Origin of the sequence: Brucella tritici, from assembly GCF_008932285.1 — a bacterium.
Taxonomy (GTDB): Bacteria; Pseudomonadota; Alphaproteobacteria; order Rhizobiales; family Rhizobiaceae; genus Brucella; species Brucella tritici.
The window spans coordinates 399108-456778 of the sequence record NZ_WBVY01000002.1; the positions used below are offsets into that span (position 1 = coordinate 399108).

Genomic DNA, 57671 nt, shown 5'->3' on the forward strand with positions numbered 1-57671 from the left:
AGTTGGGATATCGGGATCTCGTGAAAAAGGCACGAGATCGCGCATCAAACAGGTGGGTTACATGTCTGTCTACCTTGTTCATCGTCTCGATACTGGAAACTAGCCAGCACGTCCGACACTCAGACGAGTGTCCAGGCTGAAATGCCCACCATTACCGGCATCTCATAAATAGGAGAAATCATCATGTCCAAGCATATCCTCATTGTTGGCGCCGGTTTTGCCGGTGTTATGGCGGCATTGGCTGCCTCTCGGCTGAGGCACGAAAAGAACGTGTCGGCTGAGGATTTGGAAATCACCGTCGTGTCCCCTGAACCTGAGCTGGTTATCCGCCCGAGACTTTATGAACCCGAGCCCGAGAAGATGACAGCTCCTCTTGGGGATCTCTTCTCGACTACTGAGATCAATTTCATTGCAGGTACAGTAGAAAAGATCGACGTTGCTGGTAGCCAAGTTGCGATCATAGATGGCAATGGTCGAAGCTTCCTACAATCCTATGACAGACTCGTGCTTGCTGCTGGTAGTCGCGGTTTTCAGCCACCAATCCCCGGGCTTGAGGAATACGGTTTTGCCTCCAACCATCTTGATGAAGCTGTAATATTGGATCAGCATCTGCACAGGCTTGTTGACCGTCCGGCAAGCCCCGCACGAGACACAATTGTGGTAGGCGGGGCGGGTTTCACAGGATTGGAAGTCGCTACCGAACTCGAAACGCGTCTGCGTGGTATTCTGGGTTCGAGGGCTCATCCGCGCATCATAATTGTGGACCGGAATCCGCATGTCGCTCCGGCGATGGGAGAAAATCCACGTCCATATATTGAGCAGCGTCTCAAGGAACTGGGTATAGAGACCCGATTAAACACGGGAATTGCAAAACTCGACGAGAATTCCGTAACGCTTGATAACGGAGAACGGATCGAGACGGCGACAGTTATCTGGTCGGGAGGCATGCGCGCCTCGCCGCTCACAATTCAGCTCGAGGCAGAAAGAGACCAGCTCGGACGTATCATAGTGGAATCGGATCTGCGCGTACCTGGTCACTCTCAGATTTTCGCGACTGGAGATACCGCAAAAGCGGCAACCGACAATGAGGGAAATTTTTCGCTGATGTCTTGCCAGCATGCACGTCGGCTTGGCGCATTTGCAGGCCATAATGCAGCTGCAGAACTCTTAGGCGAGCCGACCTTGGCGTATAGTCAGCCCGCATATGTTGTTTGCCTTGATCTCGGCGCTGACGCTGCAATTTTTACACGTGGATGGTCCGGCAAAGTTGAAATCACCGGTACCGACGCGAAGAAGGTGAAACAGGAGATCAATACGGTCTGGATTTATCCGCCAGCGCCAGACCGGGCCACGGCATATGAGAATGTTCATATAGCGCGGACGGTCGATTTCTAGTTCGTTCAATCAATGTCATCCTCGGGGAATTTGATCCGCTCGATCTCGGGGATTACGATTATGGCCCGCATTGCTTGTAAGGCGGGCCATAATGAACATACGAGATACGGCGTGTTTGCCCGGCCAAAACAGTGTTCTTAGGCTGCACGGCGGCAGAGCGCAACGAAGCTCTTTGCGGCCAATGATGGCTCACTTTTGCGGAAGGCGAGCGCCACATCGGAGGTTGTAGGGATACCACTTATATCAACATAACGTGTGCCGGGAAGGCCGACGGCATTCATCGATTTGGGCACCAGTGCCACGCCGAGCTCAATTGCGACGCGGCTTGCGATTTCGGTGAAATCCAGTGCATGCGCATTGATATCTGGTTCGAAACCGGCGCTTCGGCAGGCTTCGAGTGTTGTCCTGTGAAAGCCGATGTCGGCCGGCTGGCGCGGTGTGAGGAAGGTTTCTCCCTTCAAGGCGTCGAGCCGGAGTGTGCTGCAATTCGCCAGGGCATGGGCTTCATTCAGCACGGCAACGAGAGGTTCACGCTTCACGATTAGGCTGGTCAAGCCGGGCGGCATCGGGGCGGGCCAGCGGATGAAACCCATATCCAGCAAGCCTTCCGAAATGCGCGAGAGTTGCATTCGCAGTTCCATTTCAGTGAGGTTGACCGCGACATCGGGATATTCCGCCCGGAATGTGCGGATGGTTTCGAAAACGATGCCGGAATAGGCGGCTGATGCGACATAGCCGATGGAGACCTGCCCGATTTCGCCTCGCCCGGCGCGTTTGACTGCCACCATGGCCGCGTCGGTCTGTGCAAGGATCTTGAGCGCTTCGCGGTAAAGCACCTCGCCCGACTGGGTCAGTTGCACTGAACGCCGCGACCTGTCGATCAAAGGCGAGCCGACGATTGTCTCCAGCGCCATGATCTGCTGGCTGAGGCCGGGTTGGGCGATGCCCAGTCGCGCGGCAGCGCGCTCGAAATTCTTCTCGTCCACCAGAGCGCAGAAATAGCGCAAGTGACGCAACTCGAAGGAGCGAGCGGCGGGGATTTTATTCGAAGCTGGAGGCATTTGAGCGCCTTTTTGAATAATTCAAAACTATGAGGCCGATAGTTATCATAATTTATACTTATGAAAAAGGCATCATCGGCTTATTGGATAAAATGACAAAAGATGATTAATGAAGTCCAGTTTATATTCCGAGAGGGACTCCCGTGAGCATCCTAGCCCGATCGCGCCGCGCATTGTCGGTCGTAGCCATTTCCAGCACCACTTTCGCCGCTGCGACCGGAGCGTTTGCACAGGAGGCAGCCGCTCCTACAATTCTCGCACCCATCGTTGTCGAAGGCGGCCGTGAGGACCCGACAGCACCGGTAAAAGGCTATGTCGCAAAGACGAGTATCAGCGCAACCAAGACCGGCACTCCGCTGGTAGAGACGCCGCAATCGATCTCGGTCGTCACTGCTGATCAGATCAGGGCACAGGGCGCCCAGACTTTGGGGCAGGCGCTCGGCTATTCGGCAGGTGTCGTTTCCGAACCCTATGGTTCCGACCCTCGTTTTGACTCGCCTCTTGTCCGCGGTTTCGATGGCCGGCAGGTGCAGTTCCTCAACGGGTTGCGCCTGATGCGGACCGCGGGCGCCTCGGCGGTCGATCCCTATATGCTGGAGCGTATCGAGGTGGTGCGCGGTCCTGCTTCGGTGATGTTCGGGCAGGGTAATCCCGGCGGACTCATCAATATGATCAGCAAACGCCCGACTTTTGAGAAATTCGGTGAAATCGGCTTCCAGGCTGGCAGCTATAATACTTACGGCACTTTCTTCGATGTGGGTGGCCCGGTTCTCGGCAATGACAATCTTGCCTATCGCATGACGGGTCTGGTGCGCAAATCTGGAACCCAAACCGATTATCTCGACAATGATCGGTACTTCATTGCTCCGGCCTTCACCTGGAAGCCCGACGAAGACACCAAACTGACAATTCTGACCAGCTTCCAGCATGACAATCCCAGCTCGCCCTCAGGCTTGCCGCCAAGTCTGACACTGAATGCCACGAATTACCGCCTGCCACGCGAATTCTACGTGGGTGATCCAAGCTTCGACGATTCTGATCGCAATGTCGTCAATCTTGGTTACGAGCTGGAACATCGCATCAACGAAACCTGGACGTCCCGCCAGAACGCTCGCTATTCCAACCATAATTGGGATTATACGGCGCTTGGCTATGCAACGGCCGGGCTCGCAGCTGACGGGCGGACCATCAATCGAACGGCAACGTTTCAGGACGAACTACTCAATACATTCAACGTCGATAACAATCTGATCGCCGAGTTCGACACGGGTTCCGTCGAACACAAGGTCCTCTTCGGTGTCGACTATCGCTATTTCGACAACAGCGCCAAGACACAGTTCTGGAGCGCAACACCGCTCGATGCCTTCAATCCGGTCTATGGCGGGCCGATAAAACTGCTGCGCAACTCCGTGAATACCCATGTGGACTCCCGCATGACGCAGCTCGGTATCTATGCGCAGGATGAACTGGCCTATGACAACTGGCGCGCGACCTTGGGCCTGCGCCAGGATTGGGCGACGACACGCGGCACCTCGACCAACTATGTGCCTGCCACGCCGGTTGCCCGCTCGCTTAATCAGGATGACGAGAAGCTGACCGGACGCGCCGGCATTGGCTATGTCTTCGATAATGGCATTGCGCCCTATGTAAGCTATTCAACCTCGTTCGAACCGGTGGCGGTTTCCGCGACGGCAGGGGTTCTGCAGCCGACGACCGGCAAGCAGTGGGAGGCCGGCGTCAAGTATCAGCCGAATGGCTGGGACGGCTATTTCGCCGCTGCGATTTATGATCTCCGCCAGCAGAATGTACCGATTTCGGTTGCGCTGCCGGGCGGTGGCTCAACGACCGAACAGATTGGCGAAGTGCAGGTAAAAGGGCTGGAACTGGAAGGTGTCGCAAGCCTTGCCCAGGGGCTCGATCTGCGTGCGGCCTACACATATATGGATGCAGAAATTGTCAGCGGGAAAGACGATGGCAATCGCCCGCCCAATGTGCCGGAACATTCCGCAAGCCTTTGGCTGGATTATACCTTTCAGGAAGACTCTGCTCTCCACGGTTTTGGTCTCGGCGGAGGTGTACGCTATCTCGGTCAACGCTACGGCGATACGGGAAATACCTACGACCTTGACGGGGTTACACTGGTGGACGCAGCCGTGCACTATCAGAAGGACGGCATAAAGGGGATGCTCAGTGTCAAGAATATTGCGGACAAGAAGTATGTCGCAAGTTGCAGTTCCTTCGGATGTAATTATGGTGACGGCAGAACCTATATGAGTACGCTGACCTTTTCATGGTAGAATACCCGCAACGCGGGGCGGGTTTCTCGTCCCTTAAAATCAGCCGTCGGAGAGCCTTGGGCCTTCTGGCGGCTTTGGCTCTCCCGCAGGGCGCGAGCGCCAATCCGGCGCTGCGCATCGCTGTCATCGACTGGGCCATGCTCGAAACCGTGATGGCACTCGGCGTCACACCGATTGCTGCGACGGAACTGATCCAGTTTCGCCAGGATGCGGTGGAGCCGCATATCCCCGCTTCGGTCACCGATCTTGGCCTTCGGGGTTCGCCGAATTTCGAACTTCTCTATCTTTTGAAACCCGATCTTATCCTGAGTTCTCCATTCTACACCCGGCATGAACCGGCGCTGAAAGCGATCGCGCCGGTTCTGTCGCTGCCGTTTTATGTGCAGGGAGAACCACCCTATCAGAAGGCCCTTGCGGCGGTAGCGAAACTGGGAAGCAGGCTTGATCACAAAGCGAAGGCAGAGGCCGCTCTATGCGAGCAGGAAGATTTTCTTAATCAAACCGCTGGCACGCTGAAGCCTTTCGTGGATCGCCCGACATATCTGGTCAATATCGGCGATGCGCGCCATTTTCGCGCTTTCGGCGATGACAGCATGTTCGGTGATATTCTGTCGCGGTTGGGACTTCCCAATGCGTGGACGGACCGTTCGCGCTTTACGTTCGCAGCTCCTGTGCCGCTCGAAGCCCTTGCAGAAAAGCCCGAAGCGCGGATCGTCATCATTTCCGATATTCCAGTCGAAGCGCGCAACAGCCTGCGTAACAGCCTGATCTGGCGCTCACTCCAGCCTGTCCGTGACGGGCGTGTACATATGTTGGGTAACGTTAATCCCTATGGCGGTATCACTGCGGGGTTGCGCTTTGCGCATCTTCTGAAAAATGCCCTGCTGGAACAGCCGGAGGGCAGCCGGTGACACAAAGGAAATTTGCTGCTGCAGCTGTTGTCGGTATTGTGGCCGCACTCGCGCTGAGTCTTTGGAATGCGAGTGCGTTTCTGCCTTTTGCTCAATGGCCGTCCTTTCCGTTCAGTCCAGATGAGATGAATACCCAACAGGTCATTCTGGCCTATGCATTGCTGCCGCGTGCAGCGGTAGCGATCTTTGCCGGAGCGGCTCTTGGACTTGCCGGTGCACTTCTGCAAAGACTTTTGAGCAATCCGATTGCCGATCCGTCGACGCTTGGTGTTTCGTCGGGCGCACAGCTTGCCATCGTCACGGCGACATTGTTTTTTCCAGCGTTCCTTGATGGGTTTCGCTGGGCCGTGGCGCTTGCAGGGGCAGGGCTGGCGACAGCCATAGTCTTTCTGCTCGGATGGCGAAGCCGCCTTGAACCGGTGACGATGGTGATCTCAGGACTGCTTGTCGGTGTGACGTGCAGCGCGATTTCCGCTGCCATGACCCTCTCGCAAGGCGAATATCTCATGTCGCTGGTTACATGGAATGGTGGTTCGCTCAGCCAGCAGGATTGGTCCGCCGCGAAAGTGCTGGCGGTGCAGTTCGTATTTGGTCTCGTCGCGGCGATTATGTTGAGCCGCCCGCTTACACTTGTGGGACTTGGTGATAGCAGCGCACGGGCGCTCGGCGTGCCGTTGGCCTGGCTGCGGGTAGCGGTCGTGGTTGTCGCTGTAGCACTGACAGCGGGCGTCGCCGCCAATGTCGGGCTTGTCAGCTTCATCGGCCTTGCCGCACCAGCAATTGTGCGGGGGCTTGGCGTTCGCAAGCCCGGCTCGGTGCTGGTTGCTGCACCACTTGCCGGTGCAATTCTGCTCTGGCTGTGCGATGGCGGTGTGCAATTGCTCGGTTCAGGTCTTGGTGAAACATTCCCGACCGGTGCGGTAACCGCTTTGATCGGTGGGCCGCTTCTGCTGTGGCTCATCCCGCGTGTTCGCTCTTCGGCGTCGGCTGGCGGCGTCGCAGCTATATTCGCGCGAGCTTCGACCACCAAAGCAATGCTGTTGCTGGCATTGCTCGCAATCGCGGCGTTCCTTGCACTTTCGCTGGTGTGGACGCCCGATGGCTGGTCGTTGCTGACGGGCAGAGATTTTACGGAGCTTCTGCCTTTGCGTTGGCCGCGCCTGCTGGCAGCGGCAGCAGCGGGGAGCCTGCTGGCCATGGCAGGTACCGTTCTTCAGCGCCTCACCGGCAACCCGCTGGCGAGCCCAGAAGTCGTCGGCGTCAGTGGTGGTGCCGGTATCGGCTTTGCAATGGCTTTGACCCTGTTTGCGGTACCCAACAATTTTCAATTGTTGCTGTGTGCTGCAATCGGCGCATTTGCAGCGATGGTCGTCATCCTCAGTTTTGCAAGCCAGAAGCATCTTTCGCCCAATCGCCTTCTGCTGGCTGGCATTTCCGTTAGCTCATTCGCGTCTGCCATACTGAGTGTTTTTCTCGCCATTGGCGATCAACGCTCATGGCAAATTCTCGCTTGGCTCGGCGGTTCGTCGGCGTCCGCAACGCCTGATACGGCTATTTTTCTAGCAGTTTTGAGTGTCTGCATTACGCTCGTGGCACTGCTCTTGTCACGTTGGCTGACGATTCTGCCACTTGGTCAGACCACCCCGGTGGCGTTGGGGCTTCCGGTTGGCGTGGCGCGTGTGTCGACCATCGTGGTCGCATGTATTGCAAGCGCTGCCGCCTCGCTGCTCGTCGGCCCGTTGAGTTTCGTTGGCCTGATGGCACCACATATGACGCGACGCATGGGGTTCGACCGCGCAGCAAGCCACCTGCTGGTATCAGCAGTCCTCGGTGCGTTGTTGATGACCATAGCTGACCTTGGCGCGCGCAGTGCGACCTTCCCTTATGAACTGCCTCTTGGTCTTTTCGCAGCGCTTGTGGGCGCGCCATATCTCGCTTGGGCGCTCGGAAGGAAGAGATAATCGGTACTAGTTCGGCGTGAACTGAACGAGTGCTTAACACAGCTCACAAATCTGCAAGGGCCAAGATTTACTCGTTATTTGCTTGGGGTGTTAAGCTGGGATGATTTTGCTAAGATTGAAGGTTAGACACTGGCTTCCAAAGCTACGGTTCTTGACTGGATATCAGCACATCGCCCAATTGCGGGGACCAGCGGTTCATATACGTTCAAGGCGAGCGGTGTCGATCTGATCTCAATCAGCTGGAGTACATATAGCGCGCCCAACCTCTATATCGGTCTCGATTTCAGCTTCGCTTGAGCAGCAATGTTTATTCGCTCAAGTGATGGGCAAAGGTGTCGCCGGTATAGTCGGTTCGGAGAAGGCCAACTTCGCTCAACCTTGGCATCAGCTCGTCAAGTGCGAGATGCATGGATGAGGTTGAACCACCGGGGGCGGTGATGAAACCATCGATAGCACCGGCATCAGACCATTTCTGGATCGTTTCTACGGCGTCATCGACCGTGCCGATGATCTGCCAATGGGCGGCGCTGATCACTTCCGGCCGGCGTAGGAGGTCTTCAAGGCCAAGCGTCTCTTTCTGCAAAAGGCGCTGCAACAATCCCGCGTGGGTTTTGCTGCGTACTTTTTCTGGTGGCGGAGGGAGGTCAGACGGGCGGATCAGGCGGTCTTCCGGCCAGTCGGTTAGATCAAGGCCGGTCATATCCCGAATATAGGCAATCTTGCGCGTGCGGTCGCCGCGCGCGTGGGTATAGGAAAAGAGCTCTTCCGCCGCTTTGCGCGTTGGTGCGAGATAGAGGCTGAGACCCGGAAGCAGACGCACATCGTCGGCATTCCGGCCGTGAGATTGTGCGAGAGAACGCAGGTCATTGCGAAGATTAATCGCCGCATCGATATCGGGCGTTGCCGAGAAAATCGCATCGGCGACTGACGCTGCAAAATTGCGCCCGGCTGGTGAAGCACCCGCCTGAACGAGCGGGATCGGAACATTCTCCAGTGAAGGAATATTGAGCGGGCCTTTGACTTTAAACGAAGCGCCCTCATGATTGATTGGTTGGATACGTGCTGTGTCGGCATAGTTGCCGCTGGTTCGGTCACGTTTGAGGGCGGCGCCGGGGAAGCTGTGCCAGAGCGCTTGCACGACATCGGTAAACTCTGCTGCCCGTGCATAGCGCTCGTCAGATGTCGGCATTTCATCGAGACCGAAATTCACATTGCCATCAAGGGCGGTGACGATGTTCCACCCCGCGCGCCCCTTGCTTAAGTGATGCAATGACAGAACCTGCCGTGCGACCGCATAGGGCGGCATGAAGGTGGTCGAAATCGTGGTAAGCAGACCGATTTTGGACGTTTCGCGCGCAAGTGTTGCCATCAGCAAAGTCGCATCCAGACTGGCAAACCCGGGCGTGGTTTCCATGATCTGGCTATTGAGAAACAGATTGTCGGGACGAAACACGAAGTCGAGCTTTGCAGCCTCCGCGCGCCGCGCGATGTCGACGTAAAAGTCTGAGCCGAAGACACCTTCAATATCGCTATTGTCGTGGCGCCAGCCATCGTTGCTAAGCCAGGTGGGAGCGAGCGACATGCCGATGTGGAGCGTTTTGCGAGGCGTCATGACAAAATCCGGTCAGTTTTTCAGCAGAAAACCGCGAGCCGAAAGCTCGCGGTTTGATTGATTGATGTAAGTGGTCAGAAGCTGCCCTTGATGCCGATGCCGAAAGTGCGTGGCATTGTCATGCTGGCCTGTGTCGTTGCTCCGCTTAGACCGCGCGTTGCTTGCTTGGATGTCGGTACACGTTCGTTGAAGATATTCTTCACAAATCCGTAGAGCTGGAATTTTTCGTTAAAGCTGTAGCTCACGCGCGCATTGGCGATTGTGTAAGCATCGATCCAGTAGGATGGGGTGTTCGCGACATCGGAATAGTAACTGTCTATGTAACGCACATCACCGGAAACATTGAGTTTTTCGGTTACATTCCAACTTGCACCGAAATTCAGCATATAGCCCGGTGACTTGGCGAACTCGTTATCTGCATAATCTGGGTTGCTCGAAATCTCATCGATTTTCGTGCGCATGATGCCGGCCCCTGCCTTGAGTGTCAGATTATCGAGGATCTGATAATCGGCGCCGAGTTCAAGCCCATAGGCATGTGCATTTTCCGCGTTGATCGTATATGATTGTGTGATGCCGGGAGAAATGACAACCGGAATATTATACTGGGCATTCTTGAAGTCCATGTAGAACACGTTGCCGTTTATAACGAGCTTGTTGTCCAGGAACTCCGCGCGGGTGAACAATTCGTAGTTCCACAGAGTTTCCTCATCGAACTTGTTCCATTTGCTCGTCGCAGGGTTGGCTGTGTTCATATAAAGCGAAACACCGCCGGGATTATAACCGCGACTGATAAGACCACCGACTGTAAGGTCAGGGGTGATAGCATAGGCCAGCGATACTTTGGGCAAGAAGGCCGAGAAGGATTCATCGAAATTAATCGCGTCGAGCGCATAGACCGAGACTCCATCGCGTTGGATTGTGTCGTGCTGGAAGCGTGCGCCTCCAGTCAATGTCCATTGCTCATTCATACGCCAGCTTAGCTCACCAAACAGGCCAACATTCGTTTTCTTATCGTCAAACGTCGAGATATAGTTGTTGACGGCGACCTTGTTGGCCGCGTTCACCATATCGAGTAGCTCGTCAGTCTTCGTATGGGCGAAATAAACACCGGCGACACCGCTCAGGACATCCTCCTGATCTCCAAAAGTGAGGCGTGTTTCATTCGAAATATTGGTTTGGTCGATATTGGCATCACCATTATGCGCGATTCCGACTCTGCGCTCGACCGCTGAATCTGAGAACTGTGTCTGGTTGTGGAGTTTGAAGCCGTTATCGAATTCGTAGCTGACATCCAGGATGCCGGTATTAGTACGCTGATCCCACGACGGCAAGGTGGCGCCACTGTAATCGAGATCATAGTAAAACGGCGTGGCCGCTTCATAGGTTGGGCGATTGCTCTTGTTGAACGAGTAGGTGAGCTTTGCCTCAAGACCCGGGATTTCAGCAGGCTGCCAGAGCAGCTTCGAGCGAATGTTCAGCGATTGGAAATCCTGATCGGTGCCGGAAGAGTAGAAGCCCGGATTGACATAATCGATGAAGGTGTCGCGACCCGAATAATCAATTGCCAGACGGCCCGCGAGCTCATCCTTGTAGAGCGGGCTATTCAGCATGATCGAAGTGCGCTTGGATTTATAGCTGCCGATCTCGACCTGATATGCGCCTTCCTGCTCAAAAGTCGGGTCTTTGGTATTGAGCACGATTGCACCGGCAATCGCATTTGCGCCCTGAGATGTGGTCTGCGGCCCGCGGAAAACCTCGATGCTGTCGAGATCCCAGATCGAGGTGGAGCCGAAGATGAACTCGTTATAGTTCAAGTAATGACCATCAAGATTGATCGTTGCGCGGGGGACGGTGCCCGAGAAAAAGGCTGTCGCACCATTGTTTGGTCCCTGCGTGTCCTGACCACGAATGACCGGTGCGCCAACAGTGTCGGTATACACAACGTTGGGTGTTCCGCGAACAGCTTCCGATACGGAGGTGTCACCAGTCTTTTCTTTGTCGACTTCCTTTGCCGTAATCACGGTCACGGATGAGGCGGTGTTCTTGATATCACGCGCAACTTTTTCGCCGGTGATGACGAGTGTGTCGAGCACCAGTCCTTTGGAGCTTCCTGATGCATCCGCATTTTGCGCGAAGGCTGATGAGCTTGAAATCGCTGCTAGCGTCAATGCGCTGACGCCATAGAAAAAGCTGCGGGAGGAGCGGGTAATCATGGTTCGCCTCAAAACATGAGTGTGTAAGTCATGTTCTGTTATGCTTGCCAGAAATATTCCGCAATAAGGAATGCATACCGCAATACAGTATGAATGCAAGCTTGTTGGGCATGTTGCCAAATCGCAACATGTTCTGGGGTGGGATGGCCTGCGCGGCATTGTGCGACGAGGACTTTGTCGGCTTAGCTATCTGGAAAGGCATGACTTTACTTACCCATCGGGCTAAAGAAAGGGGTGAATCTATGGGAGGCGTGACAATTGGAAGATCAGGATCAATCCACAGGTGAGGAAATGGAAGTCGTTAGCGACAAACGTTCCGGCACGATTCAGTCTGTTTCAATTGCCGCCCGATTTCTGAGGATTCTTGCCAATGCCGAGAATGAGCTACCTTTGGGGGAGGTCGCAAAACGTGCTGGAACCGGTGGCTCTACAGCGCATCGCTATTTGCAAAGCCTTGTAAAAGAAGGGCTTGCCAAGCAGGATCCTGTCAGTGGCTTTTATGATCTTGGCCCAACGGCACTGAGCATTGGCATCGGTGCGCTTCGGCGGGTCGATGCGGTGGAAATTGCTGCACAACACATGAAAGCTCTATCGCAAAGTCATGCGATGAGTGGAGGTGTGGCGATCTGGACTGACCGAGGGCCGACACTGGTTCGCTGGTATCGCAGCGCTTATTTTTCCGTGAATCCGCTGGCACTTGGAGATACCTTACCGATCGACAATACAGCCTGCGGCCATATTTTTCAGTCCTATCTTCCAAAGGCCACGGTTGATGCAGCGCGCAAGGTGCAGCCTGCGCATTTTCGCGGAACGCCACCGTCCAAAGCCCTGCTTGAAAAGGTGCGCGAGGATCGCTGGTCCGAGATGACCAGCCATCTTTTGTCGAATGTAACGGGTCAGGCTTCGCCTGTGCTCGATGCCCAGGGAGAGATTGTCTGTGTGATGACAACGGTTGCCGATCTCGGCCAGTTACGTACGGATGAGGAACGTCGTGCGCTTTTCCATGAAGCTTGCATTGTCAATGAATCGACAGGTGGCCTCATCGTCAATACCAAACTGGAAATGCCGAAGAGCTAGAGCGCATCCCGAAGGTCGGGTCCGGTTTTCAGAGTGGAGTACGTGCTATTCCGCAGGCTCGATATGGGCGGCGCTGCTTTTGGGAACGATCAGCGGCGTCCCCGAAACCGGGTCCGGAATGATGATCGAAGACAGCCCGAATGCGTCTTTAACCAGTTGTTCGGTGACGATTTCAGACGGCTTTCCCTGCGCTATAATCGCGCCTTCCCGCATGGCAATCAGGTGGGTCGCATAACGACAGGCGTGGTTCAGTTCATGGAGTACGGCGACGACTGTTCGCCCTTGTCTATTAAGCTTCGCAAGCAGATCAAGCAGCTCAATCTGGTGTGCAATATCGAGATAAGTTGTTGGCTCATCCAGCAGCAGGATTGGTGTTTCCTGTGCCAGAACGAGGGCAATCCATACGCGCTGGCGCTGGCCACCGGAGAGTTCATCGACAAGCCTTCCCGCCAATTCGGTGATGCGGGTGGCGTCCATCGCTTGCGCCACAGCCAGTTCATCGGCTTCCGACCATTGCCTCAAAAATGACTGATGTGGGTAACGGCCGCGCGCCACCAGGTCTGCAACAGCAATACCTTCCGGTGCAGTCGAGCTTTGCGGCAGCAACCCCAGCCGTCGGGCGGTCTCTTTTGCAGGCAAACTCGCGATATCGCCGCCGTCGAGAATGATCTTCCCCTGACTTGGCTTGAGCAATCGCGACAATGCTCTGAGCAGGGTAGATTTTCCACAGGCATTCGGGCCGACAATCACGGTGAATGACGCATCCGGAATAGATACCGACAGATCGGTTGCAACCGTTCTCTCGTCGTATTTCAGGGTCACGGCTTCAGCATGAAGGCGGTGCGTCATTGCGGCTCCTCAATGGGTCGTCGGCAGGGTAGGCGTGTCACTCTGCATTGCCTCGTATTGCATTGTAGAATGCGTTCTGCAATATGGAGTGGCGCGATCATGTTTTATGATGCGCCTTCTCATCCTATTGCATAACGCGGCAACGAAGTATCAGCTATGGCACTTAGTAAGAATGTTCTCAAGTTTCTGGTAATGCTTGCGTTGCTGGTTGTGCCCTTCAAATCGGCGCTTGCGGAAGATGCAGCATGGCCCCGAACTATCGAACATCATTCGGGCACGCTGACGCTCAAATCCAAGCCGTTGCGGATTGTTTCGACTGCGCCGAGCCTGACGGGTATTCTGTTGGCCATCAATGCGCCGCTGGTCGCCAGTGCGGCAACCACGACAAGTCCTTTGACCGATGAAAAGGGCTTCTTCTCGCAATGGGCCAAGGTGGCGGATGAGCGTGGCGTAGAGGTTCTCTACTCCAATCTGGAATTCGATATTGAGGCAATTATCGCAGCTGAGCCTGATCTGGTTGTGGTTTCAGCGACAGGTGCGGACAGCGTTCTGCCCCAATATGCAGAGCTTGTCGCACAAGGCATCCCGACCATGGTGGTCAATTACTCCAATCAGAGCTGGCAGGATATTGCGAAGCAACTCGGCAAGGCCACAGGTCTTGAGGATGAGGTTGTCGCAAGCGTTGCGCGCTTTGATGATTATGCTGCGAAGGCTGCAGCGGAGATCACAGCGCCTGTCGATCCGGTAACGATTGTCGGTTATAATATTGGAAACAGCTACTCGATCGGCAAACAAACAAGTGCACAGGCACAATTGCTGGAAGCGCTTGGGTTTAAAGTCGCTGGCTTGCCGGATGCTCTCACAAAGCAAGTCACACGCAGTTCGGATTTTGATTTCATTTCGCACGAGAACCTTTCCGCTGCTGTAACGGGCAAGAGTGTGTTTCTCCTGCGCGGGTTGGATGGCGATGTATACTCATTTCTGAGTGACCCGGTGCTTGCCAATCTGGATGCGGTGAAAGGCAGCCAGGTCTATTCGCTTGGGCCGACATCCTTTCGCATCGACTATTATTCGGGCATTCAGATGATCGATATGGTCGTCCCGCATTTCCGTAAATGATCACCAGCTTGTTTCATCAAAAGAGAGTTTGTGGATTCTCTCGCGTATCGGAGAGAAAACGCCGCTTTTGGGGGCTGATTGCGGGGCTTGTGGTGCTGTTGCTTGCCGTCTTTGCAAGCTTGGTGCTCGGTTCGCGTTCGATCTCGTTTGCCGATACCGTGCAGGCGCTCTGGATGCCAGACCTTCAAAATAATGAGCATCTGATCATCCGCGAATTGCGGGTTCCGCGTACCATTATTGCCATTCTGGTCGGGTTGGCGCTGGGCGTCGCAGGTGCCGTGATGCAGGCTGTGACCCGCAACCCACTGGCTGAGCCGGGATTGCTGGGCATCAATGCAGGGGCCGCGGTTGCGGTCATCCTTGGGATCGTGGCGTTTAATCTGACAAGTGTTTCACAATATGTCTGGTTTGCCTTTGCCGGTGCGGGCCTTGCCGGGGTGGCGGTTTTCTTTCTGGGACAGGAAAGGCGCGCTGGGACGAACCCCGTTCGTCTGGTGCTGGCAGGTGCCGGAATATCCGTCGTTCTGGCTTCTGTTACGGGCATTCTCATTATCAATGCGCCAACATCTGTTTTGGATCAGTTTCGTCACTGGTCGGCGGGTTCTGTCGAAGGTAGAGGATATGATGTCATTGCGGTACTTGCTGTTTCGATCACTGCCGGATTGATTGCAGCATTCTCGATTGCTGGACGATTGAACGCGCTCGCGCTGGGCAAAGAACTGGGTGCTGCACTGGGCGTGGATGTCTATCGCACCTGGCTCCTTTCCTGCCTGTCTGTCATGCTTCTTGCTGGCTCTGCAACAGCGGGTGCCGGGCCAATAGGATTTGTGGGTTTGGTGGCTCCACATCTCGCCCGGATTGTGGTTGGGCCAAACTATCGCTGGATTTTGCCTTATTCAGCGCTGTTCGCAGCCATTCTATTGCTCGGCGCAGATATTATCGGGCGCGTGATCGCAGCACCTTCAGAGGTTGCGGCAGGCATCATTTCGATGCTGCTTGGTGGACCATTCTTCATTTTCGTTGTTCGCAGATTCCGGCTGTCAAAACTATGAGTGCTCAACGTCGATCTGTCCTGCGTTTCGGTTCATTTTCCGTTCAATGGCGAATGAGAACACTGGTTATTTGTATTCTGCTGATTGTGCTCGCCTGCGCCATGGGCGTCATGCATCTGGGTACAGGCAGCATGAGTTTTACCCTCAATGATATTCTCAAAAGCGTCACGGGCCATGGTCTCAATCCAACGGCCGACCGAATAATTTTTCGCGTACGCCTTCCTCGTTTGATAACTGCACTTTTCGTTGGTGCTTCACTGGGTATGGCGGGGTCGATCTTTCAATCCATCTCACGCAATGCGCTTGGGTCGCCCGACATCATAGGATTTACGACGGGCGCGGCAACGGGCGCTATCGTCCAGATAATCCTCTTCAATTCCGGGCCATTTGAAACTGCATTGGCTGCTGTTTTATCCGGTATCGGCACAGCGCTGATCGTGTTTCTGCTCGCAATGAAAGGCCGAACGACGGGTGGTTATCGGCTTATCCTGGTTGGCATTGGTGTGGGGGCGGTTCTGTCCGGTTTAAATACGGTGATGCTTGTCGCAGGTGATCTTGATCAGGCGGCATCGGCACAGCTCTGGCTTGCTGGCTCGCTGAACACCCGAACCTGGTCTCATGCGTTGCCTGCCGTCATCGGCTTTGCGGCGATTTTGCCGGTTGCGATTTATCATGCCCAGCGGATAGATCTGATCGCAATGGGGGACGATGCCGCACGCCAGCTGGGTGTCGCAACTGAATCGACGCGGCTAATCATGGTTTTAGCCGCTGTTGGCCTGACATCAATTGCAACGGCTGCGGCTGGGCCGATAGCCTTTATCGCGCTTGCTGCCCCGCAACTCGTGCGGCGGCTGACGCGTGCAGCCGGTGTGCCGCTTGTTGCGAGCGCGCTTATGGGTGCGACATTGCTCATAGGGGCTGATCTGGTAAGTCAGCATTTTCCGCTCAATGTAAAAATGCCGATAGGTTTGACAACGGGGCTGCTCGGTGGCGTCTATCTATTGTGGCTGCTGGCGAGCAATCGTCGTACGCTTTAACGTAAAATACATAACTGCTTTTGTTCCGCTCCAATAACGCACGTAATTCGATCTTTGATATTAAAGGGGTAGCAAGATGTAGGTCATCTTCTATCCTCAATTATTTCGGGAGCTCTGGGTCTACCGTATGGCAATGCACAGCCTCTGACTGGCAGTCATAGTGAGCTTTTATATCGCCTGATTACAGTTTTTGCTGTCGATATTAACAGAAATTAATTCCAGTAAGATTGGGGGTGTCAAGCATAATAAGGGAATGCATCTCCCACGAAAGGAATCGTGTTCGCATCGGGTGATGCTTGTTATGAGGCAGCCATAAGTCGGATTCTTTCTGAGTAGCTCTTAAGCCGAATACCTTCTTTCAAGAGCGATCTGGCGGGCAAGCCTTGCGGTCTCTTCATCAGATACAAGGACATTTCCCATGCCTGATAACAACGCTGCGGCAATTGCTTCTGTCTTGTTGAGACCACCCGACGCGAACACGACGGTTGGCACGTTTTTCAATGTATCGAAGGAAGGCGCTATAGCACGCTGATTGATCGGGTGATTGATCGGCGATCCGTTCTTGTCGATAAATTGCGCCATGATATCGCCGCAAGCACCTGCTGCGATCAACTCCGCCAGCTTGACATCGCTCGGCAATCCGTAGCGTACCAACAGGGAACGTGTGGTCATGTCTCCGATACTGACGATGATAATATCGTTTTTTCGAATCTGCTCGAAGGCATCCTCGAAAACATCCTGGCTCACGATCGCGTCCCGCGACTGAGGACTGCCAGCATAGATCGGTGCTGCGAGATAAGCGCATTGGGCATTGAGTTGGCGTGCAAGATCGCTCGCAATGTCGAATGTATTAATTTCGATCCCGTGCGTTAAACCACCCAGCACTGAATTCACGGAGAGGTCAGGGCGCTTCATCATTGGAATATGGCGCACCATCTCACGCAATGTAGCGCCCCAGCCAACACCGATTCCCGATACTCCGGTGGTGTTCAATTGAGTGACGAGATAATCGGCCGTTGCCTGCCCAATCAGAACCGGCACGAGATCGGCGTTGTCGGGCGTGGGTACGATGCTCGCATGATGCAAAGAAAAGTCGGCTACAAGCTGCTGTTCAAGTTCGACGCACGAAGCCAGTCGGGAGTTCAGCGTGATCGTCACCAGCCCCGACCGGCGCGCTTCGGCAATGATCTTGTTGATGCGCAATCGATTAGTGGAAAGTGCCTGGGCTATTTCTCCCTGAGTGCGGCCTTCCATGAAGTACAGCCAGACCACACGCATCTGCATTCGCTCGTCAGCGTGAACGGCTGAAGAATTTTGCGTCGGCTTCCCGTTCATTGTCTGAACCTCATTTTCCCGTCATGCAAATTCGCTGTTCGGCGTCCTGGTTTGACGACGTTTGTCCATCCCTGATTAGCAGCGCTTTGCTTGTTCGAAAAGATATTTGCATGATCGGCTGCATAGCGTCGCCTTCTTCCCTTCCAACTCACATCGCATAGGAAATTACAAATGTAAATTAATATTGACACTTGTATTAATGCCCTTCTAGATTGAAGGCAACAAACGAAAGCCAATGGGAGAAGAAGGCTATGCCACGAGTAAACCAGACGATGACGCCGCTTCGAGCTTTCTCCTGGCGACTCAATTTTGGTGCGATCTGGTGATGACGATGAACGGCATGTGCTTGATGAACGAGCTCGAGAATATTGCGCTGGTCATTTTCGATTGCGACGGCGTGCTGATCGATAGTGAACCCCTCGCCAGCCGGACGCTTGCCGAAATGCTACAGGAAGCCGGAATATCTATTGACGCGCGGGAGGCACATGTCAGGTTCACTGGCAATTCGGAACCGGCAATTCGCAGGATATGCGAAGAAGAGTTTGGTTTGACGGACGTTGATGCGCGTTTTGAAGCCTGGCACGAAAACCTCTACCGGGAATTCGGCCGTTCGCTTAGGTCAATGCCGGGCATGGCTGCGGTGGTTGCGAATATCAATCGCCCCAAATGTGTGGCCTCTAACAGTTCTCCGGACCGTTTGCAGAAAAGCTTGGGAAGGCTCGATCTCTGGGAGCATTTTTATCCGGCTGTATTCAGCGCTCAAATGGTGGCGAGGCCCAAGCCCGCTGCAGACCTTGTTCTGCTTTGCGCGGAGAAATTTCAGGTCAGGCCGGAGCATTGCGTGATGATCGATGACAGTTCGCACGGAATAGTAGCCGCTATAGCGGCAGGAGCTGTGGCAATAGGATTTGTCGATCCGGCAGATCCGAGGCCTGATCGCGCATCCCTTCTGATGGCCAGTGGGGCATCGTTCATCGCCCATGGTGCAGCAGAATTGCCGGTCGCGATATCTGCGGCCAATAATTTGCTCGGTGAAGCAAACAGGGTGGCTTGAACGCCGTGTTACATTTGCAAGATTGCACCAACAACTGTAAGCTTTTATTCGATGCGGTGAATTGATCTAATCAGTTTACAATCCGGGGAACGAAAAAATGGCCCGCGTCATACAGATTTCAGATACCCATCTTGGCCGCCGGAAGGCGCATTTCGTGGGCAACTGGCAACCCTTGCGAGACTGGCTTGTCAGTCAGAATCCGGATCTCATCATTCATTCCGGCGACATCAGCGTGGATGGTGCGGATGTCGATGATGATTTTGTATTCTGTCACGAGATCATGGCGGATCTGCCGGCTCCGATGCTTGTCGCTCCGGGAAATCACGATGTTGGTGAACCGAAAAGCGTGCATCAGCCGACTGACAATCATCGTCTGGAGCGCTGGAACCGCCAGTTTGGCAAGGATTTTTGGGTGAAAGACGAGGGAAACTGGCGTCTGATCGGTTTTGATTCCATGATCCTTAGTTCTGGTCTCGCAGCCGAAGAAGAGCAGTTTCACTGGCTGGAACAACAGATGGATAATGCAAATGGCCGCCACATCGCATGGTTTTGTCATCAGCCATTGTTCATAAATAGTTGGGATGACGCCGATAATGGTTATTGGTCGGTCAAGCGTGAACCACGTGGCCGACTGCAGGATCTGGTCAAGCGTTTCGGCGTTGATCTCATTGCCAGTGGCCATCTTCATCTTTCGCACGATTTTGTTCTCGACGGGGTTCAGTTCGTCTGGTGCCCGTCGGCTGCGTTCGCAGTCGGTCCCGACATGCAGCCGCCGCTGGGCGGTGAAAAGCAGCTTGGCGCGGTGCGTTATGAATTCTCGGATGCGGGTTTTACATTCGAACGCGTGCATCTGCCGGAATTGACGATGATGTGGATCGACGACGTCGTGCACGAAGTTTACCCCCCGCGATAAATTGGCGGACGACGAATGCTGGAGGAGAGCTTTTGTCCCAGGTTGATATTCAAAACATAAGCAAATCGTTCGGCACTTTTCGGGTGTTGGATGACATCAATATTTCGATCCGTGACGGGGAGTTTCTTACACTCGTCGGCCCTTCCGGCTGTGGGAAATCAACCTTGGTGCGCATTATTGCCGGTCTGGAAAGGCAAACCTCCGGCACGATTTGCGTGGATGGTTCGCCTGTCAACCATTTGCGTCCCCACGAACGCAAAGTGTCCATGGTTTTTCAGAGTTATGCGCTCTATCCACATATGACTGTTTTCGACAATATCGCCGTTCCGCTAACGGTTGAAAAACTGAGTCTCTTCGAGCGAATTCCACTTCTGAAATATCTGTCACTCCGGCGTAAAAGGCTGATGCACGGGATCGACGAACAGGTCGAAGCCGTCGCCGCGCAATTGAAAATAGAAGCTCTTCTTGGGCGAAAACCCGCTCAGCTTTCGGGCGGGCAACGCCAGCGTGTTGCCCTTGGCAGAGCAATGGTTCGTCAGCCGCGCGCCTTCCTCATGGATGAACCGCTGTCCAATTTGGACGCAAAACTGCGCGTCCATATGCGTACCGAACTGACGGAACTGCATAGGCGGATGCGGGCGACTTTCATTTATGTCACCCATGATCAGACCGAGGCCATGACCATGTCGGATCGCGTCGCGATGATGGATGGCGGCAAGGTACAACAGCTTGGAACACCGTCTGAGCTTTACGAGCGGCCCGCCAATCTGGAAGTGGCCCGTTTTATTGGAAGCCCGACAATTAACACGATGGCTGCCACCGTCGGACAAGGCGGTCGCGTGGAGATACAGGGCAGATCCCTCGGTATCGCCGTTGATTTGGCCCAGGGCCAGAATGTGACCCTGGGTATCAGGCCAGAGGCGCTCAGCTTGCTTACGAACGAGCGGACATCCGCATACCGGTCGATCATCGACGCGCGTTTGCGCCGCATGGAGAATCTTGGGGCCGAATTTCTTTACCATTTCGATCTGACCGGCACAGACGCAAACAGCTTTATCGTACGGGCGGCTTCTTCTCATAACGCTATCCATGAAGGGGACATCGTGCGGCTCACCTTCGATCCCGCTCTTTGTCATATTTTCGGCCCTGATGGACGTCGGGTGGAAAAAACACCTGTGCTTTTATCGGGCGATGAGGCAGGGAGGCCGAAACATGGCTCCATCGTCTAAGAATGCCGTTACCTTGGGGAACGGGAGACGAGTTTTCATCGAGAAACTGACAGGGCTCGGGCTTGCAGGGCCAGCGTTGCTTCTGCTCCTGCTATTACATATCGTGCCTCTGATCATGCTGATCGTTTTGAGCCTCACCGACTATCAACTGGGTGACCTCGCGTTGAATTTTGTCGGCCTCAAGAACTTTTCGAGCGCCTTGCAGGACGATGCGTTTCGACGGTCGCTTTTCAATACCTTCATCTACGTAGCCATCGTCGTTCCTGGTTCGGTCGGTCTCGGCCTTTTGTTTGCACTCCTCATTCATGGCAGAAAACAGAGTCGGGCGATCTATGAGGTGATATTCTTCCTGCCAGTCACCGCGACTCTTATCGCCATGGCGTCGGTTTGGAAATTTCTACTCCACCCTACTCTCGGCCCTATCAACGCAGTTATCGTTGCGCTGGGCTTCGAACCGGTGAACTTTCTCAGCGATCCCTCTTATGCGCTGCCGACGCTAGCGGTCATCGGCATCTGGCAGCTTGTCGGTTTCAATATGGTGTTGTTTCTGGCGGGGCTCTCTTCAATCCCCAAAGATCTCTATGAAGCCGCAGATATTGACGGCGCAGCGGGCGTGATCGACAGGTTTCTAACCGTAACCTGGCCCATGCTCGGACCGACGACTATGTTCGTCCTCATCACGACGTCGATCACCGCCTTCAAAGTGTTTGATACTGTGGTTGCTATAACGCGAGGCGGTCCGCAGGATTCTACCAATGTGATCCTCTATGCGATTTATCTGGAAGGTTTCCAGTATTTCTCGACTGCCTACGCCGCTGCCCTGACGCTGGTCTTCCTGACATTTATTCTGATTTTCTCCGGTATCCAGACCTTTTTCATCGATAGGAGGGTCCACTATTGATGGCGCAACACAACGAAACTGCTGCAATCGGCAACCCGCCAGTCCGAAATTCGACGAGATTGAAAAAGGGTCTGATGTTTCTGACGGTCCACGGAATTCTGATCCTCGGTGCAATCTTCATTCTCATGCCGTTCGTCTGGATGCTTGTGACATCAATCAAGCCGCCGAACGAGATCTTCAGTGCGCAGTTGCGATTATGGCCAACGCAGTTTTATGGCGTCGAAAATTACAGCTTTGCACTGGAAAGCGCACCTCTGCTTCGCTTTGCCTTGAATGGCGTCATTGTTTGTGCCGGGATACTTCTGGTGCAGCTAATTGTGGCCATTCCCTGCGCCTATGCACTGGCCAAGCTGGAATTCACATGTCGCAACGTATTCTTCGTTCTGATCCTGCTCGCATTGGCCATACCCATACAGGTGCCGGCGCTTCCACTTTACATAGCTCTGGCCTGGGTCGGTCAGTTGAATACCTATTTCTCGATGATGCTGCCGTTTTTCCTGTCGGCCTTCGCGATCTTCCTGTTCCGGCAATTCTTCAGGAGTTTTCCCGATGACATCATTAATGCCGCGCGTCTGGATGGCATGGGAGAGCTGGAAATCATCTGGCGCATTGTCACGCCAAGCGCCATGCCCGCCATTGCGGCCTTCTCGGTCTTTTCGATCGTAGCGCATTGGAACGATCTTTATTGGCCGCTCATCGTGATCTCCGACAACCAGCTCGCACCGCCACCGCTTGGAATGCTGCTCTTTGCAGATGCCGAAACCGGTTCGAATTACGGCGCACTGACGGCTGCAGCAACCATGCTGACTGCGCCTTTGGTGATCTGTTTCCTGATTGCTCGCAAACGCTTCATTCAGGGCATCACAATGACCGGCGTTAAATAAAAAGCCTCAATAAATAGAAGAGTTTTATCCAGGGAGGAACCAATGAAACACATAGCAAAACTCATCGCTGCCGGTGTTTTGACAATGCAGATGACGGGAACAACGCTGGCCGCCGACGTAACGCTGGACGTGCTTTATGCTCAGCCGGGCTTCGCAAAGTTTCACGATCCGATTGCACAGGCCTTCATGAAAGAGCATCCAGACATAAAAATAAAATTCCGGGCTCCAGCGAAGGATTACGATGAAGGGCACCTTCTGATGCAGCGGCTCGCCGTGACCAATCAGTTGCCCGACATCTATTTTCCGGGCTACCATCTGCTGCCGGAACTTGCGCGCACATTGTCCAGGCGCAAACAGATTACCGACCTGAAACCGTTTCTGGACGCTGAACCGGAAAGCTGGAAAACGGAGAATTATTCGCAGTCGATGCTCAACTTGGGCATCGTTGACGGCGTCAAATACGGAATGGCCTTCAATGCGTCGCTTCCCATTATTTATGTGAACGAAAACGCAGTAGAGAAAGCTGGTCTGGACCCAAAGGAAGTACCATCCAGTTGGGACGATTTGCTGGCACGCGCCAAAAAAATCCATGACGCGGACGCGAAAATGGCTGGTATCGGTTATACAATCTACGACTGGCCCGACGACTGGCTCTGGCAGACCATTTTGCGTCAGGAAGGGACACAACTCGTTGATCCTGAAACAGGAAAGGCCGGTTTCAACAATGAGAAGGGGCTGACAGCCCTGAAAATTCTTCGCCGTATGGTGACCGATGGTGGCGAGACCTTGCTGGAATTCGAACAAGCGCGCCAGCAGTTCGCCGCGGGCCAGACGGCTTATTTTGTAGACACTCCGGCGCGTCTTGCACAGATCATCGGTCTGGTTGGAGATCGCTTTAAACTGAACACGATGAGAGTGCCGCTCGACGACAAGGAGAATGGTGGCTTTCCCACTGGTGGCGCAGCCGGGATCATTCTTTCGCAAGATGAAGCCGTGCAGAAAGCTGCATGGGAATATCTGAAATTCGCTACCGGCCCGAAAGGGCAGACTATCGTGGTGGAAACAACGGGTTATCTGCCGACAAACAAGCTGGCTGACGGTGCTGAATATCTTGCTCCATTTTACGAAAAGGAGCCGCGCTTCAAAACGGTGGCATCGGAAATAGAATTAGCGCGACCTTGGGAAGGCTATCCAACTGGTTCATCGGTTCGCATCTGGCGGGCAGCACGCGATGTTATCGCCAAAGTTATGCGGGGTGATCTTACCCCCGACGATGGGCTTCCCGAACTTGTAAAAACTGTCGATGCGATGACCCAGTAACGGTCGAGCATCTAGGCCGAGTTTTATCGTCAGGGGCGCAATATTTCGGCGCGCCTCTGTTGGTGTTCGTGAAATAGCGGAGAAGCTTTACAACCCATGATGTCCGCGAAAGCGTTCTGCGACGTCTGCTACATGAAGACTACTTCGACGTTACAGCCTGCCGTATGTGGCCTGTAACGAATTTGAATGGGACGGAGAGATTTGCTCTGCTCGCTGTTTTGACTGGCAATCGGTCCGGGATGTGGTCGCACAGACGGAATAATCGAGCCGTAGAGTTCAGAACCCATGAAATACCATATCACGCGCAGCCACAATCTCGTCATGCGATGCAGAAAGGTTTGTAACTGGGGTCTTAAAGACTGATACTGGTATTGCGGCCATGAACTGTGTGACTAGGACGTACTCCTCTCCTTCAATATCAAAACTGGGATTAAGCCGTTTGGCGGGGATGGGGGCCAGCGTTTTGATAATGAGAGGGATGACAATACGTGTTTTAAGCTCATCCAGTAGATCGGCCTGCACGTCGAGCACATAGCCACCACCCGGATTGGAATAAACGTCATATCTCGCCATTAGAACTGACGATAATCGTCGAGAGGTAAGCCATTTGCTTCGATGTAAGCATTTGAGCTTTGTATCGCTGCACGGTTATCTTTTTTCCAAAGTGCTGATTTGGCAGCAGCCAACGCCTGTGCAATGCCAATTTCGGCTGCGCGCGAAATATTGATATTATGGCGGCGTGCTTCCGAAAGAAGCTCACTATCGATTGAAAGATTGGCCGCGCGTTTGAATGTGCGGGTAGGTTGCGATTGCGGCATTAGAAACGTTCCTCGTTGCCCAGAATATATGCGCATAACTATGCGCAAACAACCGTAATATTGTACCGCCCTCCGTCACAGCCATTTAAACCAGCTAACGATGGGCCTACCAATCCAAGGATGTTGATTTTCACGGAGAAATGAAAATCAATATCGGACCATTTTGACAGGAGTGCTTTCAGATCCTGATGCGTCGTGAAAGTGACCCACCCCATGCTGCGTTAATAGTTAAGTCACAGATGAAGATTGAAATTAGTTCAGTCAATATCTGATACATCAGATATTGACACATCAGATTTCATGCTTCAGAATCATGGGGTAGATACGGATGAAAAGCAGGTGCGCCTTTGCGTGATAGTGTTTCCCCATTCTCACCCATCAAGGTGAAGAGCCTCAGAGATCATGTGCATGACGATCTGCGGGAGGCGATCATTTCGGGTCGGCTGAAGTCCGGCGACAGATTGAATGAGCGACAGTTGGCTGCTGATCTGGGTATCAGCACCAGTCCTTTGAAAGAAGCGCTTCGCCAGTTGGAGGGTGAGGGGCTGGTACGCACGGAAGCGCGACGCGGTACGTTTGTTTCGTTCAATGCGCGACAAGCCGAAGAGATGACGCTGGCGCGTGCAGCGCTTGAAAGCATTATCGCGCGTCAGGCTGCAAAACATGGCGATGAAGAAGCTTTTGCCTTTCTTCGCGCAGTCATTGAGGAAATGCGGGCCGCTGTTGAATCCGGTGATGTGGATGCGCTGATCGAGCTCAATGAGAAATTTCATGATGCCATTCACGAGGCATCAGGATGCGAATATCTGCGGCGGCTGCAAAATGCGCAGCGGATGTATGACCATGCAGCACGGGTGACGGTGCTTTCTCGCGAAGATGTGCGCCGGCAGTCATTCGGCGAACATGAAGCGATCATGCTGGCTATCACGGCTAGAAATGGGGATTTAGCCGAGCGATTGATGCGGGAGCATATCGTGAAAGCGGGGGATACACATATCGAACTGGTCTTCTGACCAGTACCTGGGAGGGTAATATGAATTTAGCGGAATACCGCGGGGTGTTGAGAGGCATCTCGGGCGTGCATGCGACTGCCTATAACACAGATGGCGAGATTGATGCCGCACTAACCACCGAAATTGTTGCACGTATCACAAAAGCTGGCGTGCACAACATCGTCACCGGCGGCAATACCGGCGAGTTCTACAGCATGACTGTGGATGAAGTGATCCGCCTGCAGGCAATCGCCGTCAAAGCGGTTGATGGCAAAGCTGCGGTAACGGCCGCAGCCGGACGCTCGGTCCGCGATGCAATCAAGGTATTAAAAGCCGCGCAGGCTGAGGGTGCGGATGGCGTGATGATCCATCATCCACTTGATCCCTTCGCTGCCCCTCATGCACAGGTCGATTACTTTATCGAAATTGCAGAAGCCACCGACCTTCCGATCGTTGCATATATCCGCTCCGATCTGATCCCGTTGGATGAGATGGTGCGGCTTGCAACCCATCCGAAAGTTGCGGGTGTGAAATTCGCATCGCAAAATACGATGTTGTTCTTTGAATGCTGCCGCGCAACCAAGGGAACCGATGCAACTTGGATTTGTGGCCTCGCCGAAAGCTGGGCACTACCGTTTTACGCATTGGGCGGACGTGGCTTTACATCCGGTCTCGTCAATGTGGCACCGGAACGCTCACTGGCTGTTTGGAATGCGCTGGAAGCTGGCGATTACGCCCGTGCTCGTACCGTTGTTGAAAGCATTGCCGATTTTGAAAACATGCGGACCAAATACCGCAATGGTGCAAACGTCACAGTGGTCAAGGAAGCACTGCAAATTCAGGGCCTTGCCGTCGGTGATGTGCGGCTACCGGGCCTGCCTAAACTTGAAACGGCTGACCGCAAAGCGCTCGAAAAGGTCGTTGCGGGTTGGGAGACCGATGCAATTGTCTGAAAATTAGAAGGCTGGCACGTACCGACAGGAGGAAGCGGTGTGTGCGGACAAGTAAAAAAGTGGAGGAGAACATGACCAAAGGAATTTCACGCCGCACATTCATGGCGGGGGCTGGATTTGCAACCGGCGCAGGACTTTTGTTGCCCAAAGGTGCTGCATGGGCACAATCGGCAAAGCTACCATCATCGCCTGTCGCACTGAATGTCATTGACGCGGCTGGCAATCTCGCGCTGACACAGCCGATTTTCGACAATTTTGCTTCTGAACAAAAAGCGCTCGTTTCGCGCTTCACGTTCAACAAGGCACCAGCACCCGAACTGCCGGGCAAGATCAAGGCGCAACAGCGCGCCAACCGGATCGACATCGACATGGTAATCGTCGGGCCGGACGCGCTTTCCGCCGGACTTGCCGATGATATATGGACCGACATTATTGCGCTGCCGGATAATGGCTTGCCGAAGCTTCAAGATATCTATCTCGAACCGGCATGGCGCATGCAGGAAATGTCGAAGGGCAAGGGCGTTGTAGTGTCCTATTATCCATCCGGTCCCCTGCTCGAATATCACCCCGACAAGGTTAAGACACCGCCAAAGACCGTTGAAGAACTGCTGGCCTGGACAAAGGAAAATCCAAACAAGTTCATCTACGCCCGACCGGCAAATTCTGGCCCGGGCCGCACATTCCTGATGGGTCTGCCTTACCTGCTTGGCGACAGCGATCCGAAAGATCCGGTCAAGGGCTGGGACAAGACCTGGGCGTATCTGAAGGAACTGCATAAGAATATCGAATATTATCCCGCTGGCACTGGCGCCCTGATGAAAGAGCTCGGCGAAGGCACGCGTGACATGACGGTGACGACCACCGGCTGGGATATCAATCCGCGTGCGCTCGGTGTTGTGCCGAAGGAGATGGGCGTCAGCAAGCTGGAGGGCTTCCACTGGGTCTGCGATGCACATTATTTCGCCATTCCCAAAGGCGTGTCAGAGGAAAAAATCGCGGTGTTGATGGAGTTCATCAAGTTCTCACTCAAGCCCAACCAGCAGGCCTACTCCTACGATGCCGGCTATTTTTATCCGGGCCCTGCGGTGAAGGAAGTCACCATCGAAATGGCGCCGAAGGAAAGCCAGAACATCATCGCGGAGTTCGGCCGTCCGGAATATGCCGACTGGATTGCCAACAATCCAATCGAGTTGCCACTTGAGCCGGAAGCTCTGGTGGCCGCATTCCGCCGCTGGGACGAAGACGTCGCGGCTGGCTGATTGACCGAAGGCTGGGTGGCGGGCCGTGAAGGGCGCGCCATCGGCCGCTGATAGTCGCCAATTCTAAATCATGGTGCTTGCGTCAATGTCCTTTCAAGAACTCCGGCTAGACCGGATGAGCCGATCATTTGGAACTTTCAATGCGCTGAGGGAAATCAACCTCACAATCAGGAAAGGCGAGTTCATCGCACTTCTCGGACCGTCGGGTTGTGGCAAGTCGACGGCTCTCAATTGTATCGCCGGACTTCTGGGCACGACGGGCGGCGGTATTTATATCGACAACCGTCGCGTCGATCAGCAGAAACCGGAAGATCGCGGTTTCGGTATGGTGTTCCAGAACTATGCCCTGTTTCCACACATGAACGTGCTGCAGAATGTTGGCTTTGGCCTCAAGATGCGCGGTCTGGCAAAAAGCGAGATCGAAAGACGTGCACGCGCCGCATTGGCTTTGGTGCGCCTGCAAGGACAGGAAGAAAAGTTGCCCGGACAGCTTTCAGGCGGCCAGCAGCAGCGCGTGGCGATTGCCCGCGCCATTGTCATCGAGCCACCAGTGGTTTTGATGGACGAGCCGCTTTCCAATCTCGATGCGAAGCTACGCCTTGAAATGCGGGCCGAAATCCGCCGCATCCATAACCAGCTTGGTTCGACGACGATCTATGTGACCCATGATCAGGACGAGGCCTTGTCTTTGGCGGATCGTATTGTCGTGTTGCGTGATGGTGAAATCCGCCAAGTCGGCAAGCCGCATGAGCTTTATGAAGAGCCGCGCTATCGTGATGTCGCAGCCTTCATGGGTTTCCGCAACGCCTTGCCGGGCAAAGTCGTGCGCGTCGAGAACGGGCAGGCGATCATTTCTGTCGCGGGAAGTGAACTCGTTGGCCGTGCGATGGATGGACTTGAGGCGGGTGACGATGCCGTGCTGATGGCGCGCGGCGACGATGTCGTGTCCGGTTCGGGCCATCGCAATGATTTGGATGCAACGGTCGAAACCATCGAATATCGAGGGCGCGAATATGTTGGCACGGCCCGTACTGAAACCGGTATGGAGTTGATCTTTCACGGGCCGCAGGGTGTGGAGCCGGGCAGCCGTATCATACTCGGCATTGATGCTGGTCATGCGCTGATTTTTCCGGCGGAGAGCTGAACGATGGCGGCTGAGACTTATGCAGATACCCCGCTCAAGCCAGGCTTGCGGCAGCGGCTTGCTAATCGTGGCTTCGACGGCGTCACGTTTCTAATCCTGCCTGCGCTTCTCTTTGTGGTAGGCGTCTTCATTTATCCGTTTCTTTATGGATTGGTTCTATCGTTCAATCCGCTTGATGGCGGCGGGGCGTTGGCCAATTACCGCAAGTTCTTCTCCGATCCCTATCTCTATAAAACCATAGGTGCGACGCTCTGGCTGGCTATTCCGGTGACGCTTATCAGTGTCCTGTTTGCCGTTCCGATTGCTATGCGTGTCCGGCTGATGCCGCGGCAACGTCTTCTGACGACAATCCTGGTTCTGCCAGTCACTCTGGGAACGGTTCTGATTGCCGAAGGGCTTTTGAACTATCTCGGGCCGCAGGGCTGGTTCAGCCGCACGTTAATTACGATCGGCCTGATCGACAGCCCATTGAAGCTCACCAATAATTACTGGGGCGTCTTTGCGTCGCTGGTCATCACGGTGTTTCCATTCACCTTTCTGCTGACGCTTTCCTATATAACCGGTATCGATCCCGCACTGGAACGCGCCGCCGCCACCCATGGCGCCAATAGTTGGCAGCGTTTCCGCCATGTCATGCTGCCCCTACTTGTGCCGGGGCTCGTCGTTGCGGCCTGCCTTACCTTCGTGCAGGCCTTTGCCGTGTTTCCGTCCGCCGTCCTGTTGGGGGCACCATCGGGGCCGACGCGCGTGATTTCCATTGCCGCGGCGCAAGCAGCTTTCGAGCAATATGATGACTCCATGGCATCATCCATCGCCATGATCATGGCGGCCGTACAGCTGCTTGTGGTGTGTGCTTTGCTCGGCCTTCGTTCGTTCTTCTATCGCGGTTCGACCGCTGGCGGGAAAGGATAGACCATGATCCGCGATACATCTGTCCTTTCAAAGCTCTGGATTACGGTTGTCTGGCTTGTAACGGGTTTCTTCGTTCTGAATGTACTGGCTGTCATTGCCGCGGTTGTCGTCTCGAGTTTTGGCACACGCTGGCTTGGCACATGGCTGCCCGATGCGCTCACAACACGTTGGTATGCCGCCGCATGGGCCGAATTCCAGCTTGATCAGGTGTTGCTGGTCACTTTCCAGGTCGTGTTTGCCGTCGTCATCCTTTCCGGATTTCTCGGTGTGACAGCAGCTTACGCCATGGCGCGCCGGGATTTTCCGGGCAAGAAAATAGTTCTGCTGATTTTCCTTCTGCCGCTTCTGGTTCCGCCCATTACATTTGGCATTCCGCTCGCGACAGTGCTCTACAAGTTTGGCGTTGGTGGAACTTTCTGGGGTGTGGTTCTGGCTAATCTTGTGCCGACGGTCCCCTTTGTCATCCTTGTGATGGTGCCGTTTATCGAGCAGATCGATCCCAAGGTTGAAGCAGCAGCGCGGGTCTTTGGTGCGGGCACCTTCAAACTGTTTCTGCATGTTTTGCTGCCAATTCTCACCCCGGGCATTCTTGCAGCCATGCTGCTGGTGCTGGTGCGCACGGTTGCCATGTTCGAACTGACCTTCCTGACGGCTGGCCCGACATCGCAGACGCTGGTGGTCGCGCTTTACTATTCCGTCTTTGCGGCAGGTGTCCGCTCGGTTCAGTCCATTGATGCAATGGCCGTCATCTACATGGTGACATCACTGGTGTGGCTTCTGCTGGCACTGCGCTTTGTCAACCCAACGCAGATTGTAGCGCGCAGTCGCCAGCCGTCTGCGCATTGATAGGGCCAAAGGTCTTAGGCCAGAATTTATTCGGAGTGCATGATGAAAATTACGGCCATTGAAACCGTACAACTGCCGCATCTCAACAACATATTGTGGGTGCAGGTCCATACCGATGAGGGGATCATCGGCTTGGGCGAAACGTTCCGCGGGGCAAATGCGGTTGCTGCCTATATTCACAGCGATATCGCTCCTCAATTGGTGGGCCAGAACCCTCTGGAAATTGATCGCATTTCAAAATTGCTGCTGGAGTCTTATGTCGGCTTCCGCTCATCGGGAGTGGAGATACGTGCGGCTTCGGCCATTGATATCGCGCTTTGGGATATTTTCGGGCAACTGACCAATCAGCCGATCCATCAGTTGATGGGTGGTCTCTCGCGCCCCTCGATCCGCACCTACAATACCTGTGCGGGCTATACCTATAACAAAAGCGGTGCCCGTCGTTACATCGGCGATCAGGATGACGCAAAGGAAGGCCCTTACGAAGATCAGCTGGCGTTTCATCGTGATGCCGGAGCGCTTGCGCAAAGCCTCTTGTCGGAAGGTATTACGGCCATGAAAATCTGGCCGTTCGACCCCTTTGCGGTGAGCAGTGGCGGCAATTACATTCACGCAACCGATCTCGACAAGGCGCTGGTTCCATTCCGCCAGATCCGCGATGCGGTGGGCGATCAGATGGAAATCATGGTCGAGTTTCATTCGATGTGGGATCTGACATCGGCCCTGACGATTGCGCGTGAACTCAAAGCCTTCCGGCCCTTCTGGTCGGAAGATCCTATCAAGATGATGAACCCGCAGGCGTTGGCTGTTTATGCGCGTCAATCCGGCATTCCCGTCTGTGCCAGTGAAACTATGGCAACTCGTGCGCAGTTTCTCGATGTGCTGCGTGCCGACGCATCCGATTATGTGATGCTTGACATTTCATGGTGCGGCGGGCTTTCCGAAGCAAAGAAGATCGCAACCATGGCCGAGGCGTTCCAGCGCCCCATAGCGCCGCATGATTGTACTGGTCCGGTGGTTTTCGCAGCCTCGATTCATCTTTCTCTCAATGCGCCCAATGCGATTTTCCAGGAATCTGTACGCGCCTATTACACCTCATGGTATCGCGATCTGGTGACTGTGATGCCGCGCATCGAAAAGGGTGTGATCTATCCGTTTGAAGGTGCCGGTCTGGGACTCAAACTCTCTGACTTTGTTCTTGATAACCCCGATGTAGTCCGTCGTAAAACGGGGGCTGTGTGATGGCCCATTTTCGCTGTATAGCCGATCTGCGCGGACAACTCACTGAAAGCCCTGTCTGGGATGACAGACGTAAAACGCTTTTTGCATGCGATATCAACGGGCAGAAAGTTTATGAGATTGATCTCGATAAAGGGCCGCTGCGCGAATGGTCTTTTGAGACTGCAGTTCCTTGTCTCGGGCTTGCGGAAAGCGGCCGACTGGTCGTTTCGCTTGCGCGCGAGATTATCCTGTTTGATCCCGAAACATTGGAACGCCAGACTCTTTGGGATGGTTATGACGAGCCGGAAACATCGCGCCTGAATGACGGCAAGATTGGACCGGACGGAGCCTTCTGGATCGGCAGCATGGATGCGCGTCCACAGCGTGAAGCCACTTCAAAACTCTATCGTGTGACTGCTGATGGCAAAGCTGAAATCAAGGCGGAAGGTTTTGAGATTTCCAACGGTCTTGCATGGACTGCCGATGCTGCAACGATGTTCCACACAGATTCCCGTGGGCCATGGATTGATCGCTATGATTTTGACGTCGAAACCGGATCGATGAGCAATCGCACCCGCATTGCTTATCTTGATGAAGAGACGGGGCGTCCTGATGGTGGTGCCTGCGATAGTGATGGCAATTACTGGAGTGCCGGGGTTTCTGCTGGTGTTCTCAACCGCTTTGATCGCAATGGAAAGCTGCTCGATCGCATAGCGGCTCCTGTTCCTGCACCGACAATGCCATGTTTTTGTGGCCCGGATCTTACGCTTCTTGCCGTCACGTCTCATCGCCTGGGAGCATCTGAAACATTGGAAGCTGCACCGCAATCAGGTGGCATTCACCTCATGCAGGCGCCTGTTGCGGGTGCGAAGATTGCCAGAATGAAGGGAGTTTGAACGGATGAAACGTCTGCTTCTCACCGGCGCGTCAGGCAATCTGGGGCGTATGCTGGCTAAAAGACTGACACAGGCGGGCTATTGGCTGCGCTTGTCCGATATCGCACCGTTTCCCGATCCTATGCCGGAGAATGCCGAGTTTATTCAGGCCGATCTGATGGATGCCGGTGCCATTACCGAGCTTGTGCGCGGTATGGATGCGATTCTGCACTTTGGTGGCATCAGTGTGGAGCAGCCCTATGATGCGGTTGCCAAAGCCAATCTGCTTGGTGTTACGCATGTTTTTGAAGCGGCGAGGGCTGAAAAGCAGCGGGTCATTTTCGCTAGCTCCAACCATACGATCGGCTTTTATCCTCGCGACAAGGCGCTTGGCGCGGATGAATCATATAGACCCGACGGCTATTACGGGCTTTCCAAGGCCTATGGTGAACTGCTGGGGCGCATGATGTTTGACAAGCACGGTATTGAAAGCGTGCATCTGCGTATCGGTTCCTGCGTGCCAGAGCCAACAGAAGCGCGGCATCTATCGACATGGCTTTCGCATGATGATCTGGTTCGGCTGCTGATAGCAGCTATTGAAGCCCCAAAAACAGACGTTGCAATCGTCTGGGGTGTTTCCGCCAATGCCGCGCGCTGGTGGGAGAAGGATGATGCAGCGCTGATCGGTTATGTTCCGCAGGATAATGCTTCCCGCTACGGCGATCTGGCGGAAACCGGCGACGCTGTATCACGCAGGTTTCAGGGCGGAACATTCACCGCCCATGACTACTCGCGTGAGGAATGAAGCTGTGGTGTCCATGGTTCTTGAACTCAACGCTTATAATTATCGTTTGAGGCTTGCCCCCCAATATGGAGCAACTCTGCTTGAGGCAGAGTGGCACCACGCGGATGGTTCATGGGTAGAATTACTTGAGCCACTCGTAACACCCGAAGCGGGCCTGAAAGCGGGGTGTTTTGTGATGGCACCTTTTGCCAATCGCATAGATGGTGGACGGTTCGCTTTTGAAGGAAAAACTGTTCAGCTGCCGATCAATGCGCCACAGGAAGGCATGGCCATTCATGGCTTTTCGAGGATGCATAGCTGGGAGGTGGTGGAGACCAGCGACAATCGGGTGCATGTCAGGGATGAGGTTCACAGTGACGACCATCCCTACTCATATAGGCTGGATCAAATCATCGATATTGCGCCTGATGGCTTTCGCATATCGCTGAGTATCCAGAATGAAGGCGACAGCGCTCTGCCGTTCGGCATCGGCTTGCATCCGTGGTTTTCTAAAACCAACAAGGCAACGCTTGAATTTCAATCCAATGGCGCACCACAGCTTGATAAACGCGGATTACCGCAAGGTATCCCCGAAGCTATCGACTGGTTTACTCCGGGAAACACAATTGCTCTGTCAAAATTGTCGCTAGTGAATTGCTGTTTCACAGGCTGGAACCGTGAGGCGACAATACGCTGGCCGGAAACATCAACTGGCCTCCGGCTTAAAGGCCAGGGCGCGTTGCGGCATCTTCATGTTTTCAATCCACAGGATCGCGCAGCCTTTTGCGCTGAACCGGTAAGTCACCTGCCGGATGTTATCAATAGGCCAGCGCTTGGTGAGGATGCAGCCATGACAGTTCTCAATCCTGGAGAAGCGCTGACGGGTGCTCTCCTGTTCTCCGCTCATCTTTTGCCAGACAATGCACCTGGCACTTGCAGAAATTTGCGCAGCTCAAATACCGGGAAGGCACTGAAATGACCAGAAAAGCATATGAAGATCTGCGTTCTGCGCGCTGGATGTTGCCAGATGATCAGCGTTCTTCCGGCCATCGTTCAAGAACCATGCAGATGGGGTATGATCCGGTGGATTGGGAGGGCAAACCAATCATCGCAATCATCAATACCTGGTCGGATGCACAACCTTGTCATGCGCATTTCAAGGATCGTGTTGAGTGGGTGAAGCGCGGCATTCTGCAAGCAGGCGGTTTTCCGCTTGAGCTTCCCGCATTGTCGCTTTCTGAAAGCTATGTGAAGCCAACAACCATGCTCTACCGCAACATGCTGGCGATGGAGACGGAAGAGCTTTTGCGTTCTCATCCGGTTGATGGTGCTGTCCTGATGGGCGGCTGTGACAAGACCACACCGGCACTCATTATGGGCGCCACCAGTGCTGGCTATCCCTTCATCTTCCTGCCTGCAGGCCCCATGCTTCGTGGCAACTATGCTGGAAAGACGCTTGGATCTGGCACGGATATGTTCAAGTTCTGGGATGAACGTCGCGCAGGCACCATCGGTAAGGAAGAATGGCAGGGCATTGAAGGTGGCATTGCCCGCAGCTACGGCCATTGTATGACCATGGGTACGGCATCCACCATGACGGTGATTGCAGAAGCCATGGGGCTGTCGCTGCCTGGTGCATCATCAATTCCTGCGGCTGATGCCAATCATCAACGCATGTCAACGCAATGCGGTCGCCGCATTGTCGAGATGGTGTGGGACGATCTGACACCAGACCAGATTATCACACCGGCAGCGGTGAAGAATTCGGTTATTGTTGCAATGGCGACCGGTTGCTCCACCAATGCAATCATTCATCTGATTGCGATGGCGCGACGGGCAGGTGTTCCGCTCGAACTGGATGACCTTGATCGTATCGGACGAACAACACCTGTCATCGCCAATATCCGCCCCTCCGGCTCCACCTATCTGATGGAGGATTTTTATTATGCCGGCGGCATTCGCGCGCTGATGCGTCAGCTCGGCGACAAGCTTGATCCTTCAGCCATTACCATTACCGGAAAACCGCTGACCGAGGGGCTGGAAAAAGCGCAGATCTATAATGAAGATGTTATCAGGCCGTTGTCCAATCCGGTGTATCATGAAGGGTCACTGGCCGTCTTGAAGGGCAATCTCTGCCCGGATGGCGCAGTGATCAAGCCCGCTGCCTGCGATCCCAAATTTCATCGGCATACAGGCCCCGCGCTGGTCGCAGACAGCTATCCTGAGCTGAAGAAAATTATCGATGATCCTGATTATCCGCTGACGCCGGACACGGTTCTTGTGCTGCGCAATGCCGGTCCGCAGGGCGGTCCCGGAATGCCCGAATGGGGCATGATCCCGATGCCGAAAGCTCTGCTGAAGCTTGGTCTCAGGGATATGGTGCGAATTTCAGACGCGCGTATGTCAGGGACAAGCTTCGGTGCCTGTGTGCTGCATGTGGCACCAGAATCCTTTATCGGCGGACCGCTGGCCCTGCTGAAAACCGGTGATATGGTCGAACTCGATATTCCGGCGCGCAATCTTAACATGCTTGTTTCTGAAGATGAACTGGCTGCCCGCCGTGCAGCTTGGGAAACGCCGGAACCCAAATATGAGCGTGGCTATGGCTTCGTCTTTTCCAAGCATGTCGAGCAGGCCGACAAGGGCTGCGATTTTGATTTTCTGAAAACCGATTTTGGTCGTCCGGTTGACGAGCCGGTCATTTATTAAGAGGCAGACCGATGTCAGACTATATTCTCTCCGACGAAACCCGCGCAAAATTGAAGAAGGTTTCTACCGCATCCGTTGCCACCGCTCTCTATAAGCGCGGACTGCGCAACCAGTTCATTCAGGGCTCGTTTCAGGTCGCACGTAAACCGGAAAACATGGTCGGCCAGGCTTTTACGCTGCGCTATATTCCAGCGCGCGAGGACCGCAATCCGATCACTGTTTTCCGTAATCCCGATCACAAGCAGCGTGTGGCCATCGAAACTTGTCCTCCGGGCTATGTGCTTGTTATGGATGCGCGCAAGGATGCGCGTGCAGCGACCGCTGGTTCCATTCTGGTGACACGTCTAGCTTTGCGGGGCGCTGCAGGGATTGTCTCGGACGGTGGTTTTCGTGATGTGACGGGCATTGGTGAACTTGATATGCCCGCTTACTGCGCCAAAGCATCGGCCCCGACAAACCTCACTCTGCATGAAGCCATCGACATCAATGTTCCGATTTCCTGCGGAGACGCAGCGGTGTTTCCGGGTGATGTGCTGGTGGGCGATGCCGATGGTGTCATGGTCGTCCCGGCGCATCTTTGCGATGAAATTGCCGATGAATGCATCGGAATGGAAGTCTTTGAAGACTTCGTTCTTGAAGAAGTGAAAAACGGTGCCGGAATTATTGGGCTTTATCCCTGCACGAAGGATGAAAACCAGCGCAAATTCGACAGTTGGCGCAAGAGCAGGCCAGAATGACAGAGCGTTGCGCGACACGCGAGTATGTTTTCTCCTCAAGATCATCGGCACCACCAAGCCGGACTAGGTTGCCGGTGACGGGGTACCGACTTCAAACACATGAAATGCCGGTTAAACAACTTTTGCGACAAAGCCGTGTCGATTAACATTCTGACCAACGGTGTTGACCGTAAGCCAGTGATCGCTCCAGATCTTCATTCTTACCACTTGACGGGGAAACCACTTAATCTGATAGCTGACAAGAATGAGTTTCTGCTATCAATTTTTCCCGGATTAGAATGATGTGCTGACGTCATGGCCTCGTAGACAGCAGCACAATCCTTAACGAGTTATGAAATTTCTCCAGTAATTCGACGAGGTCAAGGTGTTATGTTATTAGTTTCTTGGGTATATATACTTCCAGTATCGTAAGTTGTATTGAAATAATCTGAATATAACTGATTGAAAGCGTCAGCCCACGAACTGGATTGACGCTGGTGGTGACCATTTAAAGATGGTCGCGCGGAATAGTCTGGTTCCATTCGCGGATTTTGACCGTCCCGCCATTTTCCTTCGCCGTCAGTACGCCGGAAATGTAGAAACTCTCAGCATCTGAATGCATCTTCGTGATGCTTTCGATGTCGATCATCCAGCCTTCACGACCCATCTGATAGGCCTGTGTCAGCACATAGGATGCCGATAGCGGGTCATTGTCATTGACGCGCAGCTCGCGCTTGAGGCTGTGGCTCAACTGTGTGCCGAGATCGTCAAAGCGCAAGATGCCTTCGCCGAACAGACCGCCGATGCCTTCCGTCACATAGAGCGTTTCGCCGGTGACGTGATCCTGTTCGGTCCAGCGGCGTACGCTGCCCGGATCAAGTTGGGTCATCGGTGTTGCCGGGCCATGCGCTGGCTTCTGGAAGGAAACCTTCGCATCGTCAGCAGACGGCAGGCGCACGGGCAGATCGAGAACCGATGTGGCGGTGTCGAGCGTCAGCATCACGCGCTTTGGCGATGGCCAGACCATCGGCCAGTAACCCGTTGCAACCGAAAGACGGATGCGATGGCCCTTCTTGAAGCTATAGCCACTATCGTTGAGCTTGATCGCGATTTCATAGGTCTTGCCCGGCACCAGCATTTCCGGCTTGTCATGGCCGTTGATGTGGTTGAGGTTGAAGACCTGATAGCTGACGCGGGTGATGCGGCCATCCGGCAGAACGTCGCTCAGGCGCAGCGAAACCTGTGCAACCGGTTGATCAACGGTAAATGTCAGGCGAGCAACCGGCGCACCCAGAATTTCAAGATCTTCGGTCAGGACGGGTGTGTCGAAGTTGAGCGAGCCGCCATCGTCAAGACGCTGATCGGTCGGGTGTTCGCCGGGGCAACCCGTTGCCATCCATTCGCCGCCAGCCTTACCGTGGCTGTTTGGCGAGGAAATCGAAAGCACAGCCTTGGCGGCATCGGCCTTGCCCAGCGTGAAATCTTCACCAAGCGCGAAGGACTTAGGCGTGATTTCCGTCGACGGCCAGTTCTGTTCGCCAACCCAGCGTCCATTGGTGAAGTCGCGGGAGCCAGTCGGCTCGATGGTGTCGCAGACATAGGCGCGCAGCTTCGGCTCGTCCATGATGCCGGTGTCTTTGCCCTTGAGCCACTGATCCCACCAGCGCACTGCTTCCTGCAGGAAGCCGATTGCCGGACCCGGCAGGCCGTCCTGCGGATAGACATGGCCCCAAGGGCCGATAATACCACGCGCAGGAACCTGCAGGTTTTCGAGCAGGCGCGGAACAGCATTGGTGTAACTGTCGGCCCATGCGCCAATGGCGAGAACCGGGCACCGGATTGCTGACCAGTCTTCGCAGACCGAGCCATGCTTCCAGTATTCATCGTAATGCTGGTGTTCGAGCCAGAGCGCCGGGAAGAATGGCAGGCGTTCCAGACGTTCAATCCATGCATCGCGCCAACCGGCACCCACAATCGCCGGATCGAGTGGACGCGACTGATAGGCGAGCATGATGGTGCCCCACCACAGATTATCGTTGAGCAGTAGGCCGCCCATGTAGTGGATGTCGTCGCGGAAACGGTCGTCGGTCGAATAGGCGGTGATGATCGCCTTCAATGCTGGTGGACGGCAGGCTGCGACCTGGAGACCGTTGAAACCGCCCCAGCTCTTGCCCATCATGCCGACATTGCCGCTGCACCAAGGCTGATCCGCAATCCAGGCGATGACTTCGAGCGCATCGTCCTGTTCCTGCTGGATATATTCATCGGCCATGTGGCCGTCGGATTCGCCCGTACCACGCATGTCGACACGGATCGCGGCATAGCCGTTCTGTGCGAAATAGCCATGCATTGGCTCATCGCGGCCACGGGTGCCATCACGCTTGCGGTATGGAATATATTCGAGCACGGCAGGAACGGGATTTGCCTCGGCGCCTTCAGGCAGCCACAGGCGCGCGCCAAGACGGGTGCCATCTTTCAGAGTGATCCACAGGTGCTCGGTGATATTGACGGTCATGATCGGTTCCAATTTCAATAAAGAGGAGCCGGTGCGGTATTAGCGCCGCATCGGTAGTTTAGCTGGCGGCGCGAGCCTTGAGTATGTCGTCCAGCCAGTCGCGGCGCAGCTCCGGAACGGATGTGATGAGCTGCTCCGTATAGGGCTCGTAAGGCGGTTCGAAGATTGCCTTCGTGGTGCCGGTTTCGACCACCTTGCCCTTCTGCATCACCATGGTGCGGTCGGCGAGCCGACGGACGACGCCAAGGTCGTGGGTGATGAAGAGATATGACACGTGCAATTCGTCCTGCAACTTGCGCAGAAGTCTGAGAATTTCCTCAGCCACGAGCGGGTCGAGCGCCGAGGTGACTTCATCGCAGATGATGAGATCAGGCTTGGCGGCCAGCGCACGGGCGATACACACACGCTGTTTCTGTCCGCCCGAAAGCGCGCCCGGCGGACGGCTTGCGAAATCGGCAGGCAGGCCGATGAGTTCAAGCAGGCGCTTGACCTCAATCTCGCGCTGGTCCTCATTCATGCCGAAATAGAACTTCATCGGACGACCGATGATTTCACCAACGGTCTGGCGCGGGTTCAATGCCACATCGGGCAGCTGGTAAACGAGCTGAATGCGGCGCAGTTCTTCGCGCGAACGCTTTTTGTAGTTCGCTTCGAGCCGCTGTCCGGCAAGGGTGATGATACCGCTCGAATGCGGCGGCAGGCCAGCAATCACACGCGCAAGCGTCGATTTGCCCGAACCGGATTCACCCACAACCGCAAGGGTTTCACCACGACGAATGTAACAACCCACATCGGTCAGAACGAGCTTCTTGCCGTAATAAGCAGTCGCATTCTTCACTTCGAGCAGGATTTCGCCGGTCTTGTGTTCGGCCTGTTCACCCGAAATGCTGGCTTCACGCTCAGACACCAGACGCTGGGTATATCCCTGCTTTGGCGCTTCGAGAATTTCTTCTGCAGAACCAAGCTCGACCATCTTGCCATGACGCAGAACCATGATGCGGTCGGCAATTTGCGCAACGACTGCAAGGTCATGCGTGATGTAAAGAGCGGCAGTGTTGTAACGCTGGATCAGGCTGCGCAGGAGTGCCAGCACTTCGATCTGGGTCGTGACGTCAAGCGCGGTTGTCGGCTCGTCCAGCACCAGAATATCCGGGCGGCAGGACATGGCCATGGCGACCATGGCACGCTGCAACTGACCACCGGACACCTGATGCGGATAGCGATCACCAAAGGTGTCGGCATCCGGGAGCTGCAATGTATGCAGCAGTTCCAGCATCCATGCTTTTGCTTCGGTTTTGGTCATCAGGCCGTGATAGAGCGGGCCTTCCATGATCTGATCGCCGATGCGATGTGCAGGGTTAAACGACGCCGCCGCACTTTGCGCCACATAGGCGATGCGTGCGCCGCGTGCCATTTCTCGCGTCTCGCGGGTGCCGTCCATCAACGAAATATCGTCAACTACAACTGTGCCTTCAGCGATCCTGCAGCCGCCACGGCCATAGCCCATCGCGGCCAAACCAATGGTGGACTTACCAGCGCCGGACTCGCCGATAAGACCAAGCACTTCGCCACGCTTCAGCGTCACATCGACATGATCGACAAGCGTTGCGCCATTGGGGGCTTTGACGACGAGGTCGGAGATTGAAAGAACGATATCCTTGCTCATCGATCAGCTCCCTGCGTGGTCGTGCGTCCGGCCAAAAGCCAGTCAACAACGAGGTTGACGCCAACGGTGAGGATGGCGATTGCAGCCGCCGGGAACAGCGGTGCGTAGAGGCCGTAGAGAATAGCCTGCTGATTGTCCTTCACCATGCCGCCCCAATCCGCAAATGGCGGCTGGATGCCAAGGCCAAGGAACGACAGACCGGCAACGAAGAGGAAGGTGAAGCAGAAACGTAGGCCGAATTCCGCAATCAGTGGCGGCAGCGTGTTCGGCAGGATTTCACGCCAGATCAACCAGCCAAGACCTTCGCCGCGAAGGCGGGCTGTTTCGGCATATTCCAGCACATTCACGCCTTGCGCCACGATACGCGCCAAACGGAACACGCGGGTGGAATCGAGCAATGCGATAGTGATGATGAGAACCGGCAGTGACGAGCCGAGCGCCTGAAGAATGACGAGTGCCGAAATGAGCACGGGAATGCACATGACGGTATCGACAATGCGCGACAGCACCGTATCGACCCAGCTGCCGAAAATGGCAGCGAGGAAGCCGAGCGGTACGCCGACGCTGAACGACAGGAGTGATGCGGCAAGCGAGACACCGATCGACATCTGCGCACCAAAAAGCAGGCGCGAGAGCATGTCGCGACCATTCTGATCAAGGCCGAACCAGAACTGTGCCGATGGCGGATCAAACGGTGCGCCGACGATTTCTTCCTGACCATAAGGCGCGATCAACGGGCCAAACAGGAACATCAAAAGGCACAGGGTGACGATGGCGAGACCGACCCACGCCGTCAAAGGAATAGATTTCTTCATTGTCTTCATCGTGGGTGCCTCAGGCGCGGATTGAGCGCGATGGCAGCGACATCGGCGATGATATTGAGAATGACATAGGCTGCGCCGAAGACGAGGGCTGCAGCCTGCACAAGCGGAAGGTCACGCTTGGAAACGGCATCAACCATGAAGCGGCCAAGGCCGTTATAGTTGAACACGGCTTCGACAAGCACCACGCCGGTGATGAGGTAAGCGATGTTGAACGCCACCACATTGACGATAGGCGCCGCTGCATTTGGAAGAGCGTGCTTGGTGACAACGCGCTTGGTGCGCAGGCCCTTGAGGTATGCCGTTTCGACATAGGCTTGATCCATAACCGACAAAACGGCGGTACGGGTCATGCGCATCATCTGCGCAACGGTCACGAGAACCAGCGTCAGCGCGGGCAGGGCAGTGGCCTGCACCCATTCGAGGAACGTCATGCCCTCATAGGTGTCGGCAAGGCTCGGCAGCAGATTAAAGCGGATCGACAAAAACAGGATCAGTAACAGGCCAAGGAAATATTCAGGCAGAGAGACAAAAGCCAGCGCTACGATGTTGATAACACGATCAAAAATGCCGCCGCGCTTTACCGCAGTGATAAGGCCGAGGAGAATAGCGATAGGAACGCTGATGACCGCTGCAAAGGCTGCAAGCGCCATCGTATTCCAGAAACGCGGCCACAGGAGATCGGCAACCGGTTGCTGATTGGCAAGCGAGGTGCCGAGATCGCCGGTCACGAAACCTGCCAGCCACGCGAAATAGCGTGCGAGGACCGGTTGATTGAGACCGAGGCTTTCGCGCAGCGTCGCAAGCGCTTCCGGCGTGGCATTCTGACCGAGAATGGCGGACGCCACGTCACCCGGCAGGATCTGCGTGCCGGCGAAAATTAACGCCGACACGAGGAACAGCGTGAGGAGCCCGAGCCCCACACGCTTGAGAATTAGAACGAACATTTATGCTTCCAGCCAGACTTTTTCGGCAAGGCGCGCACCCATCAGATTGAACATCGGATGCGTGGTCACGCCCTTGAGCTTCTTGGAGGTGGCGTCGAGATAGTCGCCGAACATCGGAATAAGCGCGCCGCCATCATTGCTGATCATGGCCTGCAATTCGGCGTAGATTTCCTTGCGCTTGGCCTGATCGAGCATCGCACGGGCTTCAAGCAGCTTGGCGTCGAAATCGGCGCTCTTCCAATGCGTATCGTTTTGCGATGCGTTGGATGCATAAGCGACCGACAGGGCCTGATCGGCGGTCGGGCGACCACCACGATAAGACATGCAGAACGACGCTTTCATCCAGACATTGTCCCAATATCCGTCAGCCGGTTCACGCTTGATATCGATCTCGATGCCCGACTTGGCGGCGGCGGTGCGGAAGATCGCAGCGGCATCGACAGCGCCCGTGAAGGCTGCATCGGAAGCGGATAGCTGGATTTTCAGCGAATCCATGCCTGCCTGTTTCAGATAGAACTTGGCCTTTTCCGGGTCATAAGCGCGTTGCGGCAGTGCGGCGTCGAAGAACGGGTCGGTGCTCGGGATCGGGTTGTCGTTGCCGAGACGTCCATAGCCGCGCAAGGCGGTCTTGAGCATCTGTTCACGGTCAATGGCGTGCTTGACGGCAAGACGGACATTGTTGTCGGTAAACGGGGCTTGCGTGCAATCCATCAGGAAGGAGAAGTGCTGGCCGCCAGACGATTGAACGATGTTGAGGTTCGGATTGCGCTTCAACAGATCGACGGTCTTGAAATCGAGCTGGTTGATGGCGTGCACCTGACCGGACATCATGGCGTTGGTACGGGCAGACACGTCGTTGATAACGATGACTTCAACCGCATCGACCCATGCCGTGTTCGGCTTCCAATAGCTTTCATTGCGCGTGAAACGCGAACGCACGCCCGGCTGGAAACGCTCGAAAACGAAAGGTCCGGTGCCGACCGGCTTGTTGAAATCGGTCCAGTCCTTAGGAACGACGAGGAAGTGATAATCGGACAGGATGTAAGGCAGATCGGCATTGCCGCTTTTCAGTGTGATCTTGACCGTGCCAGCATCGACCTTGGCGACATCGATGAATTCCGAGGCGAGCGAACGCGCGCCAGATGTGGTTTCGCCGCGATGCAGGTTGATCGAATAAATAACGTCGTCGGCGTCAAGCGTCTTGCCGTTATGGAAGGTCACGCCCTGACGAACCTTGAAGGTCCATTCCTTGGCGTCGGCTGACGGTTCCCAGCTTTCGAACAGTTCAGGCACAGCCTTGTTGTCGGCGTCGATTTCGACAAGGCCGTTCATCAGCATGTAGGCCTGATTGACTGGAACCCAATCTTTCAGAAGGCGCGGATCGAAATTATCGGTCGTGCTGCCGCCGCCGATGCCGAGCTTGAGCACTCCGCCTTTCTTTGGCGCGCCTTCGCCTGCCGCCGCAGCGGGCGAGGTAATCAGGCCGCTCATGCCGGTGATGCCCACCAGACCGAGGCCGGCTGCGCCTGCCATGAAAGAACGACGTGTCAATTGAAACTGGCTTTTTTGCTCAGGCATTCTGTACCCCTGTGTTTAAGTCATAGCTTATCGGCTTTTGTGGGTGGGGTAGCTTACTGTAGCCCTTATTTTCAAGGGTTGATGTCGGATCTCTGGGTATGACTTTTAAGCATACCCCCATGCGAAATGTGTGTCTTGGCATTTGCACGAACAAGAATAAAGGAGCGTCCAACAGTACCGGTGGGGGCGCCTTTCCGTGGGGGAAGCCGTCTCTGCTTTTTCAGATTTGGATGATCCTGGAGATCGAAAATGGGTTTGCCGGATGTTATCGGCTTGGTGGGCGCGTTCTTTTACCTTCTTGGCTATGCGCTGATTCAATTGCGTATTTTTACCGTCGACGATCCGGTCATTCCGCTGCTGAATGTGCTGGGCGGCGTCGCCCTGATCTATTCGCTGGCCTGGAACTTTAACCTCGGCTCCTTCATTTCGCAGGTTGCCTGGCTGGTCATCACCGTTTTCGGATATATCCGCTTCCGCATGGTGTCGCGCCGCCGCGCCGTACTCCCGCAGGAATAAGGGATTGCGTCGATCCGATCATCTTTACGTAATCAGATCAGTTCCATTGCTTGCAATCAGCCAATCAGCCACTTCCCGCACAATTTTGCGCTGGTGACGGTCGGCTGGACGCATCAGATAGAAATAGGCGTCCGACCGCATCATATGACTGTGCACAGGCACCAATGTCCCATTCGCAAGCTGTTCCTTAATCAGCCATGTCCAGCCGAGGGTAATGCCGATGCCTTGCGTTGCAGCAGCAACGCAAAGGCCATAATCGCCGAGGCGCCATTCCAGAGCGCCAGCTGGTCGGGAAAGTTTGGCATCTTGCCACCATTCCGGCCACCCCTGCCACTCGCGCATTGTATCTTCGATAGCGAGCAAGACGGGTGCCTCCTGCTCCATGATATCGGCCCCGCCCGGTGCTGATACCGGCACGACTTCCTCTCGACCGAGAACCGTGAGATTGACGCCGATAGGACGCTCTTTGCGATAGAACAATGCAAGATCGAACTCATCGAGCCGCAGGTGGGCGACGTCATCAGTCACGCGCAGCCGGATTTCAATGCCCGAAATCTCCGCTTTCAACCTGCCTATTCGCGACAGAAACCACTGATCGGCAATCCCGCGTGAACAGGCGATAGTTATTTGTCGAGGTCCTATCCATGCCCGCAATCCGTCTGTGACTGCGCTCAGATCCCCCAGAAGTCGGCTCACCTCCGAGGCGTAACTTTCTCCAATGGCAGTCAATTGCACGCCGACAGGCAGGCGATTGAACAGCTTTGAGCCAATGAAAGCTTCCAACTTGCCGATTTGCCTACTAACGGCGCTCTGGGTGAGACCAAGCTCCAAGCCTGCGCGAGAGAAGCTTCCGAGCCGAGCTGCACTGTCGAAAACCACCAGCGCATTGAGCGGTGGCATTGATTGACGACCAACTGCCAAAGCGAATTTCTCCCATTTTTCAAAAAGCATGCATCGTTTTAAGGTTTACGTCTCCTGCATAGAGTATTTGTTCGTCAAATTCTTCAGGTGATTTTGAAAAGATAATTTACAACCCGCACATCAGTCAGATTGACCAGTCCTATCGGTCATAATCTTGTGCGCATCATCGTTGGTTACGTCTGGCTTTTTAAAGAAGGGGTGCCTAGCGCTAGGAGCGTTGGTGCTTGGAGGGCTTGAATTCAAGAATCTCCCGTCACGTTCAACTGCTCTGTAAAAGATGGATCCTATTCGTTTTCCTCCATACCCACTCCGCAGTGTCACCGATAAATCTTGATCGTTACAAGCGGCTACTAAACACCTAGTGCGCGTAGCGTGTGAAAACATAATCGTGGTTCTGAACCAGTGCTTCGTGACACGCAAAGCAGGTCTCGTGTTGTGCCTGGTCGACAGGTTTCCCATTGATGAAGCGCCCAAATCCCCAACCGCCGGTGCTAGCGTATTTTTTGGAATCTTTCACCATCACCTGCACGGTGGTTGCCTCTCCGGGTATAGTCGCCGGCTCAAATTCCGGAGACGGCTCCTTTTTCCAGGCGAGTTTCACCAGAACAGTGCCATCCGGAAAGGGAAGATTTCCCTATATGTAAGCAGCAATCGCTTTGTCATTACCAACCACAGTTCGCAATTCATCTAATGGCTCGGCTTCTATTGCGGGTGCAATGAATTGCCACTCGCGATAACCGTCAGGTATTGAAACACCATAGACAGGTGATACAGGCTTTGGTTCGGAACTGTTGGCGGCTGATATCGCAAGGATGCCAAATGGTGAGAGTGCTGCGGCGAATAGTGAGAAGGCCAATGGAGGTTTCATTTCAGTCTCCATGCTTCAGAACATAGAAGAGTTTAGTCAGATCAATGTATCTGGAGTATTTTTCAACGGCGCGGAATTGAACGCCTTTGTATATAACCTTTGGGCTGCCCCTATGGGGTGATCCGTTTGGAATGTTAGTGCATGCTCGGTCTGCTGGCCACCGCCGGTGTTGACGCCGGTCCATTTTGGCAGGCCAGAGGGCTGCTTCGGGTGCCGGTGGTTTGTAGCCCAGCGATGAGTGGGACCGCACGGTGTTGTAATGCTGTCGCCAGTTTTCGATGATGATTTTCGCCTCCTTGAGCGTATAGAAGATTTCGCCGTTGAGCAGTTCGTCACGGAGCTTCGAGTTGAAGCTTTCGCAATAGCCGTTTTCCCACGGACTGCCCGGCATGATGTAGGCGGTTTTGGCCCCGACTGCTGCGATCCACTCCCGGAGTGCCTTTGCGATGAACTCCGGGCCGTTGTCAGAACGAATGTGCGTCGGGATGCCCTTTAGGATGAAGAGGTCGGAAAGCACGTCGATGACATCGACGGCCTTCAGCTTTCTCTCGACCCTGATGGGGATACATTCTCGCGTGAACTCGTCGATCACATTGAGCATGCGGATTTTCCTGCCGTTGTGCGTGCGATCCTCGACGAAGTCGTAAGACCAGACATGGTTGGGGTATTCCGGTCGAAGCCGGACGCACGAGCTGTCGTTCAACCACAGCCGACCGCGCTTCGGTTGCTTCTGAGGCACTCTCAGCCCCTCCCGTCGCCAGATGCGCTCAACCCGCTTGACGTTCACGATCTATCCAGCCTGGTGCAGCATCGTCGTGATGAGGCGATAGCCATAGCGGCCTGACTTACGAGCGAGCGCCGTGATGTCTGCGGTTAACGCCGCTTCATCATCCGGGGTCTTGGCGATCTTGCGCTGAATGGAACGATGCTGGCCGAGAACCCGGCATGCCCGACGTTCGGACACCTTCAGTTCATCGATCACATGATCCACGCAAGCACGGCGACGGGCGGGGCTTAGAAGTTTCCCTTCGCGGCCTCGGCCAAAATCATCTTGTCCAGGGTAAGGTCGGAAACGGCTCGCCGGAGCCGGGTATTCTCCGCTTCCAGTTCCTTCAGGCGCTTCACCTGGTCGCCCTTCAGTCCACCGTATTCGGACCGCCACCGGTAGTATGTAACTTCCGTCACGCCTATCGACTGGATCGCCTCCGCCATCGATTTTCTTTGCGCATTCAGCACGTCAACCTGACGGAGTTTCGTGACAATCTCTTCGGCCTTGTGTGTTCCGCTGGGCAATCGATTCACTGGATCGATTGCTTATCCAGCTCCAATCGTTGCCATTTCAATATCCTTCTGAGGCTCAAAAGCCATACTTCACGAAGGATCTCTTTTCAGAGGGCAGACCAATTCGACAGGACGAAATGCCTGCCCGAGCTGCGAACTAGGCTGAAGCACCACTTGCCACGCTCCTGTTTCTCGTCTGGCGGCAAAGGCCGTGCACTTCAGGCCATCATATCTCGTGGGCACGCCGATATGTCGTGTCTGCACCGTATATCAGCGTGCCCACAATGCGTTTCAAATCCGGATGATTTGCAATCTTGCGATTCCAGCTTCTGGATTAACGTTGCGGGCTTCCAGAAAACCGTTACGAAACAGGACATATCCGATTCATCGGCAAACGACGTTTGAAGGCCCAGGACCACGTGCAGGACTGTTCTGCCGTATTTGAGGGAACTCAGGGGCGCGGGAGGTGAAAGAATATGGTAGACGGGCATTTTTCCAAACCTGCATGTCAGATGGAAACGCCGTTTGAGGCTATAAACTTTCATAGAGCGGCAAATAAAGCTTTTAAAATGGATATGTGGTGCGGCCATGTCATCATGAATTGCGGGTAACGCATCGCAACGTGTTGGCATGTCGTTCCAATTTGCCCGCAACATATTTCAAATCGAGATAATTTGCATTAATCCGATTCAAAGTCTGGGAAGAGCGTTGCTGAACCCGGGATTTCCGATTCAATGACAAACGCCGTTTGCGGGCAGGCGCGGGGCTTGGCAGAAAACGCTTTGCGCCGACGGTTTTCGAGCTCAAGCTTTGATTATTGGTACGTAATCTGGAGTAGCCATGGCATCGAGCAGACAGCAGTCGGAACGTTTGCGCAAGCAGCGCGAACGGCAGAAGGACTATCGCGATCGTTTGAGGGCACGGCGCAAACCGACGCGTGACGACATAGCACGAGTGCTGCTGCATTTTATGATCGTCAAAGTGGTGAAGTCTGGCAATCAGGACGGGACGGAGAAGCTGATTGATATGCTTCTTGATGCGCTGGCGGATCAGGGCTTCGATAAAGATGCTTCATTAGAAGTCATTGATGACCTGATTGTCAGATACACAAAAGGCAGCTGGGATTTCCGTCGCAAGATGCATCTGAGGCCCGGCGGGGTTCTTGACGACACCGAACATTGAGGATCGTTTTCCAAACCATATTGTTTCGATTTCAACCTGACAATTTTACAAACGCAGTTTGTATCTCTTGTCTGTCGTCCCCCCATTACTCCATGAAACGCCGTTTGCAGATGAATCGCATTGTTCGACGTTGGCGTTGAAGCGGAATATCGTCGAGGCTTAAAGCAGGGAAACGACGGGGTTGCTCAGGATCGTCCGTGGTAGCGTCACTGCTATTCATGGCACATGTGCAGGACATTTCGCTGCTGAAGCCCAGCCTGTGGATAACTTTCAAGCTCCACATTACGGCTTCCTCAGGTGTTCATCACAGCGCAAAAGCCTGATGGCCACTACGTTTTATCACTGTTTTGGTGAAGCCGAAAAAGCCGGTGATATCCGGGACTTAGATAAAAATTCTGTTTGGAGATCTTTTTTTGTTCCGGATCCTTGCAGCGCGTTTGAGATCCTGCAATAGTCACCTTGCCTGATCGATCAGGCGTCTCCATCCGGTGCTGGTAACACCAGAATGGAGACTGACTTAGCCTGCCAACAACAGGAGCCAAGCTATGCTGGTTATTATCGACATTCGTCCCGGATTAAAAGATCTGTACCCTGAATTCCACATCGGCATGGCGGCTTCACAGCGGAGATAATTTCCGCTTCTGACGCGTTCGGCGCTCTTTAAAGCCCGAACCCCCAATTTTCCATTTTGACACTCTGGTCGTCTGCGTTTGCGCGCAACGTCACGGCTTTGCTGTCTTCAAAAACTGACGCCGCTTGCAATGGCAAGCGCGACCGCCGTTCACAACCATTTTGCTCCAGCGATTACATCGCTCCGGACAAGGAGGAACTATGTTTGCAGAAACCGTAATCGGGCATATTAATCTGTACGAGCAGCAAACCAGGAAGCGAAGTCACTGGCGCGAATTCAACTCGGAATTTTATCTGCGACTTAGTTTCAGGGACATCAACAGCGTACATGACAAAGATGGCCTGAAGCGGGGTTTGTCAGAGAAAATTTTCCGTTGTGCACTGTGGAATGAAGGCGAAAAGATCATCAGCCTGATCGAAGCTGGCATGTCGAAAGAGCGGGTGAAGGGTCCAGAAGATTACTGCGATTGTTGTTCTATACCGTTGACCCGCGATGCTTTCAGCAACGTCATCAAATCCATAGCATCGAATTCCAGCAAACAGAACCAGGATAAAGGCCGGAGCGCTTTGGAACCACCGGCTGGTCCATACGCCTTTGATCTCGCGATTCATCAGCGGGAGCAAAGGCGCGTCAGTGTATTCAGCCTGATTTACGGCATCAGCGCCCACAGAGATGCTCTGGATCATTGGCGCAGTGAAGCATCGATTATGTCATCATTATCGGTGCGGCTGGCGCAGCAGTATTACGACATCGACATTGATCATTGCGAATTCGCGCTCATCGATCCGCTCCTACTGGAAAGCCAGGTTGAGGAGGGGATCTGGGCATTGGCTGATCTTGATTGTTTGGCGGGCAGAACAGGTGTCGCAGAGAAAGTCCTCAATGCGCAAAAAACTCTTCGGAAAGAGCTGATCAAGGGGCTCGGCGACATATTCGCGGAAACTGAAGCTGAGCAAGCACGACTGATCGATGAAGAGATCGCGAAGATTGCGGTCGAAGCGCTCGACCAGATGCCTACGTCGAAGATTCAGATTTTGACGCCAGATAACGTCGTTGAGCCGACGTGAGCCAATCAGCCAATGCTTCGTGCGAAGCATATGAACTGCGTGTCACGGACTTATCCGTTATGCAGCAGCGTGGAGTTTGCCGCGATGCAGACCAACCGGGGTATCCGGCATCTCAATACCGAGCTAACGGCCAACCGATGAGAACGAAGGTTAAAGCAAAATAGCTGAGGTAGCGGAGTATCTTCTGCCCAGATATCAGGGTGGATGCCTTTGTTACGCTGAACAGCTCAGCTTTTGCTCTCAATAACAAACACATGCGTGGAAATCAGGAAACGCCAATCCCCGGGCGCGTTGTTGCGCGCTCGAGCGCTCCATCATTTTCTTCATTCATCAGGAACACGGCATGACGGTCACAATCAAAAATGGAAACTACAATCGCGAGCAGCTCGAGCTTGAAATCAGGATGCTGAAATCTCTGGTCATGGATCTCGAGCGGATATTCCAGGGTGATTATCCCAATGAGCGGATACTGACCAATTCGCCAGCGATCACAAGCTGGAAGCTGAGTGCACGGCGGGCAACGTGTCTGGAAGGTGTATTATTCGAACATCCTCGGCTCGGACAAATCGTACCGCATGGCATCACGTCCGAGCTCTGGCTTCTGGATCTCGACCGGAACTATGCCCGCACATTCAGCCGCTTTTACCGGCTTGGCCAAAAAGACATCGGGCAATGAGAAAGAATGAAACTGATCAGGCTGCGCACATCAATCGGCAGGACAGCCGATGTGGAAGTTTCTCCATGTCTGTCAGAAACGCGGCGGCCTTTCTTGGAAAACCAGACTCGAAAACAGCGTCGAGATTATCAATAGGAATAGAGAGGGAACGGCATGAAACTCTGGATCTGGTCTGACGTGCATAATGAACTGCAGGAAGTTGTCTATCCACCATATGAAGAAGCGCCGGACTGCGATGTGATCATGATTGCCGGCGACCTCAATGCGGCGCCAGATCTCCATTTAACGCTGGAATTTCTGATCAGGCGCTACGAGAAGCCTATTATCTATGTCCCCGGAAATCACGAATTTTATCAGAACAAGTGGATGATGAACGACCGGGACCGTTCGCTTGAAAGCGACAGGCAGACGATCAAGGCAATCGAGGCGCTTTCTCTGCAATGGCCGCAACCGTTTTCTTGTCTTGATGCGGATGAGTTAATTTTCGGCAATACGCGCTTCATTGGCGCAAGCCTATGGGTCGATTTCAAGATGAAACTCCCCGCGAAGTCTGATTTGCCGCAGCGAATGTGGATGGCGCGTCAGATGCTCAATGATTTTCATGCAATCTCCATGCAGGATGGCAAACGGTTCACGCCGGAGGATATGCTGGAGCTGCATCGTTCAGATGCAGCTTACATCCGACAAAAGCTGGCAGAACCATTTGACGGCTCCACGGTGGTATTGACCCATCACATGCCGCATCCCGATTGCACGCCGCCCGTCTATGCGGGGCAAGAGGCAAATTTTCTGTTTGCCTCTGGCGCAGAGGCTTTCAATGACATCCTGCATTCCGAACAGGCTCCGGATTTATGGATCTGTGGTCATACGCATCATGCCATTGACGTTCAGATCGGCCGAAGCCGCATTGTCTGCAACCCTTACGGTTACAGGTGGGAACAGGGCAGAAACGGATTTCGGTGGGACTGGGTGATAGCTATCGAATAACCCGCTACGCACTGCACAGGAGCCTAACTGACACGGGCTGATCTTAATGGGTAGGGGGTGGCGACAACGAGGTCGGTAGTAAAAGCTGGACCGCAACCAATGACATGAACACTCTGGTTTGTGCTGTTACGGATTTGTCCGTGATACGGTAGCATTCCGATCTCTAGGCCGCTTTTTCGTCGTAGTCGCTACGCGAGAAGGAAAAATGGTGATTGGCGGACAGGGGCAAACGTCGTGTCTGCTATCCAGATCTAAGCCGAGGTCCATCAAGCCCGATGGTTTGGTCAGGGGCTTTCTGGCATTGCCCGGATAAATAGCGCTTTCAGATCGTCCAGATATTAAAATCCGCGATTTGATTGCGGATGCCACTGACGCGCCCCAACATGCGACATTATGTCATGAAACAGGCATTAAAACGCATCGAAATGAAGCCATTTTGGGGCCATTTGGGCACCATTGGACCAGTTGCAACCGCGTAAGCGTTTGATATTATTATCATATTGTGCTTTACTATAAAAGTCAGCGCTTTTTGAAGCTGACAGACAATCATTTTCAAGGAAGGATTTTTCAATGATTGGAACTTCGCCTTTAGACTACGGTATCGATAAAACGAGCAATGGCATCGCAGCGCGCATGCTCAAGGATTTTGAGGAGGGACATTTTTCGTTCCTCGCCGATGAGGCCACCGTCGAACAACGCTATAATCAATCAGGACAAGGTTCGGTTTGGCACGATTTCAGACGAGCCTGTCGCGCTTATTCCACGCTTAATGGATGTGTGGTGATTGTTGATGACACCAACGAGTGTTTTGTCGACAGCGTCGATATCAATGGTGAGTATGAATTCGATTTCGCGAATGAATTTGCAATCCATGTAGCCACAACCTATCGCGAGCGGTTGCTCGCACTTGGAAAGCAAGGTTCTGTCCGGTTGACGCTCTACAGACTTCCCCGGGCCAACTACGAAAACACCGCATGGAGCCATTTCTGGGAGCGTGGAGAATATATCGGCGAAATGAGAATGGCACTCGCGTAAGCGACTATTTGGGCAACCCATAGTCTATCGAGATATGAAACCGGGAGCACGCGTCATACGTGCTCCCGGTTTTCTTATTTGGGTTGCCGGCTTCAATTTGTCAGGCCGCTTAAATCCGGGTCAGCCATTCAGCATGGTTGTCGCAGACCTGGCGGGTGTGACGGTAGGTTTCCTCGAGTGCGATCTGGACGAGCGGCTCAATGCCTCAGGTTTTGCGCTCTTGGCTGTTTGTCAAACTTTAACGTTCCAAACCTGCCAGTTGTGCTCGTCGCAACGGTCGTATTCATCCAGTTACACAATACCGTTCAGCGCCACATTAGAAATTTTCATCGGTGTTCATGGTCTGTTTGCCCCGGTGGCTGATTGATCTCACAATATGTCTATTGGCTTGTTAGAGATGATGAAGTGTTTAAAGAAAATCCATGGGACATATTCGGCGAGAACGCGCAGGTGCTTGATGAAGCGGACATTCCGGTTTGTGACGGGTATGCGTATTTTTGTATATTGCAATATGAAGGTGTCGATCGGCTGATCTCACGGCTACGCATTTTCGATCTGGATACGCAATTTCACTATGTGTTCTACGGTCATTTTTCGAAAATTAATGCGATCGTCCTTGCTGGTAGTTTGCCGCCGGCACTCAAAGAATTCGACGGCGTGCGCTGTCAGGTTGGTCAACTCGAAGTCATTAGCGGGAGCTTCTATGGAGCCGCCCCCATGACCCCACCTGCAACCAAATACGCACTAAAAGTGGAGGATCCAGGTAACACGACGCTGGCTCGAAATGAGATGTACACAGTGTGGGGGTTCGGAATTCGTCCTTGTTCCGCGCACGAAGCTGAAATCACCACCTTTGCTGCAGAGGAGGCGGTGCGTCGGGCGATAGAAATCGCAGCTGAGGGTGAATGTCTGACTGACGATAGACGGCCATGAAAGAAGATCGGTGGCATTTGACCCGGAGAAGAATGAACGGTCGGGATCGGTTATGAGAAAACGGATATCACGAATTTATCCTTGATGTGAATCCAGCCATGATCTCGAGAAACACAAAATCAAACCCGAAGGAATCTGGCGATCCCGGGTAGCGCTGACAGACTCTAAGGCCGGTAATGTTGAATTCCAAAGGCTGCGGCGGATTTACCCGTGTGCGTTGATGACGGCCAAAAAGGCCGGGCCATAGCGTTCGAGCTTTGTTTCGCCGACACCGGGCACGTCGGCCATTTGCGCGCGTGAAGCTGGTCTGGCAGTGGCCAGTTCGATCAGTGTCCGATCGTGGAAGATCACATAAGGTGGGACATTTTGCGTGCGTGCAATCTCTAACCGCTTCTCGCGCAGCGCCTGAAACAGCGCCTCATTACGCTCCGAAAGAGCGGACGTTACCGATTTTCCACGCGAAACAGCACCACGCGATGGCTTCGATTTCGGCGGGACACGCAACATGAGCGTATGCTTTGCGCGCAAAAACTGCCGACCTGTTTCCGAGATCGACAAACCGCCGTGCCCAGCAAAGTCGATATCGATCAGTCGCTGCGCGACCAACTGCCGTACGATCGCGCGCCAGGTGTGATTGTCATGCTCGCGGCCGATTCCGAAAGTCGAAATCTGGTCGTGGCCGAAGCGGCTGATGCGCTCATCGTCGACGCCAAGAAGGACATCGACAATATAGGCTTGCCCGAACCGTTCCCCGGTTCTGTGAATGCAGGACAATATTTTCTGCGCGGCTATTGTCCCATCGAAGAGGGTTGGTGGTTCGGCGCAGGTATCGCAATTGCCGCATGGTTCACATCGATCACCGAAATAAGACAGCAGCACCTGTCTGCGACAGTTCGCCGTTTCGGCGAGCCCAAGAAGTGTGTCGAGTTTCTGCCGCTCCATCCGCTTGCGCTGATCAGGCGCGTCGGATTCTTCAATGAAGCGGCTGCGCAGGACGATATCATCATAACCGTAGAGCATCATCGCCTCGGCTGGAAGTCCGTCGCGCCCCGCACGCCCTGTCTCCTGATAATAGGCTTCGATGCTTCCCGGTAGATCGATATGGGCGACGAAGCGAACGTCCGGCTTGTCAATGCCCATCCCAAAGGCAATCGTTGCCACCATGATGACTGCCTCGTCATGCTGGAATCGTGCCTGGTTCGCCTCGCGCGCATGCTTCTCCATGCCGCCATGATAGGAGAGGGCGTCGTAGCCCAGGCTGCGCAACCATTCGGCTGTTTCTTCCGTCTTACGTTTTGAAAGACAGTAAACGATGCCGCTTTCGCCCTGGTGATCCTGTAGAAAGCGTTTCAATTGCGCACGGGGATTGTCCTTCTCCATGATCGTGTAGCGAATATTGGGACGGTCGAAACCGGCGATGAAGGTATCGCGCTTGTCAATCTGCAGATGCGACAGGATTTCCGCACGTGTCGGCTCGTCGGCGGTTGCTGTTAACGCCATGCGGGGCGTATCGGGAAACTGCGTCATCAGCACATCAAGCTGCCGATAGGATGGCCTGAAATCATGCCCCCATTGCGACAGACAATGTGCTTCGTCGATAGCGATCAGCGAGAGAGGCACATCGCTCAGGCGTTGCAATGTATCCGGTCTGAGCAGGGTTTCAGGCGCGACATAGAGCAGATCAAGCGCCCCAGCATGGATATCACGCCACAGGGCCAGCCTGTCATCGCCAGCAAGGTCGGAATTGAGCGCTGCAGCCTTCACACCCGCCTGCCGGAGCGCTGAGACCTGATCCGCCATCAACGCCAGAAGCGGTGAAACCACGATCCCCATGCCCGGTCGCGCAAGGGCGGGAATCTGATAGCATAGCGATTTGCCGCCGCCTGTCGGCATCAGGACGAATGCATTATTGCCTGCTATCGCGTGCGATATGATTTCAGCTTGTCGCCCACGAAAGGCATCGTATCCATAAACGGTTTTGAGAATGTGGATCGGGTTGGTCATCATCAGTAGTCAAGGCATCAATTGTTGTTCAGATTCGGCACCTACATTCATAGCAGCCATCAGGGGAAAACCAGTCTTTATCCGAGGCATGAGCAGACCAAGGTACAATCTACCGATCATAAATGCACTTTTTGTGATCTGTCCATTCAGCGGCAGATACTCTTTGAAGGAACAACAGCACGACTCAGTCGCGTAGCCAGTTTTCGACCCTCAGAGCAGGGATGCGTGAGAATTCTCCGGTATTGGCCGTGACTAACACCACCCCGAGCGCATAAGCATGGGCAGCGATGAAGAGGTCATTCGGACCGATGGGCTTACCAACGGCTTCCAATTCGGCTCGGATTCGCCCATACTCGGCGTCGGCAGGCGTATCAAGTGCGAGCACTTGCATACTTCCAAGAATGGCCTCGATGTGCGCCAGCAGCTTTGGCGATCCCTTTTTGGCGCATCCATAACGCAACTCTGCTGCCGTGATGATACTGACGCAAACAGCTTCTGCTCCAACCTCGGCGATGCGTCTGGCGACAGCGCCCTTGGGGTTTCGTGCAAGCTCGGACACGACATTGGTGTCGAGCATGTAGAGGGCGCTCACAG

Annotated in this window: 50 protein-coding genes and 3 pseudogenes (1 of these 53 only partly in view); 35 read left to right on the forward strand and 18 right to left on the reverse strand. The window is 54.2% G+C overall.

Features of this window, described 5'->3' with window-relative positions; all coding sequences use genetic code 11:
* Window positions 1-183 precede the first annotated feature (183 nt).
* Window positions 184-1395 (forward strand): NAD(P)/FAD-dependent oxidoreductase, encoded by a 1212-nt coding sequence (locus F9K94_RS07370; protein ID WP_151644561.1) that lies wholly within the window; start codon window positions 184-186, stop codon window positions 1393-1395.
* A 137-nt stretch (window positions 1396-1532) separates the two neighbouring features.
* On the opposite strand, the gene F9K94_RS07375 is transcribed toward F9K94_RS07370, so the two are convergent.
* Window positions 1533-2456, reverse strand: a complete 924-nt coding sequence (locus F9K94_RS07375; RefSeq protein WP_036578091.1) for a LysR family transcriptional regulator — start codon at window positions 2454-2456, stop codon at window positions 1533-1535.
* A 143-nt stretch (window positions 2457-2599) separates the two neighbouring features.
* Here F9K94_RS07375 and F9K94_RS07380 point away from each other — a divergent pair, with 143 nt between their 5' ends.
* The 4 genes and pseudogenes from F9K94_RS07380 to F9K94_RS24930 all read left to right on the forward strand — a co-directional run.
* Window positions 2600-4753 (forward strand): TonB-dependent siderophore receptor, encoded by a 2154-nt coding sequence (locus tag F9K94_RS07380; RefSeq protein WP_151644563.1) that lies wholly within the window; start codon window positions 2600-2602, stop codon window positions 4751-4753.
* A complete protein-coding gene (locus F9K94_RS07385) occupies window positions 4747-5664 on the forward strand; it encodes an iron-siderophore ABC transporter substrate-binding protein (protein ID WP_050897442.1) in 918 nt (305 codons plus the stop codon). Before F9K94_RS07380 ends, F9K94_RS07385 begins: the two co-directional genes overlap by 7 nt.
* Entirely contained in the window at window positions 5661-7625 is a 1965-nt protein-coding gene (gene fhuB / locus F9K94_RS07390) for a Fe(3+)-hydroxamate ABC transporter permease FhuB (RefSeq protein ID WP_151644565.1), read from the forward strand. The genes F9K94_RS07385 and fhuB overlap by 4 nt, the downstream gene beginning before the upstream one ends.
* A gap of 159 nt (window positions 7626-7784) precedes the next feature.
* A pseudogene (locus F9K94_RS24930) lies at window positions 7785-7922 on the forward strand (carboxylating nicotinate-nucleotide diphosphorylase); the annotation flags it as partial.
* Between the two features lie 10 nt (window positions 7923-7932).
* Here the strand turns inward: F9K94_RS24930 and F9K94_RS07395 are convergent.
* Both F9K94_RS07395 and F9K94_RS07400 read right to left on the reverse strand, forming a co-directional pair.
* Window positions 7933-9237, reverse strand: a complete 1305-nt coding sequence (locus tag F9K94_RS07395) for an NtaA/DmoA family FMN-dependent monooxygenase (RefSeq protein WP_151644567.1) — start codon at window positions 9235-9237, stop codon at window positions 7933-7935.
* A gap of 74 nt (window positions 9238-9311) precedes the next feature.
* The gene (locus tag F9K94_RS07400) at window positions 9312-11450 is read right to left on the reverse strand and encodes a TonB-dependent receptor (RefSeq protein WP_151644569.1); all 2139 of its coding nucleotides are present in this window, start codon (window positions 11448-11450) and stop codon (window positions 9312-9314) included.
* Between the two features lie 291 nt (window positions 11451-11741).
* On the opposite strand from F9K94_RS07400, the gene F9K94_RS07405 reads away from it, so the two are divergent.
* Window positions 11742-12527: an IclR family transcriptional regulator gene (locus F9K94_RS07405; protein ID WP_151645323.1), complete on the forward strand. Its 786-nt coding sequence runs from the start codon at window positions 11742-11744 to the stop codon at window positions 12525-12527.
* Window positions 12528-12572: 45 nt separating this feature from the next.
* On the opposite strand, the gene F9K94_RS07410 is transcribed toward F9K94_RS07405, so the two are convergent.
* Window positions 12573-13376 carry an ABC transporter ATP-binding protein gene (locus F9K94_RS07410; protein WP_151644571.1) on the reverse strand — a complete coding sequence of 268 codons (804 nt, stop codon included), beginning with the start codon at window positions 13374-13376 and terminating at the stop codon, window positions 12573-12575.
* A gap of 156 nt (window positions 13377-13532) precedes the next feature.
* Between F9K94_RS07410 and fepB the strand changes: the two genes are divergently transcribed.
* The 3 genes from fepB to F9K94_RS07425 all read left to right on the forward strand — a co-directional run bounded on the left by fepB (window position 13533) and on the right by F9K94_RS07425 (window position 16584).
* On the forward strand, window positions 13533-14495 hold the full coding sequence (fepB, locus tag F9K94_RS07415) for a Fe2+-enterobactin ABC transporter substrate-binding protein (RefSeq protein ID WP_151644574.1): 963 nt from the start codon (window positions 13533-13535) through the stop codon (window positions 14493-14495).
* 89 nt (window positions 14496-14584) lie between these two features.
* Window positions 14585-15547 carry a FecCD family ABC transporter permease gene (locus F9K94_RS07420; protein ID WP_151644576.1) on the forward strand — a complete coding sequence of 321 codons (963 nt, stop codon included), beginning with the start codon at window positions 14585-14587 and terminating at the stop codon, window positions 15545-15547.
* 53 nt (window positions 15548-15600) lie between these two features.
* Window positions 15601-16584: a FecCD family ABC transporter permease gene (locus tag F9K94_RS07425; protein ID WP_151644578.1), complete on the forward strand. Its 984-nt coding sequence runs from the start codon at window positions 15601-15603 to the stop codon at window positions 16582-16584.
* Between the two features lie 339 nt (window positions 16585-16923).
* On the opposite strand, the gene F9K94_RS07430 is transcribed toward F9K94_RS07425, so the two are convergent.
* The gene (locus F9K94_RS07430) at window positions 16924-17919 is read right to left on the reverse strand and encodes a sugar-binding transcriptional regulator (protein WP_061348216.1); all 996 of its coding nucleotides are present in this window, start codon (window positions 17917-17919) and stop codon (window positions 16924-16926) included.
* A gap of 349 nt (window positions 17920-18268) precedes the next feature.
* Here F9K94_RS07430 and F9K94_RS07435 point away from each other — a divergent pair, with 349 nt between their 5' ends.
* The 6 genes from F9K94_RS07435 (at window position 18269) to F9K94_RS07460 (ending at window position 24220) form a co-directional block, all read left to right on the forward strand.
* The gene (locus tag F9K94_RS07435; protein WP_235920584.1) at window positions 18269-18973 is read left to right on the forward strand and encodes an HAD family hydrolase; all 705 of its coding nucleotides are present in this window, start codon (window positions 18269-18271) and stop codon (window positions 18971-18973) included.
* 97 nt (window positions 18974-19070) lie between these two features.
* Window positions 19071-19886, forward strand: coding sequence for a metallophosphoesterase family protein (locus tag F9K94_RS07440; RefSeq protein ID WP_151644580.1), 816 nt, complete (start codon window positions 19071-19073; stop codon window positions 19884-19886).
* A gap of 32 nt (window positions 19887-19918) precedes the next feature.
* Entirely contained in the window at window positions 19919-21115 is a 1197-nt protein-coding gene (locus F9K94_RS07445) for an ABC transporter ATP-binding protein (protein ID WP_151644582.1), read from the forward strand.
* Window positions 21099-22016, forward strand: coding sequence for a carbohydrate ABC transporter permease (locus F9K94_RS07450; protein WP_151644584.1), 918 nt, complete (start codon window positions 21099-21101; stop codon window positions 22014-22016). Before F9K94_RS07445 ends, F9K94_RS07450 begins: the two co-directional genes overlap by 17 nt.
* 74 nt (window positions 22017-22090) lie before the next feature.
* Window positions 22091-22900, forward strand: a complete 810-nt coding sequence (locus F9K94_RS07455; RefSeq protein WP_192799488.1) for a carbohydrate ABC transporter permease — start codon at window positions 22091-22093, stop codon at window positions 22898-22900.
* A gap of 42 nt (window positions 22901-22942) precedes the next feature.
* Window positions 22943-24220: an ABC transporter substrate-binding protein gene (locus tag F9K94_RS07460; RefSeq protein WP_151644588.1), complete on the forward strand. Its 1278-nt coding sequence runs from the start codon at window positions 22943-22945 to the stop codon at window positions 24218-24220.
* 276 nt (window positions 24221-24496) lie between these two features.
* Here F9K94_RS07460 and F9K94_RS07465 read toward each other — a convergent pair whose 3' ends face one another.
* Together F9K94_RS07465 and F9K94_RS07470 are read right to left on the reverse strand one after the other, a co-directional pair.
* Window positions 24497-24793, reverse strand: a complete 297-nt coding sequence (locus F9K94_RS07465) for a CcdB family protein (RefSeq protein WP_061348211.1) — start codon at window positions 24791-24793, stop codon at window positions 24497-24499.
* Window positions 24793-25038: a type II toxin-antitoxin system CcdA family antitoxin gene (locus tag F9K94_RS07470; protein ID WP_151644590.1), complete on the reverse strand. Its 246-nt coding sequence runs from the start codon at window positions 25036-25038 to the stop codon at window positions 24793-24795. The genes F9K94_RS07465 and F9K94_RS07470 overlap by 1 nt, the downstream gene beginning before the upstream one ends.
* A 404-nt stretch (window positions 25039-25442) precedes the next feature.
* Between F9K94_RS07470 and F9K94_RS07475 the strand changes: the two genes are divergently transcribed.
* The 12 genes from F9K94_RS07475 to F9K94_RS07530 all read left to right on the forward strand — a co-directional run bounded on the left by F9K94_RS07475 (window position 25443) and on the right by F9K94_RS07530 (window position 37470).
* Window positions 25443-26051: a GntR family transcriptional regulator gene (locus F9K94_RS07475; protein ID WP_151645327.1), complete on the forward strand. Its 609-nt coding sequence runs from the start codon at window positions 25443-25445 to the stop codon at window positions 26049-26051.
* 20 nt (window positions 26052-26071) lie between these two features.
* A complete protein-coding gene (locus tag F9K94_RS07480; RefSeq protein WP_151644592.1) occupies window positions 26072-26983 on the forward strand; it encodes a dihydrodipicolinate synthase family protein in 912 nt (303 codons plus the stop codon).
* Window positions 26984-27084: 101 nt separating this feature from the next.
* Entirely contained in the window at window positions 27085-28242 is a 1158-nt protein-coding gene (locus F9K94_RS07485) for an extracellular solute-binding protein (RefSeq protein ID WP_235920608.1), read from the forward strand.
* Between the two features lie 70 nt (window positions 28243-28312).
* A complete protein-coding gene (locus tag F9K94_RS07490; protein WP_192799459.1) occupies window positions 28313-29386 on the forward strand; it encodes an ABC transporter ATP-binding protein in 1074 nt (357 codons plus the stop codon).
* 3 nt (window positions 29387-29389) lie between these two features.
* Window positions 29390-30298, forward strand: coding sequence for an ABC transporter permease (locus F9K94_RS07495; RefSeq protein ID WP_151644599.1), 909 nt, complete (start codon window positions 29390-29392; stop codon window positions 30296-30298).
* Between the two features lie 3 nt (window positions 30299-30301).
* Window positions 30302-31144, forward strand: a complete 843-nt coding sequence (locus tag F9K94_RS07500; RefSeq protein ID WP_151644601.1) for an ABC transporter permease — start codon at window positions 30302-30304, stop codon at window positions 31142-31144.
* A 42-nt stretch (window positions 31145-31186) separates the two neighbouring features.
* Complete coding sequence (locus F9K94_RS07505; protein WP_151645329.1) at window positions 31187-32386, forward strand: mandelate racemase/muconate lactonizing enzyme family protein; 1200 nt, start codon at window positions 31187-31189, stop codon at window positions 32384-32386.
* Window positions 32386-33261 carry an SMP-30/gluconolactonase/LRE family protein gene (locus tag F9K94_RS07510; RefSeq protein WP_192799460.1) on the forward strand — a complete coding sequence of 292 codons (876 nt, stop codon included), beginning with the start codon at window positions 32386-32388 and terminating at the stop codon, window positions 33259-33261. The genes F9K94_RS07505 and F9K94_RS07510 overlap by 1 nt, the downstream gene beginning before the upstream one ends.
* A 4-nt stretch (window positions 33262-33265) precedes the next feature.
* Window positions 33266-34045 (forward strand): NAD-dependent epimerase/dehydratase family protein, encoded by a 780-nt coding sequence (locus F9K94_RS07515; RefSeq protein WP_151644605.1) that lies wholly within the window; start codon window positions 33266-33268, stop codon window positions 34043-34045.
* A gap of 13 nt (window positions 34046-34058) precedes the next feature.
* Window positions 34059-35003, forward strand: coding sequence for an aldose 1-epimerase (locus F9K94_RS07520; protein WP_192799461.1), 945 nt, complete (start codon window positions 34059-34061; stop codon window positions 35001-35003).
* The gene (araD, locus tag F9K94_RS07525) at window positions 35000-36733 is read left to right on the forward strand and encodes an L-arabinonate dehydratase (RefSeq protein WP_151644609.1); all 1734 of its coding nucleotides are present in this window, start codon (window positions 35000-35002) and stop codon (window positions 36731-36733) included. The genes F9K94_RS07520 and araD overlap by 4 nt, the downstream gene beginning before the upstream one ends.
* Before the next feature lie 11 nt (window positions 36734-36744).
* On the forward strand, window positions 36745-37470 hold the full coding sequence (locus F9K94_RS07530; protein WP_061348200.1) for a ribonuclease activity regulator RraA: 726 nt from the start codon (window positions 36745-36747) through the stop codon (window positions 37468-37470).
* 487 nt (window positions 37471-37957) lie between these two features.
* On the opposite strand, the gene F9K94_RS07535 is transcribed toward F9K94_RS07530, so the two are convergent.
* Genes F9K94_RS07535 through F9K94_RS07555 form a run of 5 tightly spaced genes read right to left on the reverse strand, consistent with a single transcriptional unit; the run spans window position 37958 to window position 44976 of the window.
* Window positions 37958-39964, reverse strand: a complete 2007-nt coding sequence (locus F9K94_RS07535) for a CocE/NonD family hydrolase (protein ID WP_151644611.1) — start codon at window positions 39962-39964, stop codon at window positions 37958-37960.
* Between the two features lie 58 nt (window positions 39965-40022).
* Window positions 40023-41630 (reverse strand): ABC transporter ATP-binding protein, encoded by a 1608-nt coding sequence (locus F9K94_RS07540; protein ID WP_151644613.1) that lies wholly within the window; start codon window positions 41628-41630, stop codon window positions 40023-40025.
* Window positions 41627-42445: an ABC transporter permease gene (locus F9K94_RS07545; protein ID WP_407922034.1), complete on the reverse strand. Its 819-nt coding sequence runs from the start codon at window positions 42443-42445 to the stop codon at window positions 41627-41629. Before F9K94_RS07545 ends, F9K94_RS07540 begins: the two co-directional genes overlap by 4 nt.
* A 5-nt stretch (window positions 42446-42450) precedes the next feature.
* On the reverse strand, window positions 42451-43398 hold the full coding sequence (locus F9K94_RS07550; protein ID WP_007879087.1) for an ABC transporter permease: 948 nt from the start codon (window positions 43396-43398) through the stop codon (window positions 42451-42453).
* The gene (locus F9K94_RS07555; protein WP_151644617.1) at window positions 43399-44976 is read right to left on the reverse strand and encodes an ABC transporter substrate-binding protein; all 1578 of its coding nucleotides are present in this window, start codon (window positions 44974-44976) and stop codon (window positions 43399-43401) included.
* Window positions 44977-45225: 249 nt separating this feature from the next.
* On the opposite strand from F9K94_RS07555, the gene F9K94_RS07560 reads away from it, so the two are divergent.
* Window positions 45226-45492 carry a CBU_0592 family membrane protein gene (locus tag F9K94_RS07560; RefSeq protein ID WP_151644619.1) on the forward strand — a complete coding sequence of 89 codons (267 nt, stop codon included), beginning with the start codon at window positions 45226-45228 and terminating at the stop codon, window positions 45490-45492.
* A 24-nt stretch (window positions 45493-45516) separates the two neighbouring features.
* Here the strand turns inward: F9K94_RS07560 and F9K94_RS07565 are convergent, their stop codons facing one another.
* The 3 genes and pseudogenes from F9K94_RS07565 to F9K94_RS07575 all read right to left on the reverse strand — a co-directional run bounded on the left by F9K94_RS07565 (window position 45517) and on the right by F9K94_RS07575 (window position 48574).
* Complete coding sequence (locus F9K94_RS07565) at window positions 45517-46413, reverse strand: LysR family transcriptional regulator (RefSeq protein WP_151644621.1); 897 nt, start codon at window positions 46411-46413, stop codon at window positions 45517-45519.
* Window positions 46414-46771: 358 nt separating this feature from the next.
* A pseudogene (locus F9K94_RS07570) lies at window positions 46772-47281 on the reverse strand (cytochrome P460 family protein).
* Between the two features lie 134 nt (window positions 47282-47415).
* Window positions 47416-48574 (reverse strand): annotated as a pseudogene (locus F9K94_RS07575) (IS3 family transposase).
* An 828-nt stretch (window positions 48575-49402) separates the two neighbouring features.
* Here F9K94_RS07575 and F9K94_RS07580 point away from each other — a divergent pair.
* From F9K94_RS07580 to F9K94_RS07610, 7 genes are all read left to right on the forward strand, one after another.
* Complete coding sequence (locus F9K94_RS07580; protein ID WP_151644623.1) at window positions 49403-49744, forward strand: hypothetical protein; 342 nt, start codon at window positions 49403-49405, stop codon at window positions 49742-49744.
* 181 nt (window positions 49745-49925) lie between these two features.
* Complete coding sequence (locus F9K94_RS07585) at window positions 49926-50198, forward strand: hypothetical protein (protein ID WP_151644625.1); 273 nt, start codon at window positions 49926-49928, stop codon at window positions 50196-50198.
* A gap of 377 nt (window positions 50199-50575) precedes the next feature.
* Window positions 50576-51442 carry a hypothetical protein gene (locus tag F9K94_RS07590; RefSeq protein ID WP_151644627.1) on the forward strand — a complete coding sequence of 289 codons (867 nt, stop codon included), beginning with the start codon at window positions 50576-50578 and terminating at the stop codon, window positions 51440-51442.
* A gap of 343 nt (window positions 51443-51785) precedes the next feature.
* Window positions 51786-52118: a hypothetical protein gene (locus tag F9K94_RS07595; protein WP_151644629.1), complete on the forward strand. Its 333-nt coding sequence runs from the start codon at window positions 51786-51788 to the stop codon at window positions 52116-52118.
* A gap of 153 nt (window positions 52119-52271) precedes the next feature.
* Window positions 52272-53105, forward strand: a complete 834-nt coding sequence (locus F9K94_RS07600) for a metallophosphoesterase (RefSeq protein WP_151644631.1) — start codon at window positions 52272-52274, stop codon at window positions 53103-53105.
* A 570-nt stretch (window positions 53106-53675) separates the two neighbouring features.
* Window positions 53676-54140 (forward strand): hypothetical protein, encoded by a 465-nt coding sequence (locus tag F9K94_RS07605; protein WP_151644633.1) that lies wholly within the window; start codon window positions 53676-53678, stop codon window positions 54138-54140.
* Window positions 54141-54503: 363 nt separating this feature from the next.
* Window positions 54504-55073: a hypothetical protein gene (locus tag F9K94_RS07610; protein ID WP_151644635.1), complete on the forward strand. Its 570-nt coding sequence runs from the start codon at window positions 54504-54506 to the stop codon at window positions 55071-55073.
* Between the two features lie 204 nt (window positions 55074-55277).
* Here the strand turns inward: F9K94_RS07610 and recQ are convergent, their stop codons facing one another.
* From recQ to F9K94_RS07625, 3 genes are all read right to left on the reverse strand, one after another.
* Window positions 55278-57080: a DNA helicase RecQ gene (recQ, locus tag F9K94_RS07615; RefSeq protein ID WP_151644637.1), complete on the reverse strand. Its 1803-nt coding sequence runs from the start codon at window positions 57078-57080 to the stop codon at window positions 55278-55280.
* A gap of 181 nt (window positions 57081-57261) precedes the next feature.
* On the reverse strand, window positions 57262-57669 hold the full coding sequence (locus F9K94_RS07620; RefSeq protein ID WP_151644639.1) for a type II toxin-antitoxin system VapC family toxin: 408 nt from the start codon (window positions 57667-57669) through the stop codon (window positions 57262-57264).
* Window positions 57666-57671, reverse strand: partial view of an antitoxin gene (locus F9K94_RS07625; protein ID WP_151644641.1) — the final stretch only. It continues 264 nt past the right edge of the window; 6 of the gene's 270 nt are visible here — the last part of the coding sequence; its start codon lies off the right edge, out of view; it ends in the stop codon at window positions 57666-57668. The genes F9K94_RS07620 and F9K94_RS07625 overlap by 4 nt, the downstream gene beginning before the upstream one ends.

Excerpts from the sequence above, each read along its gene's own strand:
- F9K94_RS07370 (WP_151644561.1), top strand. The coding sequence starts at position 184 with ATGTCCAAGCATATCCTCATTGTTGGCGCCGGTTTTGCCGGTGTTATG.
- F9K94_RS07595 (WP_151644629.1), top strand. The coding sequence starts at position 51,786 with ATGACGGTCACAATCAAAAATGGAAACTACAATCGCGAGCAGCTCGAG.
- F9K94_RS07515 (WP_151644605.1), top strand. The coding sequence starts at position 33,266 with ATGAAACGTCTGCTTCTCACCGGCGCGTCAGGCAATCTGGGGCGTATG.
- F9K94_RS07500 (WP_151644601.1), top strand. The coding sequence starts at position 30,302 with ATGATCCGCGATACATCTGTCCTTTCAAAGCTCTGGATTACGGTTGTC.
- F9K94_RS07600 (WP_151644631.1), top strand. The coding sequence starts at position 52,272 with ATGAAACTCTGGATCTGGTCTGACGTGCATAATGAACTGCAGGAAGTT.
- F9K94_RS07485 (WP_235920608.1), top strand. The coding sequence starts at position 27,085 with ATGGCGGGGGCTGGATTTGCAACCGGCGCAGGACTTTTGTTGCCCAAA.
- F9K94_RS07430 (WP_061348216.1), bottom strand. The coding sequence starts at position 17,919 with ATGAACGGGAAGCCGACGCAAAATTCTTCAGCCGTTCACGCTGACGAG.
- F9K94_RS07590 (WP_151644627.1), top strand. The coding sequence starts at position 50,576 with ATGTTTGCAGAAACCGTAATCGGGCATATTAATCTGTACGAGCAGCAA.
- F9K94_RS07460 (WP_151644588.1), top strand. The coding sequence starts at position 22,943 with ATGAAACACATAGCAAAACTCATCGCTGCCGGTGTTTTGACAATGCAG.
- F9K94_RS07465 (WP_061348211.1), bottom strand. The coding sequence starts at position 24,793 with ATGGCGAGATATGACGTTTATTCCAATCCGGGTGGTGGCTATGTGCTC.
- F9K94_RS07530 (WP_061348200.1), top strand. The coding sequence starts at position 36,745 with ATGTCAGACTATATTCTCTCCGACGAAACCCGCGCAAAATTGAAGAAG.
- fepB (WP_151644574.1), top strand. The coding sequence starts at position 13,533 with ATGGCACTTAGTAAGAATGTTCTCAAGTTTCTGGTAATGCTTGCGTTG.
- F9K94_RS07400 (WP_151644569.1), bottom strand. The coding sequence starts at position 11,450 with ATGATTACCCGCTCCTCCCGCAGCTTTTTCTATGGCGTCAGCGCATTG.
- F9K94_RS07495 (WP_151644599.1), top strand. The coding sequence starts at position 29,390 with ATGGCGGCTGAGACTTATGCAGATACCCCGCTCAAGCCAGGCTTGCGG.
- F9K94_RS07440 (WP_151644580.1), top strand. The coding sequence starts at position 19,071 with ATGGCCCGCGTCATACAGATTTCAGATACCCATCTTGGCCGCCGGAAG.
- F9K94_RS07450 (WP_151644584.1), top strand. The coding sequence starts at position 21,099 with ATGGCTCCATCGTCTAAGAATGCCGTTACCTTGGGGAACGGGAGACGA.
- recQ (WP_151644637.1), bottom strand. The coding sequence starts at position 57,080 with ATGATGACCAACCCGATCCACATTCTCAAAACCGTTTATGGATACGAT.
- F9K94_RS07550 (WP_007879087.1), bottom strand. The coding sequence starts at position 43,398 with ATGTTCGTTCTAATTCTCAAGCGTGTGGGGCTCGGGCTCCTCACGCTG.
- F9K94_RS07555 (WP_151644617.1), bottom strand. The coding sequence starts at position 44,976 with ATGCCTGAGCAAAAAAGCCAGTTTCAATTGACACGTCGTTCTTTCATG.
- F9K94_RS07540 (WP_151644613.1), bottom strand. The coding sequence starts at position 41,630 with ATGAGCAAGGATATCGTTCTTTCAATCTCCGACCTCGTCGTCAAAGCC.
- F9K94_RS07535 (WP_151644611.1), bottom strand. The coding sequence starts at position 39,964 with ATGACCGTCAATATCACCGAGCACCTGTGGATCACTCTGAAAGATGGC.
- F9K94_RS07545 (WP_407922034.1), bottom strand. The coding sequence starts at position 42,445 with ATGAAGAAATCTATTCCTTTGACGGCGTGGGTCGGTCTCGCCATCGTC.
- F9K94_RS07425 (WP_151644578.1), top strand. The coding sequence starts at position 15,601 with ATGAGAACACTGGTTATTTGTATTCTGCTGATTGTGCTCGCCTGCGCC.
- F9K94_RS07410 (WP_151644571.1), bottom strand. The coding sequence starts at position 13,376 with ATGACGCACCGCCTTCATGCTGAAGCCGTGACCCTGAAATACGACGAG.
- F9K94_RS07405 (WP_151645323.1), top strand. The coding sequence starts at position 11,742 with ATGGAAGTCGTTAGCGACAAACGTTCCGGCACGATTCAGTCTGTTTCA.
- F9K94_RS07395 (WP_151644567.1), bottom strand. The coding sequence starts at position 9,237 with ATGACGCCTCGCAAAACGCTCCACATCGGCATGTCGCTCGCTCCCACC.
- F9K94_RS07510 (WP_192799460.1), top strand. The coding sequence starts at position 32,386 with ATGGCCCATTTTCGCTGTATAGCCGATCTGCGCGGACAACTCACTGAA.
- F9K94_RS07520 (WP_192799461.1), top strand. The coding sequence starts at position 34,059 with ATGGTTCTTGAACTCAACGCTTATAATTATCGTTTGAGGCTTGCCCCC.
- F9K94_RS07505 (WP_151645329.1), top strand. The coding sequence starts at position 31,187 with ATGAAAATTACGGCCATTGAAACCGTACAACTGCCGCATCTCAACAAC.
- F9K94_RS07560 (WP_151644619.1), top strand. The coding sequence starts at position 45,226 with ATGGGTTTGCCGGATGTTATCGGCTTGGTGGGCGCGTTCTTTTACCTT.
- F9K94_RS07490 (WP_192799459.1), top strand. The coding sequence starts at position 28,313 with ATGGTGCTTGCGTCAATGTCCTTTCAAGAACTCCGGCTAGACCGGATG.
- F9K94_RS07435 (WP_235920584.1), top strand. The coding sequence starts at position 18,269 with ATGAACGAGCTCGAGAATATTGCGCTGGTCATTTTCGATTGCGACGGC.
- F9K94_RS07470 (WP_151644590.1), bottom strand. The coding sequence starts at position 25,038 with ATGCCGCAATCGCAACCTACCCGCACATTCAAACGCGCGGCCAATCTT.
- F9K94_RS07385 (WP_050897442.1), top strand. The coding sequence starts at position 4,747 with ATGGTAGAATACCCGCAACGCGGGGCGGGTTTCTCGTCCCTTAAAATC.
- F9K94_RS07455 (WP_192799488.1), top strand. The coding sequence starts at position 22,091 with ATGTTTCTGACGGTCCACGGAATTCTGATCCTCGGTGCAATCTTCATT.
- F9K94_RS07580 (WP_151644623.1), top strand. The coding sequence starts at position 49,403 with ATGGCATCGAGCAGACAGCAGTCGGAACGTTTGCGCAAGCAGCGCGAA.
- F9K94_RS07605 (WP_151644633.1), top strand. The coding sequence starts at position 53,676 with ATGATTGGAACTTCGCCTTTAGACTACGGTATCGATAAAACGAGCAAT.
- F9K94_RS07375 (WP_036578091.1), bottom strand. The coding sequence starts at position 2,456 with ATGCCTCCAGCTTCGAATAAAATCCCCGCCGCTCGCTCCTTCGAGTTG.
- araD (WP_151644609.1), top strand. The coding sequence starts at position 35,000 with ATGACCAGAAAAGCATATGAAGATCTGCGTTCTGCGCGCTGGATGTTG.
- F9K94_RS07480 (WP_151644592.1), top strand. The coding sequence starts at position 26,072 with ATGAATTTAGCGGAATACCGCGGGGTGTTGAGAGGCATCTCGGGCGTG.